Below are 56614 nucleotides of genomic sequence, written 5' to 3'. Positions count from 1 at the left end.
TACCTGGCGCAGATCCAGAACTACAACGCCCTGCAAATCGGCGAAGTGATCATGTGGATGGGCGTGCCGCAGCTGTTTCTGATCCCGCTGGTGCCCAAGCTGATGAAATACATCTCGCCGAAATGGCTGTGCACGCTGGGCTTCGGCCTGTTCGGGCTGGCGAGTTTTTCATCGGGGGTGTTGAACCCGGATTTCGCCGGGCCGCAGTTCAACCAGATCCAGATCATCCGCGCACTGGGCCAGCCCTTGATCATGGTGACCATCTCGCTGATCGCCACCGCGTACATCCTGCCGCAGGATGCGGGTTCGGCATCGAGCCTGTTCAACATCCTGCGCAACCTCGGCGGTGCCATCGGCATCGCCCTGCTCGCCACGCTGCTGGATGCGCGGACCAAGACTTACTTTGATTATTTGCGCGAATCCATTGTGCCGAGCAATCCGCAGGTGGCCGAGCGCATTGCTTCGTTGACCGATCGGCTGGGCAGTGAAACGGCAGCGCTGGGCAAACTCAGTGAGATCGCCCATCAACAGGCGTCGATCATGGCCTACAACGATGCGTTTCATTTTGTCGGGATTGCGCTGGGGATCAGCATGCTGGCGGTGTTGTTGACCAGAAAGTTGCCTGAGGGGCTCAAGGCTGGTGAAGCCCACTGATCTCACGCAAACCATGTAGGGGCTGCCGAAGGCTGCGATCTTTTGACGTTGATTCTTAAAAAGCAAAATCAAAAGATCGCAGCCTTCGGCAGCTCCTACAGTGTCTGCATTAAACCGTGATCAGCCGCTCGCGCAACTTTGTTATCTCATCACGCATCTGCGCCGCTGCTTCAAACTCCAGATCGCGAGCGAGCTGGTACATCTTCTCTTCCAGCGCCTTGATCCGTTTGGCGACTTCGCCCGGTGAGCGCAATTCGGCTTCGTACTTGGCGTTTTCCTCGGCGGCCTTGGCCATGCCCTTGCGCTTTTTGCTGCGCGAACCCGGCACGGTGGCGCCTTCCATGATGTCGGCGACGTCCTTGAACACGCCTTTAGGCGTGATGCCATTGGCCAGGTTGAAGGCGATCTGTTTGTCGCGTCGCCGCTCGGTTTCGCCGATCGCCCGCTCCATGGAACCGGTGATGCGATCAGCGTAAAGGATCGCCCGACCATTGAGGTTACGCGCGGCGCGACCGATGGTCTGGATCAGCGAGCGCTCGGAACGAAGGAAGCCCTCCTTGTCGGCATCGAGGATCGCCACCAGCGACACCTCGGGCATGTCCAGACCTTCACGCAGCAGGTTGATCCCCACCAGCACATCGAAAGTGCCCAGGCGCAAATCACGAATGATCTCGACCCGCTCCACGGTGTCGATGTCCGAGTGCAGATAGCGTACGCGCACGCCGTGGTCGGCCAGATAGTCGGTCAAGTCTTCTGCCATGCGCTTGGTCAATGTGGTAACCAGCACCCGCTCTTCCAATGCCACACGCTTGCCGATTTCTGACAGCAAGTCGTCGACCTGGGTCAGCGCCGGGCGGATCTCGATTTGCGGGTCCACCAGCCCGGTCGGACGCACCACCATGTCAATGACGCGCCCAGCGTGCTCGGCTTCATAGTTACCCGGCGTCGCCGAGACGAAAATCGTTTGCGGGCTGATGCTTTCCCATTCATCGAAACGCATCGGCCGATTATCCAGCGCCGATGGCAAACGGAAGCCGTATTCGACCAGCGTCTCCTTACGCGAGCGGTCACCTTTGTACATGGCGCCGACTTGCGGCACGCTGACGTGGGATTCGTCGATCACCAGCAAGGCGTCGGCTGGCAAGTAGTCATAAAGCGTCGGCGGCGGCGCGCCAGCTTCCCGGCCGGACAGATAGCGCGAGTAGTTTTCGATGCCGTTGCAGTAACCCAGTTCGAGAATCATCTCCAGATCGAAACGGGTGCGCTGCTCCAGGCGCTGAGCTTCCACCAATTTGTTGTTGGAGCGCAGGTATTCCAGGCGCTCCTTCAATTCGACCTTGATCCCTTCCACTGCACCCATCAGGGTTTCCCGGGGCGTCACGTAGTGACTTTTCGGGTAGAAGGTAAAGCGCGGCAGTTTGCGGATGACTTCGCCGGTCAGCGGATCGAACGCCGACAGGCTTTCCACTTCATCGTCGAAGAGTTCGATGCGGATCGCTTCAAAATCGGATTCCGCCGGATGGATATCGATCACGTCGCCACGCACGCGAAAGGTCGCACGAGCAAAATCCATGTCGTTGCGGGTGTATTGCAGGTCAGCCAGGCGCCGCAGCAGCTCACGCTGATCGAGCCGATCGCCGCGATCCACGTGCAGGACCATCTTCAAATAGGTTTCCGGGCTGCCCAGACCGTAAATGCACGACACCGTGGTGACGATGATTGCGTCCTTGCGTTCCAGCAACGCCTTGGTCGCGGACAAACGCATCTGTTCGATGTGGTCGTTGATCGAGGCGTCTTTCTCGATAAAGGTGTCTGAGGACGGCACATAGGCTTCGGGCTGGTAGTAGTCGTAATAGGAAACGAAATACTCCACGGCGTTGTTTGGAAAGAACGCCTTGAATTCGCCATACAACTGCGCGGCCAGCGTCTTGTTCGGTGCCAGCACCAGGGTTGGGCGCTGCACCTGCGCGATCACATTGGCGATACTGAAGGTCTTGCCCGAGCCGGTCACACCGAGCAACGTCTGGTGCGCCAGCCCTGCCTCGATACCCTCGACCATCAGGCGGATGGCTTCCGGCTGATCGCCGGCGGGTTCGAAGCGGGTGACTAGCTGGAATTCAGACATGTATACCTCTCGGTTCTCGGAGCAGGGAATCGCGCCAGCCCGGTCAAATCGGCAGGAACGAGATAGACCGCAAACGACACACGTCGCCCGAGGGAAAAAACTGGATTGTGCTCAATGTGGAGCCGATTGCCCTCGCTTTCAAGGCAAACGTCCTACATCCCATGAAGTCTTTGATGCAGACAATCGACTAACGGTCGAAAAATAATCGGAAAAACTTACCGTAAAAGCCGAATCGTCTGTCGCCATCAATCGCAGATGGCCTCTATACTAGCTCCCCGTTTGTGCACCGCTCTAGTGCATTCGGCTGGAGCGCGACACGTCCCTCCACTCTCCATTCAGAGCCGCCGCAAAAATGAGCCTGTTCTCCGCTGTCGAAATGGCACCACGCGATCCAATCCTGGGCCTCAACGAAGCATTCAACGCCGATACCCGTACCGACAAGGTCAACCTGGGAGTCGGTGTTTACTGCAACGAGGAGGGGCGAATTCCACTCCTGCGCGCCGTTGTCGAAGCCGAAACGATTCGCGTCGCTCAACACGCTTCCCGGGGCTACTTGCCAATCGACGGCATCGCTGCCTACGACCAGGCCGTGCAAAAGCTGCTGTTCGGCAATGATTCGCCATTGATCGCCGCTGGCCGGGTCATCACCACCCAGGCTGTCGGTGGTACGGGCGCACTGAAAATCGGTGCCGATTTCCTCAAGCAACTGCTGCCGAACGCCGTTGTGGCGATCAGCGACCCGAGCTGGGAAAACCACCGTGCGCTGTTCGAAACCGCTGGTTTCCCGGTGCAGAACTACCGCTACTACGACGCCGCGACCCATGACGTAAACCGCGCTGGCTTGCTGGAAGACCTGAACGCCCTGCCGTCCGGCTCGATCATTGTGTTGCACGCTTGCTGCCACAACCCGACCGGCGTGGACCTGAGCCCGGCGGACTGGAATAACGTTCTGGAAGTAGTGAAAGCCAAAGGTCACGTGCCATTCCTCGACATGGCTTACCAGGGCTTCGGCGATGGCATTCATGAAGACGCCGCTGCCGTGCGCCTGTTCGCCGAATCGGGCCTGACCTTCTTCGTTTCCAGCTCGTTCTCCAAATCCTTCTCGCTGTACGGCGAACGCGTTGGTGCCCTGTCGATCGTCAGCGAATCGAAAGAAGAAAGCGCGCGCGTCCTGTCGCAAGTCAAACGCGTGATCCGCACCAACTACTCCAACCCGCCGACTCACGGTGCCACCATCGTTGCCGCCGTGCTGAACAGCCCGGAACTGCGCGCCCAATGGGAAGCGGAACTGGCGGAAATGCGCCTGCGCATTCGCGGCATGCGTACCCAGATGGTCGACCTGCTGGCACAAAAAGCGCCTCAGCGCGATTTCAGCTTCGTCGGACGTCAGCGCGGCATGTTCTCGTACTCGGGCCTGACGGTTGAGCAAGTGACCCGTCTGCGCAACGAGTTCGGCATCTACGCTCTGGATACCGGCCGCATCTGCGTGGCGGCGTTGAACCAGAGCAACATCAAGGTTGTGACGGACGCCATTGTTCAGGTGATCTGAGTCTCGCTGCGATACGAAAAACGGGAAGCCTTTGGGGCTTCCCGTTTTTTATTTGTCGCAGATATCTCTCAACTCGACGGCCAAGCCCCCTAGACTGCACACATCTATTCCTTGTAGGAGCCAGCTTGCTGGCGATAGGCGTTAACGATGACGGTACTTTCTGGACGTACGTGTCGCCTTCAGGTTTTTCGCGAGCAATCGAGCGTCGACCGGCTGCTCCTACAGGTTTTGTGTATATCCGAGAATTTTTTTGAGAACCCACATGAAAAACGATGACCTACGCGCCGACCGCGATGACCGCGACGACCTGGATGATTTCATCCCCCGCACCTCGGCCAAACGCAGCAACAACCTGGTGATGCAAGTGGCCGCCGGCGTATTTCTCGGCGGCCTGGCCTTATGGCTGGTGCAATTGGGCGCCACGGCGCTCTACGCCAAACTGATGCTCGGCACCTTTACCTTCGGCGGCTAGGCCAGTTCGGTCGCGCGCTGACTGGCGGCGTCGTCATAGGCGACATACAGCGACTCAGCGACCTGACTCTTGATCGCCTTGGTGCTTTCCAGGCCCAGGACAAAACCTTCGGCCTTGCCGCCCGCGCGATTCAATTCGTCCGCCGTACTGGCTTGAGTGATTGCATCGAACAGTTTTTCGGCGTGCGGGCCGACGCCTTTGGGCAGGCTGATTTGAGCGATGCTCATGCGAGCACCCCGCAGTTGCGAAGCGTAATGGTTGGGTGAGTCATGGCGCGTACCTTTTCGGCGAATGGCCGGCAGCGCGTGTAACCACTTCCGGGCGGCCATGGTAGACCCCTGACGGGATTCTGGTAACCGCCAATCGCCGATAAACCACCGTCCGTCCCCATGAATCCATCAACTTACTATCCGATGCTTGACTTCTCTTTTTGAATCAGTAACATAGGCGCCATTCCGCGATAGCTCAGTTGGTAGAGCAAGTGACTGTTAATCACTGGGTCCCTGGTTCGAGTCCAGGTCGTGGAGCCAGACAGCAATACCGAAAAGCCCCTGAATCGAAAGATTCAGGGGCTTTTTTGTGGCGGCCATAAAAGCAAAAGATCGCAGCCTTCGGCAGCTCCTGCATGTGATCTGTGTAGGAGCTGCCGCAGGCTGCGATCGTTTTGATCTACAAAAAAAAGCCGACCTGTCTATTCAACAGATCGGCCCTTTTTTAATCGCGGTGCAGGTCAGACATGCTCACTGCTTTTGGCCGCCACCGGATGCGGGTCAACCACACCATGCGCCGGCTCCGCCACCGGAATCTCCTTGCCATCGCAGTCATGCAGCTTGCCGTCGCTGAAGTAATCCCCTTCGCGCAACGCTGCCAGATCCTGATAACGCAGAACCCGCTCTGTCCCGGCCGCAAACACCGACTGCTGGTCGGAGTTGCCGGCCGTGAGGTGATTGAAGGTCAGGTTCAGCACAATGGCCATGATTGCCGAAGAGCTGATGCCAGAGTGGAAAATCGTGGCGAACCAGCTTGGGAAATGATCGTAGAAGTTCGGTGCAGCAATCGGGATCATGCCGAAGCCAATGGAGGTCGCGACGATGATCAGGTTGACGTTGTTGCGGTAGTCGACCTTGGACAGCGTACGAATGCCGCTGGCCGCCACGGTGCCGAACAGTACGATACCGGCACCACCGAGCACGGAAGTTGGCACCGCCGCGATGACCCGCCCCATGAATGGCAGCAGACCGAGAATCACCAGAAACAGACCACCCGTGGCCACCACGAAGCGGCTCTTGATTCCGGTCACCGCCACCAGGCCGACGTTCTGGGCGAAGGCGCTTTGGGTGAAGGAGCCGAAGATTGGCGCAATCATACTCGACAGCATGTCGGCACGCAGGCCGTTGCCCAGGCGCTTGGAGTCCACCTTGGTGCCGATAATTTCACCGACCGCCAGAATGTCCGCCGAAGTTTCCACCAGGGTCACCATGACCACGATGCACATCGACAGGATCGCGGCGAAGTGGAAGGTCGGCATGCCGAAGTGGAAAGGCGCCGGGAAGCCGAACATCGGGCCTTGAGTCACGGACGAGAAGTCGGCCATGCCGAGGAACACCGCGATGATGGTGCCGATGACCATGGCCAGCAGGATCGACAATCGCGAGATGGTCGCACTGCCGATTTTGCTCAGCAACAGCACCAGCACCAGCGTCACTGCCGCCAGGCCGATGTTGGCCATGCTGCCGAATTCCGGCGAATGGCTGTTGCCACCCATGGCCCAGCGCGCGGCCACCGGCATCAGCGTCAGGCCGATGGTGGTGATCACGATGCCCGTGACCAACGGCGGGAAAAACTTGGTGATACGAGAGAACACCGGGGTGATCAGCAGGCCTATCAGGGACGCGGCAATCACCGCCCCCAGAATCGACTGAAACCCACCCTCGCCGCCACTGCTGACAATCGCCACCATGGTCGCGACACCAGAGAACGACACGCCCTGCACCAGCGGCAACTGACAACCAAAAAACGGTAGACCGAGGGTTTGCAGCAACGTGGCCAGCCCCCCCGCAAACAATGAAGCAGCAATCAACAAACCAATGTCCGCCGGCGAAAGCCCGGCGGCCTGACCAATGATCAAAGGCACGGCGACGATGCCACCGTACATGGTCAGAACATGTTGCAGGCCGTAAGCCATATTCGCGCCGATCCCTAGATTTTCGTCTTCGGGCCGTTGGTGTGAAACATGGGGCGTTTTCATGTTAGGGGGTTCCCTGGTTTTTGTTATGCGCACACTGTATGCAAGACTCAGGACAAATGTCTATAGAGTTGTATACAACTCGGCAGTCAGATTATGAACGGTTGTTCATGCAAGCCGCCTGCCATCGTGTACACCGTCGCCTAAAACCTTGAAATACATCCTTGCGTCCCATTCTCCTGCGCCCACTAGTCTTTTGTGCTCCTGGCGACCATCGGTCATCGTCGGCCCCGTTTTAATACATATAAAGTATGCATAACTAAGCCATTCGAAATTCAGTATCAACAAGGCAAAGAACGTAGCCAATGGCAAAGGTCGCTTGCTGGTCGTTGCGCACACCTACCGTGACCCGAATTTCGTTCGAATTATTTCAGCGCGCCTCGCCAGCAAAAACGAGCGGCGCCAGTATCTGGAGGGTTGAACCATGGAAGATGAATACGATTTCAGTAATGCCAGGCGCGGGGCGGTCGCCTCCAGCAAAGGCAAAGTCCGGATTACCATCATGCTCGATGAGGTTGTCATCGAGGCCGCGCGCGCCTTGGCGGAAAGTGAGGGGTATGGTTACCAGACCGCGATCAACAACACCTTGCGCCGGGTATTGTTGACCGATCCAGACAAGGCTTCTGAGCCAGGCAGGGCAAATCACTTGAAAAAAGGTATCAGCGCTTCCGAGCTGAAAAGTCTTGAGAAAAAATTATCGGATGCCCTCAGTGAAATTCGCCGCGTGATGGAGCCTGACGTTCGGCCGTAGATCACGCGCAAAAAAGGGGCAGATTGCGTCAATTTGCCCCTTTTTTGTGTGCACGATCAAGCGCCTATTGCGGCTGGATCAAGCGCTCAAGTGTCTGGATCAATGTCTCATTGGTTGGCACCCGAATCCCGAATTCGCTCTCCAGGACATTGATCAGCTCCTGCACATCGGCGACCTGCCGACGCTCGCTTTCGGTACCGATCCGATGAATCGCAAAACTGCCGTTGTTGAGGGTGCGGCGCCAGCCCTCCCCCGTTCGCGCCACCATCAGCTGCCTGGCGAAGGATGATTCGGGATGAGTCGAGACGTACCAGTTGCCGACGGTGTAATCGATGTCCTCCTGGCGTTGCAGATCGAAGATGTACATCGCTCGCCATTCGTCCGCGACCTTGGCGCGCAGCGTATAGCCGTCGACGTGCTGCTCGATGCGATAAGGCTCATGAGGGGTGAATTGTTCGGCCGGGCTATCGAGCAACAGCGGTGCGGTGGGCACCATGCCGCCGAAGCCGACATCGCTGATATAGCGAATGCCATCCAGCGTCACCAGGCTCAAGCGGTGCGTGCGAGCCGTCCAGGCGCCTTCGGGCTGGCCCATGACCACGCGGCCACTGATACCGCGAGCGTCGAATCCCAATGCCTGGAGCAACGCCAGGTAAAGATTGTTGAGTTCGTAGCAGTAACCGCCGCGCCCTTCGTGCAGCACTTTGCGCTCGACTGAGGGCAAGTCGATCAGCACCGGTTCACCCGACAATGTGGTGAGGTTTTCAAACGGGAAAGCGCCGGTGTGACGCAGTTGAAGTTGGCGTAGTGTTTCCAGGGTCGGTGCCGGAGGCGTATCGAAGCCCAGGCGTTGCAGGTACAACGTGGGGTTCGTCAGGCGTGGCTCGCTCATCGTTCAGTCCTTATGCACGGAGGCTGCGGATCGCTCCGCCGATGGGCGCTATGTATACGGGACGATCGGGTACTGCCGACAATTGATTTAGCCAATCGCCCTGCACAAAAAAATCAACGGCGCTTGCGCGAGTCCAGTTGAATCCACGTCGGCGCATGGTCGCTGGCATGCGGTTCGTTACGCACCCAGGCATCGACGCCCGCCTGTTGCAGATAGGGACTCAGGGCCGGGTTGAGCAGCAGATGATCGATGCGTAACCCGGAATTTTTCTGCCAATGCTGGCGAAAGTAATCCCAGAACGTATAGAGCCGATCCTCGGGATACAGATGTCGTAACGAGTCCGTCCAGCCTTGATCCAGAAGGCGCTGGTAACACGCGCGGCTCTCGGGTTGCAGCAAGGCGTCCTTGAGCCAGGACCGCGGGTTGTAGATGTCCAGGTCAGTGGGAACGACGTTGTAGTCACCGGCCAGCACCACCGGATGCTCGCTGCCCTGAAGATTTTCTGCATAGGCGATCAACCGCTCGAACCACGCCAGTTTGTAATCGAACTTCGGCCCCGGCTGCGGATTGCCATTGGGCAAGTACAGGCATCCCACCAGCACCCCGTGCACGGCGGCTTCCAGATATCGACTGTGACTATCGGTGTCGTCTCCCGGCAAACCCCGCCGACTTTCCAGCGGCTGCGCATCCCGCGCCAGAATCGCCACCCCGTTCCACGATGCCTGCCCCTGCCAGATCGCGCCGTAGCCAATAGCCTCAAGCTGCGCGGCGGGAAATGCACTGTCCACCGACTTGAGCTCCTGCAAGCAGGCGATGTCCGGTTTCTCGCGCTCAAGCCAGGCCAGCAGGTTCGGCAGTCGGGCGCGCATGCCATTGATATTGAACGTCGCGATTCGCAATTTTTTCATGGTCGCCGTTCCTTTTGACCGGGTGGTTAGGGTGTGACCTCGATGCCTGTCGGTGGTTGCGTCGGCAGGTGTATGTGCAGCGTAATAGACGCCCCACGCCTGCCCTGCCGAGAAGACTCAACATCATGGACACCCCGCTGCACGGTAGCCGAATCAGCCTGCGCCCGCTGCAATACACCGATGCCGACGCCCTGGTACACGCCGCCGCCGATGGCGAGTTGTGGAACCTCACCGTCACCGTCGTGCCCTCTGAAACCACGGTCGATGCCTACCTCAAAAAAGCCCTTGATGGCCGTGATGCCGGCACGGTGCTGCCCTTTGTCATCGTGCTCAAGGAGTCCGGCGAGGTCATCGGATCGACCCGTTTGTGGAAGATCGACCGGCTCAACCGCAAACTGGAAATCGGCAGCAGCTGGATCTCGGCCCGCTGGCAAAAAACCTTCGTCAACACCGAAGCCAAGTACCTGTTATTGCGATATGCCTTCGAAGCGCTGGAGTGCGTACGCGTGCAATTCACCACCGACGAAAACAACCAGGCTTCACGCAAGGCGATCCTGCGGCTGGGCGCGCAACAGGAAGGCATCGTGCGCCACGAACGGATCATGCCCGACGGACGCAAGCGCAACTCGGTGCGGTTCAGCATCATTGACGAGGAATGGCCGCGAGTGCGGCGGAGTCTGGAAGACAAGCTGGCTGAATACGCTCCTGACTGACACACCCGCTAAAGTGGGAGCGAGCCTGCTCGCGATGGCGTCAGGCCTGGTAAATCAATGGCGGCTGACTCTCCGCCCTCGCCAGCAAGCTCGCTCCCACAGGCTCTTCGCAGCGTTGAATGGATGACAGTAACCGCTCGTCATCCAACCGGCACCAATCGCTCCTCCCTTCACACCAACATCAGGGAACGACTCATTTTGGGAGAAGCACCATGATGAACTTCAAATTCACTTCGCTTTTATTGGCCGGACTGCTGTCCGCCACATCCCTGGCCACCTACGCCGCATCCGGCGATGGTGCCGATGCAACCGGCACTAAATCCGGTGCCACCGGTGGTCCGGTGATGCCGCCCGACAACACCCCTGCTGCCCCATCCGGTGGTAACGCCGGCGATGGCGGCGCCACCGGTTCATCGAGCGGCAATGCCAGTGGTGCAGGCGGCAATGCCGGTAACAGTGGTTCCGGCGCAGGGGGCGGCACTGGCGCTGCGGGCGGTGGCTCCGGCGGTGCTGGCGGGGGAACAGGCAGCTGAACGCGAAAAGGCAGCCGATGACAGAACGCCGTCGGCTGCTGATGGTACCTACCTGACACTTACTTCTGCGTGACTGCTGGCGGATTCCACTTGCCATTCAACGCTTCGGCCTTCGGCCCGTACAACCGCATGGTCAGGTTGAACGGGCCTTTGGGCGCTGGCAGCCAATTGGCTTCAAGATCCTTACCGGGGCTTTCGTTCTGGAAGTAAATGTCCAGCGAACCGTCGGCGTTATTCTTGAACGGCATCCAGCTGCTGACAGCAAATCGGTTGAGGCCATTGCCGACCTGGAAGCCCTCAGGATCGTACAGCGTGATCGACCAGAACGCGTTCACGGGAGGCGCCTCACCCTTGGCGAAATGCAGCACGTACCTGTTCGCGCCATCGAGCGCCTTGCCGTTGGCGTCGCCGATGTTCAACGGGTAAATCGCGTCCTCGGGCAAATTGGCGCCGAGCCCCACCTGAGACACGATCGCGCGCTTGAGATAGTAGTTGCCATAGACGCCCATGGTGTCAGTGTTCATCGACCAGCCGTTGACCACTCGCGCCAGCGTTTCCACTTTCCATTTCATCAGCGCCTGGGCTTCTTCAGGCACGCTCTGCAGCGCGGCTTTGATATCCGGCTCAAGTGCATCCATGTTGAACGGCTTGCCGGGCTCGATGCCGATACGTTTCATCTGCGCCACCATCGGCTGATCGGTGCTGTGCGCCGGATGCATTTTCAGCAGTTCAGCAGCGTAGGCGAAGTAGTTGGCTGCCGACATCGAGTCGACCTGAATTTTCGGTGGGGTCTTCATGTCCACGGCGGGGTCGATCTTGATGCTGACTGGTTCAGCACCTTTGCCCAACCGCGATAACGGCGTCACGGTATAACCGGCCTGAATCTTGTGCACGACCGTGTAGTCCGCCGCACCGTCGGTTTTGGTGCGGCCAATGACCCAGACAAAAGGCGTGGGCGCCGGCAGGTGACTCAGCCCTGCGGGCACCGTGCCGGTCCAGCCCGGTGCCGTGACCAGAAACTGCGCCGCCTCGGTCCCTGTGGTGCGCCAGCCCGGCGAAGCGAATACATCGGTCCACATGTCGAGCATCGGCAATAAATAAAAACGCCCGGCGGTGTCCGGCGCGGCGATGACCAACGGTTCTTTGGTCAAGTCGAGCCAGGCGATGGAATACAACGTGTCGAAATTCGAACGCACCACCCCTTTGAAATTTGCCGGTGGATACTCCGGCACGTTCACAAACATGTTCATCGGCCCTTTACCGAATTCCTTGCCCGGCTCGATATTGGTGAATTGCTTGCGGGTGATATCCATGCTCAACAACGGATAAAAATAAATGTAAGCATCAACGCCAATCGCGTGAGCTTCTTCAGATGTGATTTTCGCTTGCGCTTGACTGACCAGCGGAAACATAGCGTAGGCTGCAACGGTCAGAGCAACGGCTGTCAATGCTTGAGTTATCAACATGTTGGCGATCGTCCGTGCGATAGGGAGATCTGCCGGACTCGGCAGATCTAACGGAACTCTAGACGATCAAATGAACAAGATTTGACAGGCGGACAGTCGGTTGAACGAAGTGTTGCGCGGGTGAAACAGCGGCTTAGGAATGCTTCAGCGATCCGAGCGCATCAACGCTTCGACGCCACCTTCCATTGACAATACGGCCGAGCGATTGCGCCCCGAATGCTTGGCCTGATATAGCGCCGCATCCGCGCGCTGGATGAACACTTCCATGCTGTCGCGCCCCGTCGGCACAAACGAGTAGCAACCGAGGCTGACCGTCACGTAACCGGTGGGCGATCCTTTATGACTCATGTTTTTGTCCATGACACTGCGGCGGATTTGTTCGGCGATGGTCATGGCACCGTGGATGTCAGTGTCGGGCAGCAACACCGCAAATTCTTCACCGCCGTAACGCACAGCCAAATCGGCCTTGCGATGGCAGCAACCTTTCACCGCTCGCGCCACTTGGGCCAGGCAGTGATCGCCCACCACATGGCCATACGTGTCGTTGTAGCACTTGAAAAAATCGATATCGAGCATGACCAGGCTCAGCGAACTGTGCTGCCGGGCGCCGCGCCCGAATTCGATATCCAGCGCTCGCTCGAACAGTCGACGATTGGCCAGGCCGGTCAGACTGTCATGGGTGGCGATCAACTCCAGCGCTTCCTGGGCCTTGCGCAAATCCGCCTCGACCTGCTCACCGACGCGCACCTGACGAATGAACACCCAACCGAACAGCCCCACGCCCAACATGACCAGCGCAACGATAAGGCTTGAGCGAAACGCCGTGGCATACCAACCTGCGAGAATCGAATCCCTGGACGAGGCCGCCGAAACCACCAGCGGATACGCTTCCAGCTGACGATAGCCATAGAGCCGCACGATGCCATCTACCACCGAGGTGAACATCGCATTCCCGGAAGGCGCCTTGGGCAGGAGGTTCTGAAAAATTTCACCCTGGGCCAATGAAGTGCCGATTTGCGCCTCTACAAAAGGCCGACGCGCCAGCAGGGTTCCATCGGTCAAACCGAGGAACATCGAGCCGTTGTCGTCGATGCTGAAGCTTTTGAAGAACTGGTCGAAGTACGACATCTTGATCCCGGCCAGCAACACACCCTGGAACTGACCGTTCTTGTCATTGATCCGTTTGGAAATCGGGATGATCCACTCGCCATTTTCCCGGCTGCGAATCGCCGGCCCGATGTGCGCCACGGACGACACGTTCTGTTGGTGAAACTTGAAGTACTCGCGATCCGCCACACCCGGCCCGCGAGGTAGATTTTCAAACGAGGTAACGACCCACTGGCCTTTTTGGTCGAACAGAAAAATGCCGTGCAATTGATCCAGCGTCTGCACCCGGCGGGCGAAGGTTTTCTGCAATCGCGGCCTCAAGGGCGGGCCGAAACCGTCGACCTGAATCCAGTCCACCAGACTGCTTAGCACCAGATCGGCCTTCATGAACGTGTCTTCGGCTTGCTGCGCCATGGCCCGCGTCAGGTTCGATGACGCGATCTGGGCCTGGCTCAGATCCTGGCGCCGGGACTGTTCCAGTTGCAGATAAAGCAAACCACACAGGCACAGGCACACCGTGACAATGAACAGCACCGCGGCTTTGCGCAGCGGGATGCGTTTCAATGCGACGTTGGGGGTGTGATGAGGGTCGTGCGCGCGTGTGGGCAAAAAAATCGTCCTTTAAGGGCAATGCATGGGCAGCGGCCCAAAAGCCCTTAATTTTTGTGCGCGTAGTCTACGGGGTTATCCGCCAGAACGCTGCAACCGCCGCATCGCACTGTGCAAATGCGCCCGCGCACTTTCGGCATCCCCCAGACGCATCTGTTCATAGGCCCGCTGGGCGATGTCATGGGCCACCGGTTTGAGCTCGCGCCGGGTTGCCATTGCCATTAATTGCACTTGGGCGGCACGTTCCAGGTAATACAGATCGTCCCAGGCTTGCGCGATGGTCGGCCCCGCGACAATCACCCCGTGGTTTTTCAAAAACAGGATGTCAGCGTTGCCCATGACACGGGCAATACGATCGCCCTCGGACTCATCGAGGGCCAGGCCGTTGTAGTCCTCATCCACGGCGGTGCGACCGTAGAATTTCAGCGCCGTTTGCCCCAGCCACAACAATGGCGGGCCTTGCAGCAAGCACAGCGCCGTGGCGTGCGGCATGTGCGTGTGGAACGCCACCTTCACCCGCGGCAACTGTTTATGCAGGCGCGCATGAATATAAAACGCCGTCGCCTCCGGTTGGCCTTCGCCATCCACCACGCTGCCGTGAAAATCGCAGACCAGCAGATTTTCAGCCGTGACCTCTTCGAATGCATAGCCGTAGGGGTTCACAAAAAACAGATCGTCGCGCCCCGGCACCATGGCCGAAAAGTGATTGCAGATCCCTTCTTCAAGACCATGGCGCGCCGCCAATTGAAAGCACGCCGCCAGCTCCGTGCGAGCGGTGATGGCAGCCTCGGAATCCAGATTGAGACCTGTGTAAATCACGGGACGGGAACTGCCTGCGAGTGTGTGCGCCATGACGATGACTCCGTATTACCAGCCAAGGGATGTAAACAAGGGCACCACCTGATCGAGCGTGTTCAATATCGCATCAGGTCGATAGTCCGGCAGTAATTGCCGACCGGTGCCTCGGTCGATCCACACGCAACGAAAATGCATGTCGCGGGCGGCGGTGTGATCCAGGGTGGGGCTCGCGCAAATGTGCACCACTTGCCCGCGAGTAACACCGAGTTGCTGGTGCGCGTAGTCAAACAAGCGCGGATTCGGCTTGTAGGCACCGGCCTGCTGCGCGGTGATGACCCGGTCGATATACCCGCCGAGTTGCGCGACGTTGCCGGCAATGATGTCGTCGTCCGTGTTGGAGACGATGCACAGCTTGAAACCCATGTCCTTGAGTTGCGCCAGCGTCGCGATCACTTCGGGAAACGGCGGCATCCGCGGAATCGCTGCGGCCAGGCGCGGGCTGTCTTCGGGGGCGCTCGGTAAATCCAGCTCTTCCAGGGCCAGTTGCAAACCGAGCGTACTCAATTGGCGGAACGAGCGATGCGGCGGGATTTGTTCCAGGCGATGTTCGTGGCGGTCATAGACTTCAATCAGTCGCTCGACATCGACGGTGTGTTCGCCCTTATCGCGCAAAATCTCGGCCACCACCGCTTTCAAGCCTTCATCCCATTGAATCAGCGTGCCATAGCAATCGAAGGTCAGCCATTCCGGGCGGGGGGTGTTTTGGAGTGACATGGGAGCATCCTCTGAAGTGTGACCTTCAGATTACGAGCGCCTGGTGATAGTGTGAAATTAAATAATTAGCCAGCTGTAAGTCATAAAACAAATATCAAGTGAGGCCGCTGTGCTCGATCTCGAACTATTGAAAACCTTCGTTTGTGTGGTCGACGAAGGCAGCTTCACCCGCGCCGCCGAGCGCGTGCACCGGACTCAATCGACTGTAAGTCAACAGCTGCGAAAGCTCGAAGAGCTGGTCGGGCATTCGCTGCTGCTGCGCGACCGCACCGGGCAGAACATCAGCGTCACCGAGCACGGCGAAATGCTGATTCACTATGCGCGGCGCTTGCTCGCGCTGTCCTCTGAGGCAGTGGAGGCCCTGGCCTGCGACGTCGATCTGGAAATCCTGCGCATTGGCGTGCCGGAAGATTTCGACGCCCGGCGCATGGCACTGATCCTTGCCGGGTTCAACCGCGAACAACCCCGGGCGCGCCTGGAAACGGTCAGCGGCATGAGCACCGATCTCAAACAGAAACTCGCCAGCGGTGACCTCGACATTGCACTGATCAAGCGCGAGCCGGACAGCGGTCCATGTTTGGCGGCGTGGCCAGAGCCGTTGGTGTGGGTCAAAGGTGCGGACGCAGACTCTGCCAACGGTGTGTTGCCGCTGGCGCTGTTCCCCCAAGGATGCATTTATCGGCAACGGGCCATCCGCCTGCTGGACGTGGCGCAGCGGCCGTGGCGGATTGCGTTCGGCAGTCACAGCCTGACGGGCATTCAGGCCGCGGTCGCTTGCGGGCTGGGCATTTCGGTGCTGCCCGTTTCGGCGGTGCTGCCCGAGCACCGCCTCTGCACCGATCTGCCGCCCCTTCCTCCGACAGAGTTAGCGTTGATCAGCCGCGAGGGCGTGCTGAGCGGATTGCAACGATCGCTGGTGGAGTTTCTACGGATGGAATTGGCACCCAAGCAAAGCTGAAGCGCCGCCAGGAAATGATTTGTCACCCTTGTGTCGCAGACATGACGCAGCGCAAAAGCTGTATTCCCTCGGACGAGCTAGGATTAGTTTTACATCCACACAGGGAATCGAAATGACCAAGGCAGACGAACTCGCCGCAAGACTGAAACAAACCCGGCATACCGGCGCGGATCAGGCGATCGACAGCTGGCCGGGTCAAGTCTATGAACTGTTTCACCGCATTGAAGGCTGGTTGAAGCCCTTGACGGAGGTGGGCCTGGACCTGCGGCGCAATTCAACTCACGTGCATGAGAGCAACTCGCAGGGTGAGACATTCGACTACGCCATCGACCAGTTACTGATCGAAGGCAATGGCCACAGCGTGACCTTCGACCCCGTTGCGCGCTTTACCGAGGATGGCGAGGGGCGAGTCGAAATCCACTGCAATAGCAACGAACTTGCGCTATTGCGCACCGTGGATGAACACGGTGAAACCCATTGGTGGCTACAAGGCGTTGAACATGCCGCGCAGCAAGGTGGCGCGGTGGCGCTGACCGAAAATTGCCTGCTTTCAGTGGTTCAACAAGGATTGGAATTGTAGGAGCCAGGCTTGCCGGCGAAGAGGCCGGCACATTCAACAGCACTGTCGCCAGACACGCCGCCTTCGCGGGCAAGCCTCGCTCCTACCGGGAATTGAGGCTACTGTTTGCTTTGCTCAGTCGCCACCAGGGCGGTTTCCGCGCGAGGCAAGTCGAGAATGGGCAACTTCGAAGGCAGGTTCAATTCTCGCAGCACCGGGGAGTCATAGCCGTAAACGTCGGGTTTAAACGTCACCCGGCCATCATTGCTCAGGTCAACCGTCCAGTAGGCCAGAAGCACTGGCACTTTGACCGGGAGCCTGATGTTTTCGGTTCTGCCATTGGCCAGTTGTTTTTGGATGCCTTCGCTGTTCCAGCGTACCGGATCGTTGAACAACAGCTCGACCAATTGCAGCGGGTTCTCCACGCGGATGCAGCCGGAGCTGGTGGCGCGCACCGACTTGGCGAACAGTTCGCGATGCGGCGTGTCGTGCAGATAGATCGCATAGTCGTTGGGGAATCGGATCACCACCTGCCCCAACGAGTTTTCCGGGCCGGCATCCTGGCGCAACGTGAGCCCCCGCGCGTTGTACCAGTCGACGGTGGACGGATCGAGCACGTTGCCTTGGCGATCAAGGACGCGGATTCGGTTCGCCGCCAGGTAGCCCGGATTCTGCTGAATCTTCGGCAGCATGTCCTTGACCAGAATCGTCGGCGGCACGGTCCACGTAGGGTTGAACGTGACGTAAGTGATTTCAGATTGAAACACCGGCGTGCTGCGAATCGGCTTGCCGACCTGGACCCGGGCACGCCAGACCGGCTGACCGTCGCGATACAACGCGACCTTGAACCCGGCGATGTCCACGACGACGAAAGTGCCCTGCAGTTTATAGAGCAACCAACGCGCACGCTCCATGTTCACCCGCACCTGATCGATCCTTGCATCAACCGGCACGTTCAACGCCGCGAGGGTCGTAGTCCCCGCCACTCCATCCGCGCCCAGGTATTGGTCGGCTTGATACTTTTTCACCGCAGCGATGACGCTGGCGTCGTAATCGGTCTTTTTGGTTTTGTGCGGTTCCAGATAACCACCGGCCACCAATCGCGCACGCAATTGGGCAACCGCCGCACCCTCCATCCCCGGTTTCAGTGATTGCCCTTCAGCAATCTTCGGCCAACCACCCGCATCCCGCACCTTGCGCAGTTGTGCCAACCCCTCACGCATGTTGCGATAAACCGCTTCTTGTGGCGGCGCTTGAGCAAATCCACTGGCAACGTCGTGAGCATCGAGGGCGGCGAAAAAGTTATTCACATCCTCACGAGGATCAACGCCGACAGGGTCGAAGTTCCAATGAAAATCCAGCCGCGAAGGATCGACTTTACCGCGCCGCAACTGCAGCAACGCAGTGATGTAGGTTCGGGTCGCCGCGAGATCAAAAGCGGCCGATTGCGCAGGCGTCGGCGCGGCTGCTTGCAACGCCAGTTGCGCCTGGGCCAGTTCAGCAATCCGGAAATCGTCGGGGATAAGGCCGTCCATTTGCGTGTCATTGAGGCTTTTCAGCAATTGGCTGACATCGCGCCCATCTTTCCAGGCCGCGCGGTAGTTGCGGTGGGAATAGAAATCCAGGACCACACGATTGATATCGATCCGCTGATGTTTGCGCGACGTGAGCAACGGCGGGAACGATGATTGCAAAGGTTCCAGCACCGACTGAATCGCTTGACCCACCACATCATCGGGCGCAGCGCTCACCACACTCACTGGCGGAGATACCGCCACGATCGGCGAAGTTTCACCCAATGCAGTGCCACTGATCAGAAAGACCATAATAAAGACGCGGCTTATGACGAATAACCTTGTTAATTGCCCCATAGATAATCCTTAATCTCCCGCAAATCAAAAGGCTAGCGTTCCATTCGCTGCTAGACTCGAATTATTCCTGATGAGACACATTTATGGCGCTACACCGCTTTGGCTTTCTGTTCACAGCACTGCTGTTGACGTCGGCGTTCCTACCGCCAGCCTACGCCGATTCGCTTGAAATCGCTCTGGCCAAAGCCGCGCCTAATGCAAATGCCAAGGTTATCGCCCTGGCAGTCCGCGCCACCCAATGTACCCGCGCCCAAGGCGCAGCTCCGGCACAGAGACTAGCAGTGATCGATTACTCGCTACCCTCGACCGAGCAACGCCTGTGGGTATTCGATCTGAAAAAACGCAAGTTGCTCTTCCACGAACTCGTCGCCCATGGCCGTAACAGCGGTGAAAACATGGCGACCCAGTTCTCAAACCAGAACGAAAGCTACGCCACCAGCCTCGGACTGTTCCGCACGCAGGAAAGCTATCGCGGCCAGAACGGCTATTCATTGCGCATGGAAGGCCTGGAGCCGGGCTTCAACGATAACGCTTTTGACCGGGCAATCGTCATTCATGGCGCACCGTACGTCAGTCCCGTCCTGGCACGCGCCAATGGCCGGATCGGCAGAAGCCTGGGTTGCCCGGCCGTTCGCCCGGCCATTGCGCATCGACTGATCGATTCGATGAAAGATGGGCAGTTGTTGTTCTCCTACTATCCGGATCAGCGCTGGCTGAAGTCTTCTTCCTACATCAATTGCGGTAGCGGCACCGTGGCGTCGTCAGAAAAGATCACCAAACGCCAGTAACGATCTGTCGTTCCATGTTGAGGCTGTATTTGGATGAAGTGTTGGACTCAAGCCCAGAACTTGTTTCACTACACTCACCGATCAAACCCACTAAAAGCCCAACAACAATGAAAACCATACACAGCATAATGATGCTCTGTGGTCTGCTCGCTCTATGTTCTGGCATTCAGGCACAGGAAGACCCTTCGCACCTCGATAGCGTCATTCAACAAGGCCAATTGCGCGTCTGCACCACCGGCGACTACAAGCCCTATACCTCCAAAGCCGGGGACGGCGAATACTCCGGCATCGACATCGCCATGGCCCGCGCGCTGGCCGATAGCCTCGGCATCAAGGTCGAGTGGGTAGCCACCACTTGGAAAACCCTGATGCCCGACATGCTTGCCGGCAAGTGCGACATCGCCATGGGCGGTATCTCGGTCACCCTGGAGCGGCAGAAAAAAGCCTTTTTCAGCACCACCTTGGACGTCGACGGCAAAATTCCGCTGGTGCGCTGTGAAGATCAGGAGCTGTACCAGACCGTCTACCAGATCAATCAGTCCTCAGTGCGCGTGGTCGAACCGGCCGGCGGCACCAACGAAGCCTTTGTTCATGCCTTCCTGCCCAAGGCGCAATTAAGCCTGCACGACAACCTCAGCATTTTTCAGGAGCTGCTGGATAACAAAGCTGACGTGATGATCACCGACGCCTCCGAAGTGCTCTACCAGCAGAAACTCAAACCGGGACTATGCGCGGTCAACCCGACGCAGTACATGCAATACGGCGAAAAAGCCTACCTGCTGCCGCGCGATGACATCAGCTGGAAGTTGTACATCGATCAGTGGCTGCACCTGGCCAAGGTGACGGGTAATTATCAAAAAATCCTGCGGCTGTGGTTGGCGGTGCCTGAAGTTCAGTAATCCGTCATTTTGCGAACAGCAAAAAGGGCGCTTCTTTGCAGGAGCGCCCTTTTTCGCTTGAGAATCAGTCGTCGTGTAGCAAATCAGAACCGTACTCACCGTAACTGCTACCCAGCGCACTCCCGTGGAAATTCATCTTGTTGGGGTTGCCATTGGTGGGCCCTGGGCCGAATCCAGACGGCACGGTGTTATCCGAATAACGGTGCTCGGTGCTCACACCCGAACAGGCACTCAACAACAAAGCACCGGCGATCAGTGAGACTTTGACGAGGTTTGCGATCATTTTTGTAGGTCCTGTGGGGAGGGAGCGCGCTGGCTTGGTCTTATGTGTTCATCCTAGGCTGCTGGATGGCTGGGGATTATGAAACTTTGCGGGGGGACAGCGTTGGTTCAGGTTTGGTGGTTTTGAAGAATCAGGAAATGGTTTAAAGAGCCGCGCCCCACACGAGATTCGGAATTGTCCGTACACCCAAACATTGCAGCGCTTTTGTCGCGACGCCTATAGGCCGAAGCACACCCACATGGTGTGCCGGGTTTGTCGACTCGTTGCAATAGGAGTTATAGATCCCCCTTGAATTAATGGAGCTTCACTTATGAATGAATATATGGCTTTAATCAGCAACGCACAGTGGGCCGCCCTTAACGGTCGCCTCTTTGGGCTGCCTCACTGTGAGCATGAAAAAAGAATGATTTACTTCGAGACACACGTCGCGTCGACCAGCTAATTCAGGCTGACGTTTGTCGGTGTAAGATGCTCCAACAAACAACCACGATTGAGGCCACCATGACCGGTATATCTCTGAACCTGCCGGAAGACCTGTCAAATTCTCTCGCCGATCTGGCCAAGACAAACGGACAAACTGCGAGCTATCTGGCGATGGACGTTCTTCGCGACTACATCGAACACGAGAAGTCTCTGACTTTACAGATCGAATTGGCGGTAAAGGAGGCTGACCAAGGCAAATTCGCAACGGAACAACAGGTCGCCGCGATGCGTGCCCGGCGCTGGAGCCGGAATGCGGATTGAGTGGCTGGGAAAGGCCCTCAAGAACCTGGAAGAAGAAGGTAATTACATTGCCCTCGAAAATCCCAAAGCCGCCGACGACTTCTCCGATGCGATTTTCGCCAGCGTAGACAAACTGGCTCAATTTCCCGCTATGGGACGCGAAGGCAGGGTCAAAAATACGCGCGAATGGGCGGTGCCCAACTGGTCCTATCTGATCCCCTATCGTGTACGTGGTGATCGTCTTCAGGTCCTGGGCGTATTTCACACACGACAACGCCCTCGTTCGAAGTGGTGAGTTAGCGGAAAAGAATGCCGCGTCCGCTCCAAACCAGAACGACGCACCTCTCCCTACACCAGCGCCGCATCCCTGATAAACTGCAATCCTACGCCTCTGTGATTTTGATTCCCCGATGCCACTACCAACTGCTTCGCTCTCCCGCCGCTTTTCCGTCGCACCCATGATGGATTGGACTGACCGCCACTGCCGGTTTTTCCTACGCCTACTATCAAAAAACGCCCTCCTCTACACCGAAATGGTCACCACCGGCGCTCTGCTCAACGGCGACCACGAGCGTTTCCTGCGCCACAATGAAGCCGAGCACCCACTTGCCTTGCAGCTCGGTGGCAGCGTCCCGCTGGACCTGGCCGCCTGCGCACGCATGGCCCAGGAGCACGGTTACGACGAGGTGAATCTGAATGTCGGCTGCCCGAGCGATCGGGTGCAGAACAATATGATCGGCGCGTGCCTGATGGGGCATCCTCAGTTGGTGGCCGATTGTGTGAAGGCGATGCGTGATGCGGTGTCGATTCCAGTGACGGTGAAACACCGCATCGGCATCAATGGGCGTGACAGTTACGAAGAGTTGTGTGATTTCGTCGGCACGGTTCGCGACGCTGGGTGCACCAGCTTTACCGTGCATGCGCGGATCGCGATTCTTGAGGGGTTGTCGCCGAAGGAGAACCGCGACATTCCGCCCCTGCGCTATGACGTGGCGGCACGGTTGAAGGCGGATTTTCCTGAGCTGGAGATCATTCTTAACGGCGGGATCAAGACGCTGGAAGCCTGCCACGAGCATTTGCAGACGTTCGACGGTGTGATGCTGGGTCGTGAGGCGTATCACAATCCTTATGTGATAGCCGAGGTGGATAAGCAGCTGTTCGGCAGTACGGTGCCGGTGATCACGCGCGCCGAGGCGCTGGCGCAACTGCGGCCTTATATCGCGGCGCACATCGATGCCGGCGGTTCGATGCACCACATCACCCGCCATGTGCTGGGGCTTGGCACCGGGTTTCCGGGGGCGCGCAAGTTTCGGCAGCTGTTGTCGGTGGATATCCACAAGGCTAAAGAGCCATTGGCGTTGCTGGATCAAGCGGCGGAGTTGCTTGAGGGGCGCTGACGATTGGATTCACTGAACTGAAAAAATCGGAGATAGACCTAATTCTCTTCTAAGAAGCCCCAGGGTTATCTCCCCAAATTTAGTGCCTCGTCGATTTACCCCGCCCGACTTTATTCGTTCAGCATCCAACTCTCGGTGCCATGCCCAGACAAAAAAACGGAGTGCCATAACGCTGGGCTTCGTCGCAAATACTTTTTGCCGTCTATCACCCAACTCCCTTTATCGTTGATCCGAGGATCTCCTTACCATAATGTAAGGAATACAGATTTAACGGAGATTTCATCATGGCAACTGCTACATTGACTTCGAAAGGACAAATCACCATTCCTGCACAGGTTCGGGCTTCGCTTGGTCTCGACACAGGAGATCGCATCGAATTTGTCGCTATAGGCGATGGAAAATTCGCGATCATGGCTGCTACGCATTCCGCTCGGGATCTTAAAGGACTCATTCGCAAACCCGCCAAAGACGTAAGCATTGAAGACATGAACCAGGCCATCGAAGCTCAAGGGGCTAAAGCCATATGATAGGACTGGATACCAATGTATTAGTCAGGTATGTCGCTCAAGATGATCCCAAACAGTCGGCCCAAGCCTCCGAATTGATTGAGTCCCTGACGATAACCTCTCCTGGCTTTGTCACGACTGTTTCAATAGTCGAGTTGGTATGGGTCCTGCAATTCTGCTACGAGAGCGCGAAAAGCGAAATCATCACAGTGCTGGAAACACTATTACGGACTCGCGAATTAACCGTAGAAAACCCTGAAATTATTTGGCAGGCGCTGCGTAGTTACTCCCAGGCTAATGCTGACTTCGCGGATTGCCTGATCGAACGTAGCGCTAACGCGGCAGGCTGCGATTACGTCCTCACCTTTGACAGCAATGCTGCCAAGACAGCAGGCATGCGACGACTGACCTGAGTTGATGACTTCCATCCAGTCTCAATGCAGAGCCATTGACTGCGCTAACTGTCAGACCGGTTGAACCTGCTGCCCATTTCGGCATCGTATTTACCGATACCGAGCCCCGCCTTTCAAACAGCCGTTTTCAGGTTGTTGCCGCTGGGGCCGTCGATACACGTACGCGCCCTTGAGTGGCTGTCAGCGCTCGGGTAATGTCATCAGACCCACAGGACAGAGCACGCCCATGACTTCCAAGCTGGAACAACTCAAACAAATGACCACCGTGGTTGCCGACACCGGCGACTTCGAAGCGATCGCTCGCGTTAAACCGGTGGACGCTACCACCAACCCTTCCCTGCTGCTCAAAGCTGCAGCCATTCCCGCTTACGCCGAGTTGCTGAACGCTTGCGTCAGCGACTGCAAGGGCGATGTGGGCCTGGCCAGCGACCGTTTTGGCGTCGCAGTCGGGCAAGAAATTCTGAAAGTGATCCCAGGCCGTATTTCCACCGAAGTGGATGCACGCCTGTCGTTCGACACTGACGCCGTGTTGAAGCGTGCGCACCGTCTGATCGAGCTGTATGAAAAAGCCGGCATCGGCCGCGACCGTGTGCTGATCAAGATCGCTTCGACCTGGGAAGGTATCCGCGCTGCCGAGATTCTGGAAAAAGAAGGCATCCAGACCAACCTGACCTTGCTGTTCTCCTTCGCTCAGGCTGCCGCTTGTGCTGATGCTGGCGTGTTCCTGATTTCGCCGTTCGTGGGCCGTATTTACGACTGGTACAAGAAAGCCAACGGTAACGACTACACCGGCGCGGATGATCCGGGCGTGCAGTCGGTGACGCGCATCTACAACTACTACAAGGCCAATGACTACAAAACCGTAGTGATGGGCGCGAGTTTCCGCAACCTAGGCCAGATCGAGCAATTGGCCGGTTGCGACCGTCTGACCATCAGCCCGGACTTGATCGACAAGTTGGCGGCAGATACCGGCAAGCTGGAACGCAAACTGGCACCGGGTCATGCCGGTGAAGCGCGGTTGAACCTGAATGAGGCGCAGTTCCGTTGGTTGTCCAACGAGGACGCCATGGCGACTGAGAAACTGGCTGAGGGGATTCGCCAGTTTGCTCGGGATCAGGAAAAACTCGAAGCTTTGCTGCAAGCCAAGCTGTGATCTGATTCGCCGAAATGCAAAAAGGGCGAACCTGGCGGGTTCGCCCTTTTTTGTGGCTGCTAGACATCTATGGTGTTCTTGCGGACGCTATCGCTAGCAGCTAGCGATGGGGCCGATCCCACATCACTTCAGCCGATCAATGCCGCTCCAGCGCATTTACCAGATCATGAAATGCTTCACGATTGGAGTCGTTCAAACCCATGAGGATCTTGTGCGCTTCAAGCACTTTGATCCGCACGACTTCTTCCGACTGATCCTGATCCGGCAAGTCGTCCAGGCACTCCGGGCATGCCACGGGCTGGTCAACAATGTTGAACACTTGCTCGAAGCCCATGGACTGCAGAAGACGGGTGATGTCTTCGTGGGTGGTGACGACGGTCGGCAGCAGGCCGACCTTTTGCCGCGACAGGATCGACAATTTGGCCAGCAGGCCAAGGGTGGTGCTGTCGATGCTGCGGGTTTCGGTCAGGTCGATCACGATCGTGTTGAAATTCAACGCCGTGAAGATCCGATCAATAGTCGCATCCAACGCCGAACACAGGGTCAGGCGAACTTCACCGACGAACTTAAGGACGAAGGTGCCGTCCTGCTCGGCGAACTGGATTCTACCGGTACTCATTAAAGATTCCTGCTCAACACCAACAGGGCGATATCATCCGGCATCTCCCCTAGCGTGGCCAATCCAAAAACCTGCCGCAGACCATCCAGGCTGCCGCCCGCTACCTTGACCCGCTGGGGCAATGCAGCTTCTTTTTCTTTAAGTGTAGGCTCTGGCAAAAGGTCCAGAATGCCGTCAGACATCAGCGTCAGGCTGAACGTCGGTGGCAACTCCAGAACGTGGTCTTCGTAGGTGGCTTCGTTGAAGAGGCCCACTGGCAAACCACGCCCTTCCAGATAACGAACACTGTCGGGTGTGTACAACACTGGCAAAGGCAAATGACCGCCGATGCTATAGGTCAACAAACCTGTCTCCTCGTCGATGACTCCACCGACCATTGTGACGTGTTTACCCAGCTTACAACTGATCAGGCCCCGGTTGATATGACCAAGAACCTCTGAAGGCTTGAATTCCGGCAATGTGCCGCTGCGCTTGGATTCAAACAGCAAGCGCGTGGTCATGAACTTCAACAGCACGGTAACGAAGGCTGAAGAGGCGCCATGCCCGGAAACGTCCGCCAGGTAGAACGCAACCCGACGCTCGTCGACCCGGAAATAGTCAACGAAATCACCCGACAGGTACAGCGACGGAATGATCTGGTGGGCAAACTTGAACTCGTCGATGGTCCACGGGCTGACCGGCAGCATGTTCATCTGCACCTGGCGACCGGCGTTCTGGTCCTCCTGGAGCAGGTTCAGGCTGGCAGCGAGCTCGCGATTGGCCTTTTCCAGCTTCTCGCGGTAGCGCTGGTTTTCCAGCAGCAGGCGCGCGCGATCCAGGGCCCGACGCACAGAGTGCTCGAGCACCGCCAGATCTTCGAGAGGCTTGATCAGGTAGTCCGCCGCACCCAGGCGCAACGCCTCGACGGCGTCATTCATCACGCCGGCACCCGACACCACGATAACAGGCGTCTGCGGCGACCGTTCGGTGACCTGGCGGATGAGTTCGAGCCCGCCCATCTGCGGCATGCGCAGATCGCAGATGACCAAGTCGGGCTTGTCTTGCTCGAATACCTGAAGACCCTGCTGGCCATTGCTGGCCTGCAAGACGCTGAAACCACTGTCTTCCAAATAGGCGGCGAGGCTCGCGCGCACTACTTCGTCATCATCGATTATCAGCAGCGTGGCACTGGTTTTTGGCATGTGGGCAAACGGCGCCAGAATTAGGTTGGCGTAGCGGCTCGGATTTTGGCCCGGCTCACACTACTGGATTCGCTTTCTAGCCTCTCTGTCGCACCGCTTTCGAGCATTTGCCCTACACGCATGTACACCAGAGGTGCCCTTCTAAGGCGCAGACGGTACTCCCATCCGCGAGGCGTTTCAAGCTCACGCCGATGGTCGCTTGACGTCTACACTTGTCAAAGCACCGGGAGTTATAAGAACAATCAAAACCGTAACCCAATGGAAGGATCAAGCCCATGAGTCAAACCAGTCGGGACTACAGCGAAAAGCGCGATTTCATCCGCATGCGGGTCGATGCCGATGTGTCGCTGATTCACGAAGGAGATGAGGTGCCAGCCGTCTGTATCGACCTTTCCAGCAGTGGCATGCAACTGCAGGCACCCCATTTGTTCAAGGTCGGCGACCGGCTCTACGTACGGATTGATTCCGAACATGCGGCACTGAAAGGACTCGAAGCCGACACCGAAGTGGTTTGGGTGAAAGAACAAGACGGTGGAAGTCAGAAACTCGGCCTTACAATCTTGAAGATGAAATAACCCTGCCCCAGACGAAAAAAAGCGGCTCGATAGCCGCTTTTTTGTTTTATCGGTCAGGATTTAAAAATCGTCTTCGACCTGGCCGTCTTTAACTTTGAATTCGCGGTTCTGCAGGTAGGCATTACGAATGAAGGTGTACTTGTCGCCGCTGATCAACTTCTCGGAGGACAACAGGTTCGCCCGGGTATCGACAATGTTCAGACCGAAAATCGAATTGCGCACTGGCACGTCGTTGATATACGGATACGGACCGGTGTAGCCGTCGACCACCTTCGACGGGGCGTCACGCAGCGTGCTTGGACCGAGTAGCGGCAGCATCACGTACGGACCGCTGCCTACACCCCAATAACCGAGGGTCTGGCCGAAGTCTTCGTCGTTGCGCTGCAGGCCCATCTTGGTGCCGACGTCGAAGAAGCCCAGCAGGCCGAACGTGGTGTTGAAAATAATGCGAGCGGTGTCGACACCGGCCGCCGCAGGTTTGGCCTGCAATATATCGTTAGCAAGGTTGGTCACATCGCCAACGTTGCGAAACATATTGTGGATGCCGTCTTCAAGAAACTGCGGCGTCACGAACTGGTAGCCCTGAGCCAAAGGCTTCAGCGCATAGGTGTCGAGCACATCATTGAACTTGTAGATCGGACGGTTGATGCTTTCCCAAGGGTCATCTTCCGAGGCTGCCTGGGCAACGAACGGAACCAGCAACACGCTGGCGCACACACAAAGCTGAGCTAGATGATTGCTCCAGCGCATAGAAAAACTCCTTGGCTTGTACTGTCGCGGGGCACTTGGCCCGGCATAAAGACCGCTAGTATAAGACGGAATAGCCGTTTTAGGCAGCGTCGCGCCTGTACGCCCATAGTTGATTCGTATCGATTGTGAGTGATTCACATCTGTGTCACTCAACTGTCACCGGCAATCTCTAGGCTCAGGTTATTTCAGGGACGTTGCCATGCCACTTGCCGAAACCTTGCCTCAACCCGCGCCAAGCCTGACTGCCGTGCTGTTCGGCCTGAGTGGTTGCCTGGTGGATTTCGGTGCCCGCACGCGCCTGCAAGGCGATCACTGTACCGAGCATGCCGAAGCCACACCCGGCGCCCTGGACAGCCTGCACAGTTTGCAACGCCAGCAAATCCCCTGCGCCTGGCTCGATGAACTGTCCCCTGCCCTCAGCCATCCCTTGGCCGCCGCCCTGCCGGAATGGATCAAACCTTCGCAACACTCTGCAACAATCAATCCTTGGCCGGCCCCGAATGCGTGCTGGCATGCGTTGATGGCGTTGAACGTCGAAAAACTCGATGGCTGCGTACTGGTCAGCGGCGAACCGCGCTTGCTGCAAGCCGGGCTCAACGCTGGCCTGTGGACCATCGGTTTGGCGTCCTGCGGCTCACTGTGCGGGCTGTCGCCCATCGAGTGGCAGGCAATGACTCAGCAAGAACGCGACATCAAACGCGGCAAGGCAACGGTGCAACTGTTCGGCCTCGGTGTGCATTCGGTGATCGATCACCTGGGTGAACTCGACACCTGCCTGGCCGACATCAGTCTGCGCCGGCTCAAAGGCGAAAAGCCCTGATCGAGATCATGCAGGTTACGCGCGAGTGGATTAATCTTAAGGTCAGCCATAGATCTTTGGCGCGCCGCCGCGGTCTATGCCAGTGCCTATCGATAAAAGGAAGAACGCCATGCCTGCCCGCGAACTGCAAGAACAGCTCAATGCCCTGCGCGAGCAATTGGAACAGAATCCTCCGCTGTCTGAAGAAGAACGCGCCAATCTGCACGAACTGATGCAACAGATCGAACTGAAGCTTGAGCTCGAATCCAAAACCCAGGACGCCAGCCTCGCCGATGGCGTAAACCTGGCCGTCGAACGCTTCGAAGTCGAACACCCCGCCATTGCCGGCACCCTGCGCAACATCGTTCAGGCCCTGGGCAACATGGGAATCTGAAGCCACCGGATACAAAAAAGCCCTGCTATCTCTAGCAGGGCTTTTTCATTTAGATCAAAAGATCGCAGCCTGCGGCAGCTCCTACAGAGTTCTCATGTAGGAGCTGCCGCAGGCTGCGATCTTTTGGCTTTGATCTTACTGCCGGACCAGACGATGGTTCGGCAGCTGTACGCTTTCGGTACTGCGATACGGATTGATATCCAGACCGCCCCGCCGCACATACCGCGCGTAAACGGTCAGCTTCTGCGGTTTCAGCAAGCGCTGCAGATCGAGGAAGATCCGCTCCACACACTGCTCATGGAAGTCCGAGTGCTGGCGGAAACTGACGATGTACTCCAACAGACTCGCGTGATCCAGCGCCGCGCCACGGTACTCCACCGCCACGCTTCCCCAGTCCGGTTGACTGGTGACCGGGCAGTTGGATTTGAGTAAATGGCTATGCACGCTCTCCTCGACAATGCGTGAGTCATCGCATCGCAGCAATTCCGGGCGCGGGTGCTCGTAGTTGCTGACACTGATATCCAACTCATCGATACACACACCCGGCAACGCCACGACGCCTTCGGCTTCAACATCTTTCAGGCTGCGAATGCGCACGCCGACCGGTTTGCCGGCAGCGGCGGACAGGTCTTTGACCAGCGTCGCTTCGAGGCTCGCGGTGTCGGCAAACGGTGTCTGGTTCAGGGAGTTGAGGTACAGCTTGAACGACTTCGATTCGATGATGTTCGGCGAATCCGCCGGGATACTGAATTCGCCAATCGCTACCACGGGCTTACCCGACGGCAACAGCCACGACAACTCAAAGCAGTTCCAGAAATCCACGCCCTTGTAAGGCAGGGTTTCAGCCGTCAGGCCCAGCTCCGCCCACTTTGCGGTACGCGGGATCGGGAACAGCAAGGACGGCGTGTAGGTGGCGATGTATTCGCTGGATTTGCCCAGCGGCGAATGTTCGGCTGCGGGATGCATGGCGGAAACCTGACTGAAGAATCAGCGGATTCTATCAGCCTTTGCTCCCGCCTTTGAGTGCTTACTGACTGACAGTCAACTTGCCGACCATGCCGGCCTGATAATGACCGGGGATGTTGCAGGCAAATTCGATGTTGGTGGCCTTGCTGAACGTCCAGGTCAGCTCGGCGGTTTTGCCCGGCTCCACCAGCACGCTGTTAGGGTCGTCGTGCTTCATGCCTTGCCCCATCGCACCGTGATCCATGCCGGCCATGGCGCCGTGGTCCATTTCCTTCACCGCTGTAGGCGTCAGCATGCCGCTTTGCTGCATCTGCAACATTTCCTGCTGGTGCCTGGCATGCATCGCCGCGTCACCGAGATTGAATTCGTGCAGCAACTGGCCTTTATTCACCAGCACAAAGCGTATGGTCTCACCGGCCTTGATATCAATGGCCTTGGGGGTGAACGACATGTCACCCATCACCACCTCGACACTGCGTGTTGCCTTGGCCGCCGGTGCCGGCTGACCAAAGTCATAGGTAGGCGCCGGCGATGCCCAAACCGGTGAGCTAAGTGCCAATACACACGCGGCCAATGCCACAGATTTGCGGAAAAACATCGTCGTACTCCAACAAGATAAGGTTCAGCCTGTGGAAAACTCTAAACTGCCACCGCTGCCCGCAACCTGACAGCCAGATTACAACTTTGTCAGGTTGGCCTGTAGCGTTGCCGTCCACGGTATAAAGCTGTCGATCCATTTAACCCGAGTCGTCCATGAAACTGCTGATCGTCGAAGACCAACCGAAAACCGGCCACTACTTGCGTCAAGGCCTGAGCGAGGCCGGGTTCAACACCGAGTTAGTGGCCGATGGCAGCACCGGCCAGCAATTGGCGTTGAGCGGCGATTACGCGCTCCTGATTCTCGATGTGATGCTGCCCGGTCGCGATGGCTGGCAGATTCTGCAAGCAGTGCGCGGTGCTGGCCTGGACACGCCGGTACTGTTTCTGACCGCACGGGATGCCGTGGAAGACCGGGTTCACGGCCTCGAACTCGGTGCTGACGATTACCTGGTCAAGCCGTTTGCCTTCTCTGAGTTGCTAGCCCGGGTTCGCAGCCTGTTACGCCGTGGCAGCGCCGCGCCCCAGGAAACCAGCCTCCAATTAGCCGACCTGCGCCTGGACCTGATCCGCCGCCGAGTCGAACGCAGCGGCCAGCGCATCGACCTCACCGCCAAGGAATTCGCCTTGCTGGAAATGCTCCTGCGCCGTCAGGGCGAAGTGCTGCCCAAATCGCTGATCGCTTCCCAAGTCTGGGATATGAATTTCGACAGTGACACCAATGTCATCGAAGTGGCGATCCGCCGGCTGCGCCTGAAGATCGATGATGAGTTCCCCAACAAACTGATCCACACCGTGCGCGGCATGGGTTACGTACTTGAAGAGCGCCCCGCCTGATGTGCCGACTCTCATTAAGCAGCCGCTTGGCCTTGCTGTTTGCAGCGTGCACTGCGGTCGTGTCGTTGTTCGCCGGGGTGCTGTTCAGCCACGCCAGCGAGGCGCACTTCGTCGAGCTTGATCAGCAATTGCTCGACGGCAAGCTTGTCGGGTTGCGGCGGGCGCTACAAGACATACAGTCGAGCGAAAGCCAAGCCAAACTGGCCGATGAATTGAGCCGGCAAGCGGATCTTTCACTGCGGGTTATCGGCAGCAATGGCCAGCGTTGGTATGACAGCTCGGCGAAACTGCCCGACAAGCTGCCACAGAAACCGGGCCTGTCGACCATCAACGATGACGGCACCGATTACCGCGTGTTGAATGCACCATTATTTGTCGACAAACCGGACTCACCGCAATTGACCCTGCTGCTGGACATCACCCATCACCAGCATTTTCTGCAACGCATGCAGCACCTGATCTGGCTGACAATGGGCCTGTCGGCCCTGGCCACTGCCTTGCTCGGTGCGTGGGCGGCGCGAAGTGGGTTGCTGCCATTGCGGCGCATGAGTGCGATCGCCAGCGGGGTTTCCGCGCAATCGCTCAATGCACGCCTGCCGGAGGAGAACATGCCGCCAGAACTGGCGGAAATGGCCCACAACTTCAATGCCATGCTCGGACGTCTCGACGACTCCTTTCAGCGGTTGTCGGCGTTCTCTTCTGACATTGCCCATGAACTGCGCACGCCACTGTCGAATCTGCTGACCCACACCCAAGTCACCCTCACCCGACCGCGCCCCATCGAGGATTACCGCGAAGCACTGCACAGCAACCTCGAAGAACTGCAATGGATGGCTCAACTGGTCAATGACATGTTGTATCTGGCCAAGGCTGACCATGGCTTGTTAATGCCCAAACGCGAACCGCTGGAGTTGGCGCACGAAGCGGATGTGTTGCTGGAGTTTTTTGCGCCGCTGGCGGAAGACGCTCAGGTGACGTTGAGCCGCGAGGGTAACGCGCACATCGAGGGCGACCGCACCATGTTGCGGCGAGCGCTATCCAACTTGCTGGACAATGCGCTGCGCTTTACGCCGGCGGCCGGGGTGGTTCGGGTGCGGATCGTCGATCAACCCAAAGGCTTGAGCCTGACCGTTGAGAACAGTGGAAAAGCAATTGACGGGGTGTTGCTGCCGCGTTTGTTTGATCGATTCTACCGGGCTGATCCGGCGCGGCAGGAAGGCAGCAGTGAACATGCGGGGTTGGGATTGGCGATCACTCAGTCAATCATCCGCGCCCATGGTGGGCAGATTCGTTGCGAATCGGCTGATGGGTGGACCAGGTTTGTGATCGAGTTGCCAAGGGAAAATTGAGGCCCGCTCCCTGTAGGAGCAGCCGAAGGCTGCGATCTTTTGATCTTGCCCTAAAAAGATCAAAAGATCGCAGCCTGCGGCAGCTCCTACCTGGGAGCGGTGTCGCTCCTTACGAATACCGCAACGCGTGCGCCGGCTCGATCTTCGCCGCCCGCCACGCTGGGTAAACCGTGGCCAGGAAGCTCAAGACAAAGCCCGCCGTGCAGATCAACGCCACATCCCCGCCTTGCAGCTCGGACGGCAGGTTGCTGACGAAATACACGTCGGAACTGAAGATGTGTTGCCCACTGACCCGTTCGATCCAGCCCACCATTTCACTGACGTTCAGCGCCGCGATCACCCCGAGCACGCCACCGATCAAGGTGCCGACAATGCCGATCACCGTGCCCTGCACCATGAAGATCGCCATGATCTGCCGTGGCGTGGCGCCGATGGTGCGCAGGATCGCGATGTCCGCGCCCTTGTCGTTCACCACCATGATCAGGGTCGCGATGATGTTGAACGCCGCCACCGCGACGATCATCAACAACAGCAGGCCGATCATGGTTTTTTCCATTTTCATTGCACTGAACAGGCTGCCCTGGGTGTGGGTCCAGTCGTCAGCCTTATAGGCCGTGCCAAGACCATTGGCGATGTCGCTCGACACTTGTGGCGCAGCGTACAAATCCTTCACCGCCAGGCGCACGCTTTGCACCTGGTTGGGCTCCCAGTGCTGCATCTGTGCGGCATCGGCCATGTGGATCAGCGCCATCGTGCCGTCCAGTTCAGCACCAACCTTGAACACACCTACCACGTTCAAACGCTGCATGCGCGGGGTAATACCACCCGGCGCGTTGCTGACTTCCGGGACGATCAAGGTGATCTTGTCGCCAACATTCAAGCGAAAACGTCGCGCGGTGATCTCGCCGATCACTACGCCGAACTCACCCGGCTTCAAGGCTTCGAGGCTGCCCTGGACGATGTGCTTGGCCACAATCGACACCTGACCTTCCAGTGCCGGATCGACGCCACTGACCTGGATTGGCTGCATCGAGCCCTTGTAGGACAGCATGCCTTCCATCTCGGTGAACGGAACGGCGGCGGTGACTTCGGGGTTTTTCATCGCGGCGGCGGCCACCGGCTGCCAATCGTCAATCGGGTTGACGCCGACGATGGTCGCATGAGGGACCATGCCGAGGATGCGCGAGCTCATTTCGCGCTGGAAGCCATTCATCACCGACAGCACCACGATCATCGCCAGCACGCCCAGGGCGAGGCCGATCATCGACGTCATCGAGATGAAGGAAACAAAGCGATTGCGGCGCTTGGCGCGGGTATAGCGCGTGCCGATAAAGATCGATAACGGTCTGAACATTCGCTGGGGCACCGTATAAAAATAAAAGACCCGACGCACTTTTCAGTTCCGTCGGGTTTCAGCCAATCAGATGGGCGTCAGGCAACCTTCCTGCAAATGCAGGACGCGATCCATCTGGCGGGCCAGGTTCATGTCGTGAGTCACCACCAGGAACGCCGTGCGCATCGAGGTGCTGAGTTCCAGCATCAAGTCCTGAATGCCTTGGGCGGTGTGAGAGTCGAGGTTGCCGGTGGGCTCGTCGAGCATCACCAGCCCCGGGTTGTTCACCAGGGCGCGGGCGATGGCCACGCGCTGGCGTTCGCCACCAGACAGTTCCGCTGGCTTGTGCTCCAGGCGATGGCCCAACCCTACCCGTGTCAGCAACGCGGTGGCACGCTGACGTGCTTCCGGGATCGCGGTCTTGCCGATCAGCAGCGGCATGCAGACGTTTTCCAGCGCAGTGAATTCCGGCAGCAAGTGATGGAACTGGTACACGAAACCGAGTGCACGGTTACGCAGCAGACCGCGTTTTTTCTCGCTCAGCGCCGAGAGTTCTTCGCCATCGAGCCAGACGCTGCCCTTGGTCGGCGTATCGAGACCGCCCAGCAGATTGAGCAAAGTGCTCTTGCCCGAGCCCGACTTGCCGACAATCGCCACACGCTCACCCGGATGCAGTTCCAGCTGCAAACCGGCCAGCACCTCTACCGATTCAGGGCCTTCCTCGTAGGATTTGCCCAGGCTGCGGCAGCTCAAGATTGCTTTATCAGTCATAGCCGACTCACTCATAACGTAGCGCCTCCGCAGGCTGGGTGCGCGCGGCACGCCAGGCTGGATACAGGGTGGCGAGGAAACTCAGGACCAACGCGGCGGCGCAGACCATTACCACATCCTGGCTCTGCACCTGCGACGGCAGGTAATCGATGAAGTACACGTCGGCGTTGAGGAATTTGTGTCCGATCAAACCTTCCAGCGCCGAAATCGCCGCGCTGACGTTCAGCGCGGCAAAGATCCCGAGCACGGCGCCGATTGCCGTACCGACCACACCAATCACCGTGCCCTGCACCATGAATGTGCGCATGATCGTGCCCGGCGTGGCCCCGAGGGTACGCAAGATCGCGATGTCGCCCTTCTTGTCGTTCACCACCATCACCAGCGTGGAAATGATATTGAACGCGGCGACGGCGACGATCAGCAGCAACAGCAGGCCGATCATGGCTTTCTCCATGCGGATCGCTTGATACAGGTTGCCGTGGGTGCGGGTCCAGTCGCGAGCATAGAAATGATCTTCACCCAGTTCCCGAGCGATGCTCCACGCCGTGCGCGGTGCCTGGAACAGGTCATCGAATTTCAGACGCAAGCCCTGGACCTGATCCGGTTTCCAGCGATGCAGCCGGGCCAGGTCCTGAAGATTGGTGACACCCAGGTAACCGTCGAGCTCGCCGGCGCCAACATGGAAGATGCCGACCACAGTGAAGCGCTTCATGCGCGGGAACATCCCGGCCGGGGTCACAGTGACTTCCGGTGCCACGAAGGTCAGTTTGTCGCCGATCGCCGCGCCGAGCTTGGCCGCCGCCTTGTCGCCAATGACGATGCCGAACTCGCCCGGCACCAGGTCGTCGAGTTTGCCCTGCTGCATGAAGTTATCAATGATCGATACGTGGCGTTCTTGTGCCGGGTCGATGGCGTTGAGCAGGACTTTCGAGACTTTGCCGTTGTTGGTCAGCAAACCCTGCATCTGGGTGAACGGCGCAACGGCTGTCACCTGCGGGTTCTGCTTAACCTTCGCAGCGAGGCTTTGCCAATCGCTGATCGGCTCGCCGGACTCGATGGTCGCGTGGGGCACCATGCCCAGCACGCGGGTGCGCATCTCATGATCGAAGCCGTTCATGACCGACAGCACCACGATCATCACGACCACGCCAAGGGCGAGCCCGATCATCGAAGTCAGGGAAATGAATGACACAAAATGATTGCGACGCTTTGCACGGGTATAACGCGTGCCGATAAATACGAAGAGAGGTCTGAACATGTCGGGGCTTGTTCGGAGGGAAAAGGAACGTCCTTGTGGCGAGGGTCGATAACCAGCTTTACACTCAGACCATCGCCGCTACCATGGGTTCGCCATGTCGACATTAGATGAAGAAGATCGCCGCGAATACTACCGTATCGAGGACACGATCGCACTGGAAATTAGGCCCCTGTCCGCTCCCGAAGCCGCAGGCCAGGAAGTGTTGCAGGATGCTTCCCCACTGTTCAACCTGCTCAGCGAATTGCACCTGAGCGAATTCGAGTCGCAGCACCTGTTGCGCCAGATCAGCGAACGCGACCGAAACCTGGCGGCGTTCCTGAAATCCCAGAACAAACGCATCGACTTGCTGAGCCAGGTGATCGCCATCACCGTGCTCGGGCAGATCGGCGAACCACAACCTGTGATCATCTCCGAGGGCGGCATCGACTTTCAGCACCCATCGCCCATTGCCGCAGGCTCACGCCTGTCGGTCAAACTGGTGTTGATGCCGCAAGCCCTGGGCCTGTTACTGCGCGCTCGCGTAACTCATTGCGACCGCAAGGGTGACGGTTATGACGTCGGCACCGAGTTCGAACACCCGACCGACGCCCAGCGCCAACTGCTGGCCCGCTATATCTTGCAGAAGCAGGCCCAGGAACGACGTCTGGCCCGCGAACTCGAATCAGGCAATTAATTTAAGGAAGAACCGTGACCCTCATCTACGGCCATCGCGGCGCCAAGGGCGAAGCACCGGAAAACACCCTGACCAGCTTTCAGGAATGTCTCAAGCACGGCGTCCGCCGTTGCGAACTGGACCTGCACCTGTCCATGGATGGCGAGCTGATGGTCATCCACGACCCGACGCTCAAACGCACCACCGACCGGCGCGGCAAGGTCGTCGAGCACACGGCGGCGGAATTGGTAACTTACGATGCGCGCAAGGGCGGCCCGGGCTGGATCAAGCCGTGCCCGATTCCAACGCTGGAATCGCTGTTCGAACAATGCGACTTCGATCACTGGCAACTGGAAGTCAAAAGCGCTTCACGCACTCGCGCAGCAACCACCGTACTGGCAATCCGTGAAATGGCGCAACGTCATGGTTTGCTGGACAAGGTGACGATCACCTCGAGTTCGCGGGAAGTGCTGAAAGCCGCGCTGGACCTGGTGCCGGACGTATCCCGTGGACTGGTAGCCGAGTACGCGTGGCTCGACCCACTGAAGGTCGCGGCAAGTTATGGCTGTGAGATTCTGGCGCTGAACTGGACCCTGTGTACGCCGGAACGCCTGCAGAAGGCGCAGCGTCAGGGGCTGCATGTGTCGGTGTGGACAGTCAACGAGCCTGCGCTAATGCGCAGACTCGCCGACTTCGGCGTTGACAGCCTGATTACAGACTTTCCCGGTTTGGCCACTGCCACGCTCGAGAATTGCTGAAATCGGTCTCCCCGGCCGGCTCAGGCCACCGGCCGGAGCCGCTCAAAAAAGCCGGTTGAGGCCATCGTACGCCGCTACCCGGTAGGCTTCGGCCATGGTCGGGTAGTTGAACGTGGTATTGACGAAGTATTTCAGCGTATTCAATTCGCCCGGCTGGTTCATGATCGCCTGACCGATGTGCACGATCTCCGACGCCTGATAACCGAAGCAGTGAACACCCAGCACTTCCAGGGTTTCACGGTGGAACAAAATCTTCAGCATGCCTTGCGGCTCACCGGCGATCTGCGCGCGCGCCATGCTCTTGAAGAACGCCTTGCCCACTTCGTACGGCACTTTGGCCTGGGTCAGTTCCTGCTCGTTCTTGCCGATCGAGCTGATCTCCGGAATGGTGTAGATGCCGGTCGGCACGTCATTCACAAAGCGCCAGCTGCCGTTATCGACAATGCTGCCAGCGGCCGAACGGCCCTGGTCGTGAGCGGCACTGGCCAGGCTCGGCCAGCCGATCACGTCACCGGCACCGTAGATGTTCGGCACGCAGGTGCGATAAGCCTCGTCGACTTCGATCTGACCACGGCTGTTGACCTTCACGCCGATGTTTTCCAGACCCAGCTGATCGGTGTTACCGGTCCGGCCGTTGCACCAGAGCAAGGCGTCGGCCTTGATCTTCTTGCCGGACTTGAGGTGCAGGATCACGCCGTTGTCCACGCCTTCGACGCGGTCGTAGTCTTCGTTGTGGCGCACCGTGATGTTGTTGTTGCTGAAGTGGTAGCTCAACGCCTGGGAAATTTCCGAATCGAGGAAGCTCAGCAACTGACCACGGTTGTCCACCAGCTCAACCAGAACACCCAGACCACTGAAGATCGAGGCGTATTCGCAGCCGATCACGCCAGCGCCGTAAACGATGAGTTTGCGCGGGGTGTGGCCGAGGCTGAGGATGGTGTCGCTATCGTAGATACGCGGATGGTGAAAATCGATGTCGGCTGGGCGATACGGGCGCGAACCGGTAGCGATGATGATGTGCTTGGCAACAAGCTTTTCGACTACGCCGTTGGCGCAGACCACTTCGATGGTTTGCTCGTCGGCGAAACTGCCGGTGCCAAAGAACACGTCGACGCGGTTACGGGCATAGTAGCCGGTGCGCGAGGCGACTTGTTTGGAGATGACTTTTTCAGCGCTTTTCAGCACGTCCGGGAACGAGAACCAGCGCGGCTCACCAATGGCCCGGAACATCGGGTTGGTGTTGAACTGCATGATCTGCCGGACCGAGTGACGCAGTGCCTTGGACGGGATGGTGCCCAAGTGAGTACAGTTGCCGCCGACCTGGCGACGGCTATCGACCATCGCCACCTTGCGCCCTGCCTTGGCGGCGTTCATTGCCGCGCCTTCTCCCGCCGGGCCGGAACCCAACACCACCACGTCGTAGTTGTAGACAGCCATGCGTACTCCTCAGAACAGGCCGCGGCGCCCTCGGCACCTGCGGCTAAATCACGCCGATCTGCGGCGTGAAGGAACAATTTGGGGCCAGTGCAGAACCCGGACACAGTCTATAGAAGCGTCAACGCCGCGCACATTAACCCTTGGTCGCGTCGTAGGCTAGTTTTGCCTGCACTACAACGCCAGCTTTCAACGCTTGAATCGCCGCAATCATTCGGTTTTTCCAGCGCTGAGGCGTTCAAAAGCGTGACTGCTGCGTGTGACGAAACCTGTATCGGCACGAATCACAAAAAATGCGCCGATGTCGTGTCTTTCTGCGTAGTCCCAACCGCGCTCCGGGCCGAGAATCAGCAACATCGTTGATAAGCCATCGGCCATTAAGGCGGAAGAATGAATCACCGTGACGGACGCCAGGGTGTGTGAAACCGGCTTACCGGTGCGAGCATCGAAGGTGTGGGAGTAACGCTGCCCGCCCTGCTCAAAATAATTTCGGTAGTCGCCGGACGTTGAAAGGCCATAACCGTCGATGGCAACGATACGCTCGGCCACTTGTTGATCGTCGCGAGGTTCCTCCAGGGCAATGCGCCAGGAAGAACCGTCGGCTTTCTTGCCAGCCGCCTTGAGTTCACCGGTGGCTTCGGCGAGATAGTTGTGGATGCCCAGCGCCTCCAGTCGTGCAGCAATCGTATCCACCGCATAACCGGCGGCGATGCTGTTGAAGTCGACTTCGACGGCAGCGTCCTTGCACAGCTTATTGCCGTCGATATGCAGATGAGCATGGCCAACGCGTTGCTTCACCTCGGCGAGCGCTTCGGTGGTTGGAATTTTTTCTTCACGACCCTGAGGGCCAAACCCCCAGAGATTAAGCAGCGGCTCGACCGTCAAATCGTAAGACCCTTCGCTTTGCTCTGACAGCTGCTCGCCGACGCGGACCAACTCGAGGATCGGCGCGGGCATTGTCTGACAGCTATTGGCGGGTAAAGCATTGAAGCGTTCGATATCCGAATCGCTGCGGTAGGTCGACATTTGCCGGTCGACGTCAGCGAGGATTTTTTCGACCTCGACGCGTACGTCTTCCGGGGCGGGAAGACCGGCGTGGCGCACGTACTTGATCGAATACGTGCTACCCATTGTCGGGCCGCCGAAGCTTTCCATGGAGTCGCCGTTGCCGCAGGCGGAGAGGATGCCAATCAGCATCACGAAAACGACCAGCCGCCTGATAAGCAATTCCTGCCTCCACTGAAGAACTCCCTGACACGAAGCCAAGAGCCGCCATTATGCATTACCCCCTGTAGGAGCTGCCGAAGGCTGCGATCTTTTGATCTTGCTTTTAAAAACAGAATCAAAAGATCGCAGCCTTCGGCAGCTCCTACGGGGGTTAATTCGCTCCAGTACGCAATCCATGCCGCGTAATGGCTATATCGTTTAAGCAGCAACCTAACTAATTGTTGCCTATCCATCACTCCACACATATTGTTACAAAACGCTCGCCGAGGGAGCCTGTCCTCATCAGCGGCAGCGATGGACGCGTCTAAACCAAGGATTTCCAACAAGACAGCCAAAAGCGAGTACGTCCAAATGTCCTCTAATACGGGCAAAGGCAAAGCGATTTTTCGCGTTGTCAGCGGCAACTTCCTCGAAATGTTCGACTTTATGGTCTACGGCTTTTACGCCACGGCCATCGCCAAGACCTTCTTCCCTGCCGACAGCGCTTTCGCTTCCCTGATGCTCTCACTGGCCACTTTCGGTGCCGGTTTCCTGATGCGTCCGTTAGGGGCGATTTTTCTAGGCGCCTACATTGACCGCCATGGCCGTCGCAAAGGGTTGATCATCACCCTGGCCTTGATGGCCGCCGGTACGGTGTTGATCGCCTGTGTGCCGGGTTACGCCACCCTCGGCGTTGCCGCGCCGCTGATCGTGTTGTTCGGTCGACTGCTGCAAGGTTTCTCGGCCGGGGTGGAACTCGGTGGGGTGTCGGTGTACCTGGCCGAAATTTCCACGCCGGGCCGCAAAGGCTTCTTTGTCAGTTGGCAATCCGCCAGTCAGCAAGCCGCTGTGGTATTCGCCGGTCTGCTGGGCGTTGGTTTGAACCACTGGCTCAGCCCTGAGCAAATGGGTGATTGGGGCTGGCGCGTGCCGTTCCTGATCGGCTGCATGATCGTTCCGGTGATCTTCGTGATTCGTCGTTCACTGGAAGAAACCCCGGAATTCCAGGCGCGCAAATATCGCCCGACCCTGCGGGATATTGTCCGTTCGATCAGTCAGAATTTTGGCATTGTTATCGCCGGCATGGCGCTGGTGGTGATGACCACGGTGTCGTTCTATTTGATCACCGCCTACACCCCGACCTTCGGAAAAGCCGAATTGCACCTGTCGGACATGGATGCCTTGCTGGTAACCGTGTGCATCGGTCTGTCGAACTTCTTCTGGTTGCCGGTCATGGGCTCGGTGTCGGACAAGATCGGGCGCAAACCCCTGCTGCTGGCGGCGACAATTCTGGCAATCCTCACCGCTTATCCAGCGTTGTCATGGTTGGTGGCAAACCCGAGTTTCAGCCATCTGCTGATCGTCGAACTGTGGCTGTCGTTCCTCTACGGTTCGTACAATGGTGCCATGGTGGTGGCCCTGACCGAGATCATGCCGGTAGAAGTTCGTACAACCGGTTTCTCCCTGGCCTACAGCCTGGCGACGGCAACCTTTGGCGGTTTCACACCGGCAGCGTGTACTTATCTGATTCACGTGCTGGATAACAAAGCGGCACCGGGGATCTGGCTCAGTGCCGCGGCGTTGATGGGGCTGATTGCGACGCTGGTGCTGTTCCGTGGCAACAAGCATGAGTTGCGGACGGCGGAGGCTGCGATAGTGCGCGGTGCCTGATAAATCACCTTCGTCGAAACGCCGCCCGGAGCAAGCTCGCTCCTACAGGTCATGCGCCAGTGTTGAAATCGCGCACGACTTGTAGGAGCGAGGCTTGCCCGCGAAGAGGCCCTCAAAATCACCACACTTCGCCACACCTCACCGATCCGCCATCTTCAACGACTGACTCCACCCTCCTCCCAGCGCCTTGTACAACGTCACCTGATTAATCTCCCGCGCCAGTTCCAGCTGCGCCCATTTCTGCTGCGCATCAAACAGCGAGCGCTGTGCATCCATGGTGGAAAAATAGCTGTCCAGCCCCGCTTCGAACCTTAGGCGTGACTGCCGATACGCCTCTTGATAATCCCCCACCAGTTTTTTCTGGAACTCGACTTGGGTCAGCATTTCCTGCCGCGCATTCAAGGCATCGGCGGCTTCACGAAAGGCATTCTGTACCGTGGCCTCATAAGCCGCAGCCTGACCGTTGAACCGGGCATGACTGGCGTCCACCTGCGCCCGCCGCGCACCACCGTCGATCAATGGCATCGAACCTGCCAGCGCCACCGCCCAGAATTCGGCCGGACCACTGAGCAGCCGGGAGAAATCACCGGTCAGGCTGCCCAGTGCCGAGGTCAGTGAAAAGGTCGGGAAATAGGCCGTTCGCGCCGCGCCTATATCGGCGTTGGCGGCACGCAATTGCGCCTCGGCAGACATGATGTCTGGCCGACGCTCGACCAGCGCCGAGGGTAATCCCGCCGGGACGTCCAGGGTCGCCAATTGCTCACCCAACGCCCCGGTTGGCAGCAACCCTACCGGCACCGGTTGCCCCACCAGCACCTGCAGCGCATTCATGTTCTGCGCCACTTGCATGCGATAGGTATTGACCTGCACCGCGGCGGTGTTGGTTTGCGCATCGGCCTGATGCACATCGATCCGCGCGCTGGAACCAAGGTTGTAACTCTTGCGCAGCAACTGCCCGTAGCGGTCCTGGGATTGGTAGGTGTTCTGCGCGAGGTCGAGTAAATGCTGATTGGCCTTGAGGCTCAACCACGTGCTGGCCACTTCGCCGATCAGCGCCAGCCGCGCCGTTTGATAGTCGGCTTCGGACGCTTCGAAACGCGCCCCTGCGGCATTGCGCTGGCTGCGAATACGCCCGAAAAAGTCCAGCTCGTAGGACGTGAACCCGCCCGTGGCCTGAAACGTATTGGCGATGCTGCCTGCGGTGGCGCCACCGCCCGGCGTGCGCACCAACGGCGGCAACTTGCTGCGCCCGGCGTAGGTGTCGATGCCGATCGTAGGAAAAAGCCCCGACTCTGCGCTGTCATAACCGGCTCGCGCCTCATCAACACTGGCCGCGAATTGACGCAGGCTGCGATTGTTGGCCAGGGCCATCTCGATCAGTTGGCGCAGGCGGTCATCGACCACAAAACCGCGCCAGTCCTTATCGAACGCTTGCTTGCCGCTGCAACACTCACCCACCGTATTCGCCGGCCATTGCTGGTCAATTGGTGCCTCGGGCTTCTCGTAGGTCGGCTCCAGCGAGCAACCACCGAGCAACAGCAAAGACATGAAACATGACGTGGATAAGCAACTGTTCATGGCGCGCACCTACAAGCGTTGGCCGAGCAAAGCTCGCAAGGGAGAAAGCAGCAGAGTCCACAGACCTGAACGACTGACACTGAGAGGTGGCAACGTTTGTTTGCGCGAACGCACCATCACCGGCCGCCAGCGTGGTGGCGAGACGTAGGATGGCCGCTTGATCGGCTTGGCCGCACGCGGTGCCAAGCGCTTTTCGCCTAACAAGGAGCGCTGCAACAAGGTGCCAAAAGCCTGCGCCGGTTCGGCCTTACTGACGACGTTAATGCTCGCGTCACTGAATAGCCGGGCGATCAATTGCCGCCGCCGTTCTTCATCAAGCTCGACAAACCGTAGGCCCAATCGGTCATCGCCGTGATTGCGCATGACTTCCACGTCCAGCCAACCGAGTTTGTCGACCCACACCTGACCGCACAGCCCCGGTTTGATCGAAGAGGCAAACGCACAGGTCAAGGACGTGCCGCTGAGGGAAATATCCACCAGGCGACCGGGCAGGACTTTGCCGCCGAAGCGAAACCCGCTGGCTTTGTCGAACGGAAAACGTTCTTCGCCGTGTAAGCGTGGCCGGTCGACGCAGGCCACCAGCGTTGCGAGGTTGTAGACCAGCGCGACCACGGTCCAGCACAAGTTGAACAGCATGTTGCCGTCGAACGCGGCGGCAGTGCTGATGGCGATGTAGGCACCGATCTGCGAAAACAACGTCAGCGAAAAAAAGAACCCGAACAGTTTCCAGTGCACCATCGTGCGTGAGCGATCAAGGCCCTTGGCGGTGACTTTGAATGGCCGCCCAAACGGCCGGATCATGGCGCTGGCAATGGTCGCCGTGACGGCCAACGAGGCAACGATCTGCGTGACCTCGGTGAAAATCGGCAGCGTGCGCCGGTCTGTGACCCAGGTTCCGTACCCCCAGAATGAAATCAACGCCGGCATGCCGAAGGCGAGAAAGTCCACCGGATTGGCGTAGAACCCGGCAATGCCGAAGTACCAGTACAACACCGGCGAGACCAGCATCATCAGAATGAACGGCTTGGAAAACCAGTGCATCAGGCCATGGAGGTAGTGCAAACGATCGTTGAGCGTGTAACCACTGCCGCGCAATGGCCCGTCCTTGAGCAACGCCACCTGGATCGTGCCCAGGCACCAGCGTCCACGCTGGTTGATGTACTCGGTCAGGCCTTCGGCGGACAAACCGATCGACAGACGCTCATTCAGCCAACGGGTGACGTAGCCTTTTTGCAGCAACCGATAGGTCGTGTAGATGTCTTCGCAGACCGAACCTGTAGGAAAACCGCCGACTTCGGTGATCAAATCGCGCCGCACCACGAAGGACGTGCCGACGCAGAACGCCGCATCCCAACCATCCTTGGCTGGCTGGAACACATCGAAGAACACCCGTTGCTCATCCACCCAGCAAGCGGACGTGCCGAGGTTGTGTTGAATCGGATCGGGGTTGTAGTAAAACTGCGGCGTTTGCACCAGGCCCACTTTGGGGTCGTCAAACAGTCCCAGGGTGCGCAGGAGGATCGCCTGCTGCGGCGCGAAGTCGGCGTCGAGCACCAGGATATACGGCGCATTACTGCCGGCCGCCGACTGGCGCAAACCGTTGTTCAGGTTACCGGCCTTGGCGTGGGAATTGTCCGGACGCCGCGCATATTGCACGCCCACTTCGGCGCAGTAGTCGCGCAACCAGTCGCGCCGGGTGTCGTCGAGCACCCATATGGTGAAGTTCGGATAGTCGATTGCCTGGGCGGCAATGATGGTTTTTTCGAGAATTTCGAGGCCTTCGTTGTAGGTGGCGATGAAGATGTCTACCGCTGGCACCGCGCTGCCTTGTTCCCGCAGCCGTCGTTCGCCGGCATCCGCCTCCTTTCGGTGGTCGGTGCGACAGAGCATCACAATGATGGAAAACAGCGTGTAACCAATCGCCAACATCTCGAAAAACAAAAAGGTGTAAGCCCAGACCGTGGCAAATCCGGAATGGCCGTCGGGCAACGTGTCGCGAATTCGCCAGGCCGCGTAATTGATCAACAACAACCCGGTGACGGCGCCGAAACCGGCCCGAGCAGCCCATTGATCGCGGTGGGTCAGGCAGGTGAACAGCACCACCGCCGCCAGCGTCCAGAAATTGATTTGCAGCAGTTGCAGCGAGTCCAGTGCCTGCATGTCAGTCAGCCTCCTGAGAGCCGGTAAAAGGATTGACGCCAGTGGCCGCAATCGCCGCCCACGCTGTGGCGCCCAAGTGAGGCAGGTGGTAATAGAAGAAATCATTGGTGACCGAGTCCGGGCCTATCGCCAGCCCGGTACTGATGCGCGATGCCGGTGTTGCAAACAGCCAACCGTTGCCGGCCTGCTGGGCCAGCAACACGCTCCACAGCGGCTGTGCCTTGTCGCTGAGTCCAGTCAATCGCGCCACGGCAGCGGCCTGCGCGGTGCCTTCGGTCCACAAGCCATCGGGGTCGCGGTTGAAGCCGTAACCTTCGCCGGCACGGTGGGCGTGATCGATGAACGCGAAGACTCGCCGCCAGTCCTTGGGTGGATCATGCAGGGCGATCAAGGGCCAAATTTGCGCGTCGAGTCCTGACCGCACGCGATCCGATGTCTGGCCATCCGCACCGGTACCGATCAGGAAACGTCCTTCTCCTGCGTCCCACTGACTCGACACAAACTGTCGGGCAATCTGCGCCTGCTTTGCCGAATCGAGATCCGGCGCCACCGCATCGAGCGCCGACCACGCAGCGGCCAGGTCGACGTTGTGCTCGGTGGATTTCCAGCGCTGCTGAATCTGTTTGGAAAAGTACCCGTAATAGCCCCCGCCGAAACCGGCCGGCGCTTGCCCGTCGTAGGTGCTTTGCTGCGACCAGTGCAGGACTTTTCGCGCGGCCTCAAGGTAAGCCGCCTCGCCGCTTTGTCGAAACGCTTCCAGCAACGCCAATGCGGCCCAGGCCTGATTGCCAGTGGCACTGCTGACTTGATAGGCGTCCTGATTCCAGGCGTTGCGCTCGGTGCTCCAATACCCTGGCAGCTTCATCGACGGCGCACCCACGGGGCCGGCAGCATAAGCATTGCGCAAACGCCCGTCCTGATATTCCGGGTCATGCAACGTGGCGAACGCCAATGCGTCGGCGATCCTGCGCGCCGACTCGGGCTTGCCACAGGCAAACAAGGCAATGCTGGCCAGCGCGTTGTCATACGTGAAGGCGACACCGCGCAGCGCCAGGATCGGTGCAGGATGATCATCCAGCGGCGGGTAACTGGCCACCAGCACCGGACCTGCCGGCAGCGACGTGACGGCCTGATCCAGCGCCGCACAGGTCATCGCTGCCAGTTGTGGTCTCGCTTGTGCTGCCATGGCGGATACCCCATTGGCGATCAGCACCACGCCCAACACCCCGCGCAGAAGCCTGTTCATGGTCGCGACACCTCGGCACTGGCCCACAACCCCGGATTGCAAGTCATGGCCCGCTGGCTGTCCGTGAGGTCCGCAGCAAACGTTCCGACCACGTACACCGAGTTCTGCTCGGCATACGGGAACGGCACGCTGTAGGTGTTGGCGCGAATGTCTGAAGCGCTGGACAGCAACTGCACCACACTGGCCTTGAGCGGTTGATCCAGGCCACGAATTTTCACCGTCAACACGCTGTCACGGTCGATCTTGCTGGCCATGCGTTCGGGGAACACCGCAATCACATAGCTTTGCGCGCAATCGGTCGCGCGCAGCAAGGTCGACCCTGCTTGCACCAGCGTGCCCTGAGGCGCCAGCAACTCCTGAACGGTACCGGGCGAATAGGCCACAACGTCGTAGCCGGCCATCAACTTGACCCGGTTCTGCTCGGTTTCGATCAGTTGGTTGAGGTTGTCGAGCTCCTGTTGATACGTCGCCCGGTTGCGCGCCTGGTTCTCCAGGCTGAGTTTGAGCGTGGTCATCTGCGCGCTGAGATCGAACATGCGCAGTTGATCGGGATCGAGGTAAACCTGTTTGTTCGCAGCACTAACGTCGCCATCAGTGATCCGCAACTGCGAACGCACCGACTCTGCCGCACCTTGCAACGACGCCAACTGGGCTTTCGACGAAGCGACGACCGCACCACTGACGGCCCCTTGGACGAACAATTCGAGATTGCGCTCGACGGTTTCCTGCGCATCCATCAACCGCGCGCTGGCGGCACTGTTCTCGGCTTTCAGGGCTTTCTGGGTGAAGAGTTGGCGGGTATGAAACGCGGCCTGGTATTGATCGCTGGTTTTCTCCAGTTCCTCGTAATACCGCAGATCGTGTTCGGCCTGGCTGGCCGACGAGGACAACTGTTGCTCCAGGGTCAGACGCCGGGTTTGCAGGGTCAGCAAGGTTTCCTGGTTCGCTCGCGGATTTTCCACCACGGCGATTTTCTGGCCCTGACTGAAAGTCGCGCCGGGTTTGACTTCCAAAGAACTCACCACACCATCAATCGGTGTAGTCAGCAGAATCACCGGCGCATTCAAAATCGCCCGGGTCGCGGAGGCTGATACCAGTGGCATCAACAACGTCGACAAGAGCAACCAGACAATAAACCCTAGGACACCCAAACCCACCAGGCGTGGCAACAGTGACAATAGCTTCGAGCGTTCTTCTGCCATGTTTGACTCTCCCGATAGACCAACCGCATAACAGTCCGGCAATAGCAGGCCGTGACCGCGAGATACTTTGGCAGGGTGAGCAAACAATATTTATTCCGTGCACGACAACTAAGTCGACGCAGTTTTACTGGATTTTATAGTGATGTGAGCAGGAATGAGATTCCTGTCTTTTTGGAGAGTTTCTGTAAAGCGCAGTAGTAGCAGGACTAACGAAGCCCGTGGCAGAGCGGGCGTCGTCATTGGCGACACTAGTTTCAGTGCGTTGAGGTGTCAAGCGTTGCGGCTGTACAATTAAATGACGTCAAATATGTACCACCCTCCATATTGGATCCACTCAAACCTTCCACATTGAAATCGTCGACAAACGCCTATTTTTATTGGGAGTTTTTATTTTTAATAATTAAATGAACTTTGTATCGAGTTTTAGATAATTATTAATTTTTAGTTATACATACTAAAAAGATATAAGTAATTGAAGTTGTTCATTGCCTGAAAGAATGCCTTTGCGGGCAAGCCTCGCGCCTGCGGAAGGCGCATGTTCCGACAACACCCCTAAGCCCGACAAAGCGCACAAACAAAAACGCCCCGACCAAAGTCGGGGCGTTTTCATTTACCGCTAATGCTTAGCGCGGGAATGCTGGCGGGTTTACACCGGCCATGTCTTCCATCACGCGAACCACCTGGCAGCTGTAACCGAACTCGTTGTCGTACCAAACGTACAGAACAACGCGGTTGTCTTGGGTGATGGTCGCTTCAGCGTCCACAACGCCTGCGTGGCGCGAGCCCACGAAGTCGGTGGAAACCACTTCCTGCGAATTGACGTAGTCGATTTGCTTGTGCAGATCGGAGTGCAGCGCCATGTAGCGCAGGTACTCGTTCATCTCTTCACGGGTAGCGGCTTTCTCAAGGTTCAGGTTGAGAATGGCCATCGACACGTTTGGCGTCGGAACGCGGATCGCGTTACCGGTCAGCTTGCCAGCCAGCTCAGGCAGCGCCTTGGCAGCAGCTGTGGCAGCACCTGTCTCGGTGATAACCATGTTCAGCGCGGCGCTACGACCACGGCGATCGCCTTTGTGGAAGTTGTCGATCAGGTTCTGGTCGTTGGTGTACGAGTGAACCGTTTCAACGTGACCGTTGATGATGCCGAACTTGTCATTCACCGCTTTGAGCACCGGCACGATGGCGTTGGTGGTGCAGGAAGCGGCGGAAATGATCTTGTCGTCAGCGGTAATTTCAGCGTGGTTGATACCGTGAACGATGTTCTTCAGCTTGCCTTTGCCAGGCGCGGTCAGAACAACGCGGTCGATACCCGGGCAGGCCAGGTGCTGGCCCAGGCCGTCGGCGTCACGCCAAACACCGGTGTTGTCCACCAGCAGCGCGTCTTTGATGCCGTACTGGGTGTAGTCAACTTCGGTCGGGTTTTTCGCGTAGATAACCTGGATCAGGTTGCCGTTGGCGGTGATGGTGTTGTTTTCTTCGTCGATGGTGATAGTGCCGTTGAACGAACCATGTACCGAGTCGCGGCGCAGCAGGCTGGCACGCTTGGTCAGGTCGTTTTCGGCACCCTTGCGGACGACGATGGCGCGCAGACGCAGGCCGTCGCCACCACCGGTTTTTTCGATCAGGATGCGCGCCAGCAGACGGCCGATACGACCGAAGCCGTACAGGACAACGTCGGTGCCTTTGCGGGCGGAAGCGTTTTGCTGGCCAACCACGTCAGCCATTTCTTCACGGACGAACTGCTCAGCAGTGCGGCCATTGCCTTCGACGCGGAATTTGTACGCCAACTTGCCCAAGTCGACCGAAGCCGCGCCGAGCTTGAGCTCGCTCATGGCTTTCAGCAGAGGGAATGTTTCGTGGACGGAGAGTTCGCTATCGTCGGAAGAGCGATGGCGAGCAAAGCGGTGAGCTTTGAGAATCGCGATGACAGACTGGTTGATCAGGCTGCGGCCATAGATCGAGCTCACCACGTTGTTATTGCGGTAGAGCTGACCGATAAGCGGAATCATCGCTTCTGCGAGTGCTTCACGGTCGATCCATTCACCAAGACACTGGTCGGGCTTCTGAGTCACGGGAACCTTCCACATGTAGGGGCAGAAAAAAGGGGCTACATTATGCCGCCGAGTGAGTCGCGTAGCAATGCGCGCTTGTCGTGCAATCGGTAACAAATTCCCGTTCAAAAAAATTACGCCCTGCCCAAGCCCAATAAAACCGGGGCTTTCAGCGCAGTCAATTTTTTGGAGGTAACGCTACCTTGTCCGTAACCCTCCGTAACACCCGTTCGTTTTACCACTACATATTCGGTAATTTTCAGTAAAAAACAGGCGTTTTTTGTCTTTACCACTACATTTCGCCAAACCTGCGTAATAGACACAGTCTGCAACTGACAGGCGGCACCCGAGGCCGCTACAATTACCGACTTTGTCGCAACGCTTGGAGCTCAACCTTCCGTGCCCGTTCTGCGTCTACCGATTCTCCCTGCCGCGGCAGGTAAACAGCATTGGGGCAATCTGCCCGGTGCCGCCCTGAGCCTGGCCATCGCCGAGGCTGCCAGCGCTGCCAAGCGCTTTACCCTGCTGCTGACCGCCGACAGCCAAAGCGCCGAACGGCTGGAACAGGAGCTGAGTTTCTTCGCCCCGGATTTGCCTGTACTGCATTTCCCCGACTGGGAAACCCTGCCCTACGACCTGTTCTCACCGCACCAGGACATCATTTCCCAGCGTATCGCCAGCCTGTATCGGCTGCCGGAACTGGTGCACGGCGTGCTGGTGGTGCCGATCACCACGGCCCTGCACCGTTTGGCACCGACCAAGTTTTTGCTCGGCAGCAGCCTGGTGCTGGATGTCGGCCAGAAGCTTGACGTCGAACAAATGCGTAGCCGGCTCGAAGCCACCGGTTATCGCTACGTCGATACCGTGTACGAGCATGGCGAATTCACGGTACGCGGTTCGCTGATCGACCTGTTCCCGATGGGCAGCAAGCTGCCGTATCGCATCGACCTGTTCGACGACGAAATCGAAACCCTGCGCACCTTCGACCCGGAGAACCAGCGCTCCATCGACAAGGTCGACTCGGTCAAGCTGCTGCCGGCCAAGGAGTTCCCGCTACAGAAAGAAGCCGTGACTCGGTTCAAGGCCCGCTTTCGCGAACGTTTCGACGTGGACTTCCGTCGCTGCCCGATCTTTCAGGACTTGAGCAGCGGGATCACGCCAGCCGGTATCGAGTATTACCTGCCGCTGTTCTTCGAAGAAACCTCGACACTGTTCGATTACTTGCCCCAGGACACCCAAGTGTTTTCCCTGCCGGGCATCGAACAGGCTGCGGAAAATTTCTGGAACGACGTGCGCAATCGCTACGAAGAACGCCGCGTCGATCCATCCCGTCCCCTATTACCACCCGCCGAATTGTTCCTGCCGGTGGAAGATTGCTTCGCACGCCTGAAGAACTGGCCGCGCGTCGTTGCCAGCCAACAGGACATGGAAACCGGCAGTGGTCGCGAACGCTTCCCTGCGCGCGAACTTCCTAACCTGGCCATCGAAGCCAAGGCCACCCAGCCACTGTCCGCGCTGGCGGCTTTCCTCGACGAGTTCCCCGGTCGCGTGCTGTTTACCGCCGAGTCCGCAGGCCGTCGGGAAGTGCTGCTGGAACTGCTTGAACGCTTGAAGCTGCGACCAAAAACTGTCGACAGCTGGCCGGACTTTGTCAGCGGCAAAGATCGCTTGGCGATCACCATCGCGCCGCTGGACGAAGGTTTGCTGCTGGACGATCCAGCCTTGGCGTTGGTTGCCGAGAGCCCGCTGTTCGGTCAGCGCGTGATGCAGCGCCGTCGCCGTGAAAAACGCGCCGACGCCAACAACGATGCCGTGATCAAGAACCTCACCGAGCTGCGCGAAGGCGCGCCGGTGGTGCACATTGACCACGGCGTCGGCCGTTATCTCGGCCTGACAATCCTGGAAATCGACAACCAGGCCGCTGAATTCCTGACCCTCGAATACGCTGAAAACGCCAAACTCTACGTGCCGGTGGCCAACCTGCATCTGATCGCCCGCTACACCGGCAGCGATGATGCCTTGGCCCCGCTGCATCGCCTCGGCTCCGAGACCTGGCAGAAAGCCAAACGCAAAGCGGCCGAGCAGGTGCGCGACGTCGCCGCCGAATTGCTCGACATCTACGCCCGCCGCGCCGCCCGCGAAGGCTATGCCTTCGCCGACCCGAAAGCCGATTACGCGACCTTCAGCGCGGGTTTCCCGTTCGAAGAAACACCCGACCAGCAAACCACCATCGAAGCCGTGCGCGAAGACATGCTCGCACCCAAGCCGATGGATCGCCTGGTGTGCGGCGACGTTGGTTTCGGTAAGACCGAAGTGGCGATGCGCGCCGCCTTCATCGCGGTACACGGCGGTCGTCAGGTCGCGATTCTGGTGCCGACCACTCTGCTCGCCCAGCAGCACTACAACAGCTTCCGCGACCGTTTCGCCGATTGGCCAGTGACCGTAGAAGTGATGAGCCGTTTCAAATCGGCCAAGGAAGTGAACGCAGCGGTTGCGGATCTGGCGGAAGGCAAGATCGACATCGTCATCGGCACCCACAAACTGCTGTCCGACGATGTAAAAATCAAAAACCTAGGGCTGGTGATCATCGACGAAGAACACCGTTTCGGTGTCCGCCAGAAAGAACAGCTCAAGGCCCTGCGCAGTGAAGTCGACATCCTGACCCTGACCGCCACGCCGATTCCGCGCACGCTGAACATGGCGGTGTCGGGCATGCGCGACTTGTCGATCATCGCCACGCCACCGGCCCGTCGCCTGTCGGTTCGGACCTTCGTCATGGAGCAGAACAAGAGCACGGTCAAAGAAGCCCTGCTCCGCGAGCTGCTGCGCGGCGGCCAGGTTTACTACCTGCATAACGACGTGAAGACCATCGAGAAATGCGCCGCCGACCTCGCCGAACTGGTGCCAGAGGCACGAATCGGCATTGGCCATGGGCAGATGCGCGAACGTGATCTCGAACAGGTAATGAGCGATTTCTACCACAAGCGCTTCAACGTGCTGATCGCCTCGACCATCATCGAGACCGGCATCGACGTGCCGAGCGCCAACACCATCATCATCGAGCGCGCCGACAAGTTCGGCCTGGCGCAGTTGCACCAGTTGCGCGGTCGCGTCGGGCGCAGTCACCACCAGGCCTACGCCTACCTGCTGACACCGCCGCGCCAGCAAATCACGGCAGATGCGGAAAAGCGTCTGGAAGCGATCGCCAACACCCAGGACCTCGGCGCGGGCTTCGTGCTTGCCACCAACGACCTGGAAATCCGTGGCGCCGGCGAGCTGCTCGGCGACGGTCAAAGCGGGCAGATCCAGGCCGTCGGTTTTACGCTGTACATGGAAATGCTCGAACGCGCGGTGAAGTCGATCCGCAAGGGCGAACAGCCGAACCTCGATCAACCGTTGGGCGGTGGTCCGGAAGTCAACTTGCGAGTCCCTGCGTTGATTCCCGAGGACTATCTGCCAGATGTACACGCCCGCTTGATTCTCTACAAACGCATCGCCTCGGCCACCGATGAGGAAGGCTTGAAGGATTTGCAGGTGGAGATGATCGACCGTTTCGGCCTGTTGCCGGAACCGACCAAGAACCTGATGCGCATCACCGCCCTGAAATTGCAGGCCGAATTGCTGGGCATCAAGAAAGTCGACGGCGGTCCGCAAGGTGGTCGAATTGAGTTCGCGGCGCAGACACCGGTCGACCCGCTGACCCTGATCAAACTGATCCAGAGCCAGCCCAAACGCTACAAATTCGAAGGCGCGACGATGTTTAAATTCCAGGTACCGATGGAACGCCCGGAAGAGCGCTTTAATACTGTAGAGGCGCTGTTCGAGCGCCTCATCCCGAAAACTGCTTGAAGGACGCCGCATGCGCCTGTTTCGCTCACTGACCTTGCTGTTAACTCTGGTCGCACCGACGGCGTTTGCCGATGACCTGTATCAGGTCGAAATGATTTTGGTCCGGCAAAATGCCGTTCCCGCAATTGTCAGCCGCGCGGCTCCGGAAGACTGGGCTGCCGGTGCTCAGCGCCTCAATCCCGACAGCCTGCGTACGCCAAGCCTCAATGGCGAAGTGGAAAAACTTACCGCCAGCAACGACTACACAGTGCTGCTGCACAAGGCCTGGCAACAAAACCTCAGCGAGGAAGCCACCAAAGTCGCCATCAGCGAGGGCAAGGAACAATTCGGTCAATTCCCGATCGAGGGCACGCTGAACCTGAAATTGGGTCGTTTCACCGACGTCGATGCGGACTTCTGGGTCAACCAGATCAACTCCGATGGCCTGGTCACGGCCAGTGAACGCTTGAAAACAGACAGCCACACCAAAAACGGACAGCTGAACTTCCTCGACGCCGGCCACCTCGGCATGCTGATCAAGATCACCTCGCTGACCGCCCCTGCGCCTCGGCCAGTCCCCGATGAAATTCCGGACTGATTGACGTCCTTATGTCCGCGACCCTGAGCAAACCCCTGGCACCTTCCTGGGTCAGCCGATTCAAGGAACAGAGTCTGGAGCGTGGCCGCCGCTACGCGCTGGAGAACCGCGTCAGGATTGTCGAGGCCGGGGACGCTACGATCGTTGCTGCCTGCGAAGGCTCTGGCGGTAACGTTTACCGTCAGACCATTCGCCTGCGCGAGTCAGCCAAAGGCACCTTGCTGATGGTCGACGCCACGTGCTCGTGCCCCGTCCACAGCAACTGCAAACATTGCGCAGCCGTTTTGCTGCAGGTGCAGGAAACTCTCGACTATCCTGCAGCGGCCAAAGATGCCGAACTCCTGGAAAAACTCCAGGCCGTACTGGAAAACCGCAACCCGAAAGCACTGCCGCAAGTACTGGTGGATAACGTGCAACCGGTGCCGCGCCTGTGGCTGGCGAGTATCGAATTCAGCGCGTTCGAACCGCGAAACGGGCGGATGCAACGCTACATACAGCATCGTGCGGCGCTGTCTTTCAGCTACCTGGATGAGTACGTTTCCGGGCAGAAAAATTCCGACATCCTGATTCGCCAGGAAACTCAGACGTTACGGATAAAACGCCATCCCGATGTGGAACAATCCTACCGGGAACAGTTGCGAATCCTCGGTTTCAAAGTCGCCACCCGGCAAAGCAAGGCCCTGCCGGAAAGCGCTGGCGAACTGTTCGAGATGATCAATGACAGCGCCTGGCTGACGTTCACCCTCAATGAACTGCCGAAGCTGCGCACCCAAGGCTGGGAGTTGCAGATCAACGAAGACTTCGGCTTCGACCTGACCGCCGTGGACGATTGGTACGCCACAGTGGAGCAGGCACCCGAGCGCGACTGGTTTGACCTGGAACTGGGGATCATCGTCAACGGCGAGCGGCTGAGCCTGCTGCCGATCCTGTTGAACCTGATGCGCTCCCACACCGAAATCCTCAACCCGGAACGCCTCGCCCGACGCCGCGACGACGAGTTGATCCTGGTCAACATCCCCAATCGACCGAACTCCGAATATGGCCCCCTGCAAGTCGCCCTGCCCTTCGGCCGCTTGAAACCGGTACTGGCAACGCTCGGTGAGTTTTACCTGCAAGAGCCTGGCGAAACCACCTTACGCCTGAGCAAGGCGGATGCCACGCGCCTGAATCCGCTGGAAGACCTGCCACTGCTGTGGGAAGGCGGCGAGCAAATCCGCACCTTTGCCCAACGACTGCGGGACATCAAGGACTACACGGCCACCGCGCCAGAAGGCTTGAACGCAACACTGCGACCGTATCAGCTGGAGGGCCTGAGCTGGATGCAGTCACTGCGGCAACTGGAAGTCGGAGGAATCCTCGCGGACGACATGGGCCTGGGTAAAACCCTACAAACCCTGGCGCACGTTCTTACCGAAAAAAACGCCGGACGCCTCGACCGACCGTGCATGGTGGTCATGCCCACGAGCCTCATTCCGAACTGGCTCGACGAAGCGGCGCACTTTACGCCCCAACTCAAAGTGCTGGCACTGTACGGCGCCAGTCGCAAAAAACATTTCGAGAACCTGGCCGATTACGACCTGATCCTGACCACCTACGCGTTGCTGCCTAAAGATGTCGAACGCCTGGCTGCACAACCGTTGCACATACTGGTGCTG

At 58.3% G+C, this 56614-nt stretch carries 53 protein-coding genes, 1 tRNA gene and 1 pseudogene (2 of these 55 cut by a window edge); 29 read left to right on the top strand and 26 right to left on the bottom strand.

The window, feature by feature from the left end; all coding sequences use genetic code 11:
- Positions 1–654, top strand: the 3' portion of a protein-coding gene (locus KUF73_RS01280) for an MDR family MFS transporter (RefSeq protein WP_218436235.1). It extends 897 nt beyond the left edge of the window; 654 of the gene's 1551 nt are visible here — the last part of the coding sequence; the start codon falls outside the window, past its left edge; it ends in the stop codon at positions 652–654.
- Positions 655–763: 109 nt separating this feature from the next.
- Here KUF73_RS01280 and uvrB read toward each other — a convergent pair whose 3' ends face one another.
- Positions 764–2779: an excinuclease ABC subunit UvrB gene (uvrB, locus tag KUF73_RS01275; protein WP_218436234.1), complete on the bottom strand. Its 2016-nt coding sequence runs from the start codon at positions 2777–2779 to the stop codon at positions 764–766.
- A 352-nt stretch (positions 2780–3131) separates the two neighbouring features.
- On the opposite strand from uvrB, the gene KUF73_RS01270 reads away from it, so the two are divergent.
- Together KUF73_RS01270 and KUF73_RS01265 are read left to right on the top strand one after the other, a co-directional pair.
- On the top strand, positions 3132–4328 hold the full coding sequence (locus tag KUF73_RS01270) for an amino acid aminotransferase (protein WP_218436233.1): 1197 nt from the start codon (positions 3132–3134) through the stop codon (positions 4326–4328).
- Positions 4329–4590: 262 nt separating this feature from the next.
- Positions 4591–4800, top strand: coding sequence for a hypothetical protein (locus KUF73_RS01265; RefSeq protein ID WP_218436232.1), 210 nt, complete (start codon positions 4591–4593; stop codon positions 4798–4800).
- Here KUF73_RS01265 and KUF73_RS01260 read toward each other — a convergent pair.
- Positions 4797–5027, bottom strand: a complete 231-nt coding sequence (locus KUF73_RS01260; RefSeq protein ID WP_008007186.1) for a hypothetical protein — start codon at positions 5025–5027, stop codon at positions 4797–4799. The genes KUF73_RS01265 and KUF73_RS01260 overlap by 4 nt on opposite strands.
- Positions 5028–5254: 227 nt before the next feature.
- Between KUF73_RS01260 and KUF73_RS01255 the strand changes: the two genes are divergently transcribed.
- Positions 5255–5330 (top strand) — tRNA-Asn (locus tag KUF73_RS01255).
- 200 nt (positions 5331–5530) lie between these two features.
- On the opposite strand, the gene KUF73_RS01250 is transcribed toward KUF73_RS01255, so the two are convergent.
- Positions 5531–7048, bottom strand: a complete 1518-nt coding sequence (locus KUF73_RS01250; RefSeq protein WP_218436231.1) for a nucleobase:cation symporter-2 family protein — start codon at positions 7046–7048, stop codon at positions 5531–5533.
- 301 nt (positions 7049–7349) lie between these two features.
- Here KUF73_RS01250 and KUF73_RS31575 point away from each other — a divergent pair.
- Both KUF73_RS31575 and KUF73_RS01240 read left to right on the top strand, forming a co-directional pair.
- A pseudogene (locus KUF73_RS31575) lies at positions 7350–7466 on the top strand (BrnT family toxin); the annotation flags it as partial.
- A gap of 3 nt (positions 7467–7469) precedes the next feature.
- Positions 7470–7796 carry a BrnA antitoxin family protein gene (locus tag KUF73_RS01240; RefSeq protein ID WP_218436230.1) on the top strand — a complete coding sequence of 109 codons (327 nt, stop codon included), beginning with the start codon at positions 7470–7472 and terminating at the stop codon, positions 7794–7796.
- A gap of 64 nt (positions 7797–7860) precedes the next feature.
- Here the strand turns inward: KUF73_RS01240 and KUF73_RS01235 are convergent, their stop codons facing one another.
- Positions 7861–8688 carry an arylamine N-acetyltransferase gene (locus KUF73_RS01235; protein ID WP_218436229.1) on the bottom strand — a complete coding sequence of 276 codons (828 nt, stop codon included), beginning with the start codon at positions 8686–8688 and terminating at the stop codon, positions 7861–7863.
- A gap of 113 nt (positions 8689–8801) precedes the next feature.
- Entirely contained in the window at positions 8802–9596 is a 795-nt protein-coding gene (locus KUF73_RS01230; protein ID WP_218436228.1) for an exodeoxyribonuclease III, read from the bottom strand.
- A gap of 125 nt (positions 9597–9721) precedes the next feature.
- Here KUF73_RS01230 and KUF73_RS01225 point away from each other — a divergent pair, with 125 nt between their 5' ends.
- The gene (locus KUF73_RS01225; RefSeq protein WP_218436227.1) at positions 9722–10309 is read left to right on the top strand and encodes a GNAT family N-acetyltransferase; all 588 of its coding nucleotides are present in this window, start codon (positions 9722–9724) and stop codon (positions 10307–10309) included.
- Positions 10310–10521: 212 nt separating this feature from the next.
- Positions 10522–10842, top strand: a complete 321-nt coding sequence (locus KUF73_RS01220) for a hypothetical protein (RefSeq protein ID WP_218436226.1) — start codon at positions 10522–10524, stop codon at positions 10840–10842.
- Positions 10843–10901: 59 nt separating this feature from the next.
- Here KUF73_RS01220 and KUF73_RS01215 read toward each other — a convergent pair whose 3' ends face one another.
- The 4 genes from KUF73_RS01215 to KUF73_RS01200 all read right to left on the bottom strand — a co-directional run bounded on the left by KUF73_RS01215 (position 10902) and on the right by KUF73_RS01200 (position 15596).
- Positions 10902–12308: a DUF1254 domain-containing protein gene (locus KUF73_RS01215; RefSeq protein ID WP_218436225.1), complete on the bottom strand. Its 1407-nt coding sequence runs from the start codon at positions 12306–12308 to the stop codon at positions 10902–10904.
- A gap of 144 nt (positions 12309–12452) precedes the next feature.
- Entirely contained in the window at positions 12453–14024 is a 1572-nt protein-coding gene (locus KUF73_RS01210; RefSeq protein ID WP_218436224.1) for a GGDEF domain-containing protein, read from the bottom strand.
- Positions 14025–14099: 75 nt separating this feature from the next.
- Positions 14100–14876 (bottom strand): aldolase, encoded by a 777-nt coding sequence (locus KUF73_RS01205; protein ID WP_218436223.1) that lies wholly within the window; start codon positions 14874–14876, stop codon positions 14100–14102.
- 15 nt (positions 14877–14891) lie between these two features.
- Entirely contained in the window at positions 14892–15596 is a 705-nt protein-coding gene (locus KUF73_RS01200; protein ID WP_218436222.1) for a haloacid dehalogenase type II, read from the bottom strand.
- Between the two features lie 109 nt (positions 15597–15705).
- Between KUF73_RS01200 and KUF73_RS01195 the strand changes: the two genes are divergently transcribed.
- Both KUF73_RS01195 and KUF73_RS01190 read left to right on the top strand, forming a co-directional pair.
- Positions 15706–16554 carry a LysR substrate-binding domain-containing protein gene (locus KUF73_RS01195; RefSeq protein WP_218436221.1) on the top strand — a complete coding sequence of 283 codons (849 nt, stop codon included), beginning with the start codon at positions 15706–15708 and terminating at the stop codon, positions 16552–16554.
- Positions 16555–16666: 112 nt separating this feature from the next.
- A complete protein-coding gene (locus KUF73_RS01190) occupies positions 16667–17134 on the top strand; it encodes a hypothetical protein (protein WP_218436220.1) in 468 nt (155 codons plus the stop codon).
- A gap of 98 nt (positions 17135–17232) precedes the next feature.
- Here KUF73_RS01190 and KUF73_RS01185 read toward each other — a convergent pair whose 3' ends face one another.
- Entirely contained in the window at positions 17233–18984 is a 1752-nt protein-coding gene (locus KUF73_RS01185; protein WP_218436219.1) for a murein L,D-transpeptidase, read from the bottom strand.
- A gap of 83 nt (positions 18985–19067) precedes the next feature.
- On the opposite strand from KUF73_RS01185, the gene KUF73_RS01180 reads away from it, so the two are divergent.
- Together KUF73_RS01180 and KUF73_RS01175 are read left to right on the top strand one after the other, a co-directional pair.
- The gene (locus KUF73_RS01180; protein ID WP_218436218.1) at positions 19068–19772 is read left to right on the top strand and encodes a murein L,D-transpeptidase catalytic domain family protein; all 705 of its coding nucleotides are present in this window, start codon (positions 19068–19070) and stop codon (positions 19770–19772) included.
- A gap of 107 nt (positions 19773–19879) precedes the next feature.
- The gene (locus KUF73_RS01175; RefSeq protein WP_218436217.1) at positions 19880–20671 is read left to right on the top strand and encodes a transporter substrate-binding domain-containing protein; all 792 of its coding nucleotides are present in this window, start codon (positions 19880–19882) and stop codon (positions 20669–20671) included.
- Between the two features lie 64 nt (positions 20672–20735).
- On the opposite strand, the gene KUF73_RS01170 is transcribed toward KUF73_RS01175, so the two are convergent.
- A complete protein-coding gene (locus KUF73_RS01170) occupies positions 20736–20954 on the bottom strand; it encodes a hypothetical protein (protein WP_218436216.1) in 219 nt (72 codons plus the stop codon).
- 501 nt (positions 20955–21455) lie between these two features.
- On the opposite strand from KUF73_RS01170, the gene KUF73_RS01165 reads away from it, so the two are divergent.
- The 6 genes from KUF73_RS01165 to tal all read left to right on the top strand — a co-directional run bounded on the left by KUF73_RS01165 (position 21456) and on the right by tal (position 25146).
- Positions 21456–21698, top strand: a complete 243-nt coding sequence (locus KUF73_RS01165; protein ID WP_218436828.1) for a CopG family ribbon-helix-helix protein — start codon at positions 21456–21458, stop codon at positions 21696–21698.
- Positions 21688–21972, top strand: a complete 285-nt coding sequence (locus tag KUF73_RS01160) for a type II toxin-antitoxin system RelE/ParE family toxin (RefSeq protein WP_218436215.1) — start codon at positions 21688–21690, stop codon at positions 21970–21972. The genes KUF73_RS01165 and KUF73_RS01160 overlap by 11 nt, the downstream gene beginning before the upstream one ends.
- Before the next feature lie 115 nt (positions 21973–22087).
- The gene (gene dusA / locus KUF73_RS01155; RefSeq protein WP_218436214.1) at positions 22088–23074 is read left to right on the top strand and encodes a tRNA dihydrouridine(20/20a) synthase DusA; all 987 of its coding nucleotides are present in this window, start codon (positions 22088–22090) and stop codon (positions 23072–23074) included.
- A gap of 284 nt (positions 23075–23358) precedes the next feature.
- Positions 23359–23601, top strand: coding sequence for an AbrB/MazE/SpoVT family DNA-binding domain-containing protein (locus KUF73_RS01150; RefSeq protein WP_218436213.1), 243 nt, complete (start codon positions 23359–23361; stop codon positions 23599–23601).
- The gene (locus KUF73_RS01145) at positions 23598–23993 is read left to right on the top strand and encodes a PIN domain-containing protein (RefSeq protein WP_218436212.1); all 396 of its coding nucleotides are present in this window, start codon (positions 23598–23600) and stop codon (positions 23991–23993) included. Before KUF73_RS01150 ends, KUF73_RS01145 begins: the two co-directional genes overlap by 4 nt.
- Positions 23994–24219: 226 nt before the next feature.
- Entirely contained in the window at positions 24220–25146 is a 927-nt protein-coding gene (gene tal / locus KUF73_RS01140) for a transaldolase (protein ID WP_218436211.1), read from the top strand.
- Between the two features lie 136 nt (positions 25147–25282).
- Here tal and rssC read toward each other — a convergent pair whose 3' ends face one another.
- On the bottom strand, positions 25283–25765 hold the full coding sequence (rssC, locus tag KUF73_RS01135; RefSeq protein WP_218436210.1) for an anti-sigma factor antagonist RssC: 483 nt from the start codon (positions 25763–25765) through the stop codon (positions 25283–25285).
- The gene (gene rssB / locus KUF73_RS01130; RefSeq protein ID WP_218436209.1) at positions 25765–26946 is read right to left on the bottom strand and encodes a two-component system response regulator RssB; all 1182 of its coding nucleotides are present in this window, start codon (positions 26944–26946) and stop codon (positions 25765–25767) included. Before rssB ends, rssC begins: the two co-directional genes overlap by 1 nt.
- A 275-nt stretch (positions 26947–27221) precedes the next feature.
- On the opposite strand from rssB, the gene KUF73_RS01125 reads away from it, so the two are divergent.
- Positions 27222–27521: a PilZ domain-containing protein gene (locus KUF73_RS01125; RefSeq protein WP_218436208.1), complete on the top strand. Its 300-nt coding sequence runs from the start codon at positions 27222–27224 to the stop codon at positions 27519–27521.
- A gap of 60 nt (positions 27522–27581) precedes the next feature.
- Here KUF73_RS01125 and KUF73_RS01120 read toward each other — a convergent pair whose 3' ends face one another.
- Positions 27582–28271, bottom strand: coding sequence for a VacJ family lipoprotein (locus tag KUF73_RS01120; protein ID WP_218436207.1), 690 nt, complete (start codon positions 28269–28271; stop codon positions 27582–27584).
- Between the two features lie 199 nt (positions 28272–28470).
- On the opposite strand from KUF73_RS01120, the gene KUF73_RS01115 reads away from it, so the two are divergent.
- Together KUF73_RS01115 and KUF73_RS01110 are read left to right on the top strand one after the other, a co-directional pair.
- Positions 28471–29091 (top strand): HAD family phosphatase, encoded by a 621-nt coding sequence (locus KUF73_RS01115; RefSeq protein ID WP_218436206.1) that lies wholly within the window; start codon positions 28471–28473, stop codon positions 29089–29091.
- A gap of 109 nt (positions 29092–29200) precedes the next feature.
- Entirely contained in the window at positions 29201–29464 is a 264-nt protein-coding gene (locus KUF73_RS01110) for a DUF4404 family protein (protein ID WP_218436205.1), read from the top strand.
- A 135-nt stretch (positions 29465–29599) separates the two neighbouring features.
- Here the strand turns inward: KUF73_RS01110 and queF are convergent, their stop codons facing one another.
- Both queF and KUF73_RS01100 read right to left on the bottom strand, forming a co-directional pair.
- The gene (queF, locus tag KUF73_RS01105) at positions 29600–30430 is read right to left on the bottom strand and encodes an NADPH-dependent 7-cyano-7-deazaguanine reductase QueF (RefSeq protein ID WP_218436204.1); all 831 of its coding nucleotides are present in this window, start codon (positions 30428–30430) and stop codon (positions 29600–29602) included.
- 61 nt (positions 30431–30491) lie between these two features.
- Positions 30492–31028: a plastocyanin/azurin family copper-binding protein gene (locus KUF73_RS01100; RefSeq protein ID WP_218436203.1), complete on the bottom strand. Its 537-nt coding sequence runs from the start codon at positions 31026–31028 to the stop codon at positions 30492–30494.
- A gap of 155 nt (positions 31029–31183) precedes the next feature.
- On the opposite strand from KUF73_RS01100, the gene KUF73_RS01095 reads away from it, so the two are divergent.
- A complete protein-coding gene (locus tag KUF73_RS01095; protein ID WP_218436202.1) occupies positions 31184–31864 on the top strand; it encodes a heavy metal response regulator transcription factor in 681 nt (226 codons plus the stop codon).
- A complete protein-coding gene (locus KUF73_RS01090) occupies positions 31864–33213 on the top strand; it encodes a heavy metal sensor histidine kinase (protein WP_218436201.1) in 1350 nt (449 codons plus the stop codon). The genes KUF73_RS01095 and KUF73_RS01090 overlap by 1 nt, the downstream gene beginning before the upstream one ends.
- 109 nt (positions 33214–33322) lie before the next feature.
- Here KUF73_RS01090 and KUF73_RS01085 read toward each other — a convergent pair whose 3' ends face one another.
- From KUF73_RS01085 to KUF73_RS01075, 3 genes are all read right to left on the bottom strand, one after another.
- Positions 33323–34567: a lipoprotein-releasing ABC transporter permease subunit gene (locus KUF73_RS01085; protein WP_218436200.1), complete on the bottom strand. Its 1245-nt coding sequence runs from the start codon at positions 34565–34567 to the stop codon at positions 33323–33325.
- A 66-nt stretch (positions 34568–34633) separates the two neighbouring features.
- Positions 34634–35317: a lipoprotein-releasing ABC transporter ATP-binding protein LolD gene (gene lolD, locus KUF73_RS01080; protein WP_218436199.1), complete on the bottom strand. Its 684-nt coding sequence runs from the start codon at positions 35315–35317 to the stop codon at positions 34634–34636.
- Between the two features lie 7 nt (positions 35318–35324).
- Complete coding sequence (locus KUF73_RS01075) at positions 35325–36575, bottom strand: lipoprotein-releasing ABC transporter permease subunit (RefSeq protein ID WP_218436198.1); 1251 nt, start codon at positions 36573–36575, stop codon at positions 35325–35327.
- A 94-nt stretch (positions 36576–36669) separates the two neighbouring features.
- On the opposite strand from KUF73_RS01075, the gene KUF73_RS01070 reads away from it, so the two are divergent.
- Positions 36670–37248, top strand: a complete 579-nt coding sequence (locus tag KUF73_RS01070; RefSeq protein WP_218436197.1) for a PilZ domain-containing protein — start codon at positions 36670–36672, stop codon at positions 37246–37248.
- Positions 37249–37262: 14 nt separating this feature from the next.
- Complete coding sequence (locus KUF73_RS01065) at positions 37263–37985, top strand: glycerophosphodiester phosphodiesterase family protein (RefSeq protein ID WP_218436196.1); 723 nt, start codon at positions 37263–37265, stop codon at positions 37983–37985.
- A gap of 42 nt (positions 37986–38027) precedes the next feature.
- Here KUF73_RS01065 and sthA read toward each other — a convergent pair whose 3' ends face one another.
- Entirely contained in the window at positions 38028–39422 is a 1395-nt protein-coding gene (gene sthA / locus KUF73_RS01060; RefSeq protein ID WP_007984277.1) for a Si-specific NAD(P)(+) transhydrogenase, read from the bottom strand.
- A 207-nt stretch (positions 39423–39629) separates the two neighbouring features.
- The gene (locus tag KUF73_RS01055) at positions 39630–40616 is read right to left on the bottom strand and encodes an FAD:protein FMN transferase (RefSeq protein ID WP_218436827.1); all 987 of its coding nucleotides are present in this window, start codon (positions 40614–40616) and stop codon (positions 39630–39632) included.
- Positions 40617–40997: 381 nt separating this feature from the next.
- On the opposite strand from KUF73_RS01055, the gene KUF73_RS01050 reads away from it, so the two are divergent.
- Positions 40998–42296, top strand: coding sequence for an MFS transporter (locus KUF73_RS01050; protein WP_218436195.1), 1299 nt, complete (start codon positions 40998–41000; stop codon positions 42294–42296).
- Between the two features lie 138 nt (positions 42297–42434).
- On the opposite strand, the gene KUF73_RS01045 is transcribed toward KUF73_RS01050, so the two are convergent.
- From KUF73_RS01045 to KUF73_RS01025, 5 genes are all read right to left on the bottom strand, one after another.
- Positions 42435–43874 (bottom strand): efflux transporter outer membrane subunit, encoded by a 1440-nt coding sequence (locus KUF73_RS01045; RefSeq protein ID WP_218436194.1) that lies wholly within the window; start codon positions 43872–43874, stop codon positions 42435–42437.
- Between the two features lie 9 nt (positions 43875–43883).
- Positions 43884–46034 carry a glycosyltransferase family 2 protein gene (locus KUF73_RS01040; protein WP_218436193.1) on the bottom strand — a complete coding sequence of 717 codons (2151 nt, stop codon included), beginning with the start codon at positions 46032–46034 and terminating at the stop codon, positions 43884–43886.
- Position 46035: 1 nt separating this feature from the next.
- Positions 46036–47280: a hypothetical protein gene (locus tag KUF73_RS01035; protein ID WP_218436192.1), complete on the bottom strand. Its 1245-nt coding sequence runs from the start codon at positions 47278–47280 to the stop codon at positions 46036–46038.
- Positions 47277–48482 (bottom strand): HlyD family secretion protein, encoded by a 1206-nt coding sequence (locus KUF73_RS01030; protein WP_218436191.1) that lies wholly within the window; start codon positions 48480–48482, stop codon positions 47277–47279. The genes KUF73_RS01035 and KUF73_RS01030 overlap by 4 nt, the downstream gene beginning before the upstream one ends.
- Before the next feature lie 623 nt (positions 48483–49105).
- A complete protein-coding gene (locus KUF73_RS01025) occupies positions 49106–50569 on the bottom strand; it encodes a glyceraldehyde-3-phosphate dehydrogenase (RefSeq protein WP_218436190.1) in 1464 nt (487 codons plus the stop codon).
- A gap of 363 nt (positions 50570–50932) precedes the next feature.
- Between KUF73_RS01025 and mfd the strand changes: the two genes are divergently transcribed.
- The 3 genes in view from mfd to KUF73_RS01010 are tightly spaced (at most 11 nt apart) and all read left to right on the top strand, a layout consistent with a single transcriptional unit that may run on beyond the window.
- Complete coding sequence (mfd, locus tag KUF73_RS01020; protein WP_218436189.1) at positions 50933–54382, top strand: transcription-repair coupling factor; 3450 nt, start codon at positions 50933–50935, stop codon at positions 54380–54382.
- Between the two features lie 10 nt (positions 54383–54392).
- Entirely contained in the window at positions 54393–54959 is a 567-nt protein-coding gene (locus KUF73_RS01015; protein ID WP_218436188.1) for a CsiV family protein, read from the top strand.
- Positions 54960–54970: 11 nt separating this feature from the next.
- Positions 54971–56614: the 5' portion of a DEAD/DEAH box helicase gene (locus KUF73_RS01010; RefSeq protein WP_218436187.1), read on the top strand. 1050 nt of this gene lie beyond the right edge of the window; only the first 1644 of its 2694 coding nucleotides appear in the window; it begins with the start codon at positions 54971–54973; the stop codon falls past the right edge of the window.

Origin of the sequence: Pseudomonas sp. PD9R (assembly GCF_019200975.1) — a bacterium.
Lineage (GTDB): Bacteria > Pseudomonadota > Gammaproteobacteria > Pseudomonadales > Pseudomonadaceae > Aquipseudomonas.
Note: the sequence above shows the minus strand (reverse complement) of the source record. Positions and strands in the feature narration are given on the sequence as shown.

Excerpts from the sequence above, each read along its gene's own strand:
- uvrB (WP_218436234.1), bottom strand. The coding sequence starts at position 2,779 with ATGTCTGAATTCCAGCTAGTCACCCGCTTCGAACCCGCCGGCGATCAG.
- KUF73_RS01270 (WP_218436233.1), top strand. The coding sequence starts at position 3,132 with ATGAGCCTGTTCTCCGCTGTCGAAATGGCACCACGCGATCCAATCCTG.
- KUF73_RS01265 (WP_218436232.1), top strand. The coding sequence starts at position 4,591 with ATGAAAAACGATGACCTACGCGCCGACCGCGATGACCGCGACGACCTG.
- KUF73_RS01260 (WP_008007186.1), bottom strand. The coding sequence starts at position 5,027 with ATGAGCATCGCTCAAATCAGCCTGCCCAAAGGCGTCGGCCCGCACGCC.
- KUF73_RS01250 (WP_218436231.1), bottom strand. The coding sequence starts at position 7,048 with ATGAAAACGCCCCATGTTTCACACCAACGGCCCGAAGACGAAAATCTA.
- KUF73_RS01240 (WP_218436230.1), top strand. The coding sequence starts at position 7,470 with ATGGAAGATGAATACGATTTCAGTAATGCCAGGCGCGGGGCGGTCGCC.
- KUF73_RS01235 (WP_218436229.1), bottom strand. The coding sequence starts at position 8,688 with ATGAGCGAGCCACGCCTGACGAACCCCACGTTGTACCTGCAACGCCTG.
- KUF73_RS01230 (WP_218436228.1), bottom strand. The coding sequence starts at position 9,596 with ATGAAAAAATTGCGAATCGCGACGTTCAATATCAATGGCATGCGCGCC.
- KUF73_RS01225 (WP_218436227.1), top strand. The coding sequence starts at position 9,722 with ATGGACACCCCGCTGCACGGTAGCCGAATCAGCCTGCGCCCGCTGCAA.
- KUF73_RS01220 (WP_218436226.1), top strand. The coding sequence starts at position 10,522 with ATGATGAACTTCAAATTCACTTCGCTTTTATTGGCCGGACTGCTGTCC.
- KUF73_RS01215 (WP_218436225.1), bottom strand. The coding sequence starts at position 12,308 with ATGTTGATAACTCAAGCATTGACAGCCGTTGCTCTGACCGTTGCAGCC.
- KUF73_RS01205 (WP_218436223.1), bottom strand. The coding sequence starts at position 14,876 with ATGGCGCACACACTCGCAGGCAGTTCCCGTCCCGTGATTTACACAGGT.
- KUF73_RS01200 (WP_218436222.1), bottom strand. The coding sequence starts at position 15,596 with ATGTCACTCCAAAACACCCCCCGCCCGGAATGGCTGACCTTCGATTGC.
- KUF73_RS01190 (WP_218436220.1), top strand. The coding sequence starts at position 16,667 with ATGACCAAGGCAGACGAACTCGCCGCAAGACTGAAACAAACCCGGCAT.
- KUF73_RS01185 (WP_218436219.1), bottom strand. The coding sequence starts at position 18,984 with ATGGGGCAATTAACAAGGTTATTCGTCATAAGCCGCGTCTTTATTATG.
- KUF73_RS01180 (WP_218436218.1), top strand. The coding sequence starts at position 19,068 with ATGGCGCTACACCGCTTTGGCTTTCTGTTCACAGCACTGCTGTTGACG.
- KUF73_RS01175 (WP_218436217.1), top strand. The coding sequence starts at position 19,880 with ATGAAAACCATACACAGCATAATGATGCTCTGTGGTCTGCTCGCTCTA.
- KUF73_RS01170 (WP_218436216.1), bottom strand. The coding sequence starts at position 20,954 with ATGATCGCAAACCTCGTCAAAGTCTCACTGATCGCCGGTGCTTTGTTG.
- KUF73_RS01165 (WP_218436828.1), top strand. The coding sequence starts at position 21,456 with ATGACCGGTATATCTCTGAACCTGCCGGAAGACCTGTCAAATTCTCTC.
- KUF73_RS01160 (WP_218436215.1), top strand. The coding sequence starts at position 21,688 with ATGCGGATTGAGTGGCTGGGAAAGGCCCTCAAGAACCTGGAAGAAGAA.
- dusA (WP_218436214.1), top strand. The coding sequence starts at position 22,088 with ATGCCACTACCAACTGCTTCGCTCTCCCGCCGCTTTTCCGTCGCACCC.
- KUF73_RS01150 (WP_218436213.1), top strand. The coding sequence starts at position 23,359 with ATGGCAACTGCTACATTGACTTCGAAAGGACAAATCACCATTCCTGCA.
- KUF73_RS01145 (WP_218436212.1), top strand. The coding sequence starts at position 23,598 with ATGATAGGACTGGATACCAATGTATTAGTCAGGTATGTCGCTCAAGAT.
- tal (WP_218436211.1), top strand. The coding sequence starts at position 24,220 with ATGACTTCCAAGCTGGAACAACTCAAACAAATGACCACCGTGGTTGCC.
- rssC (WP_218436210.1), bottom strand. The coding sequence starts at position 25,765 with ATGAGTACCGGTAGAATCCAGTTCGCCGAGCAGGACGGCACCTTCGTC.
- rssB (WP_218436209.1), bottom strand. The coding sequence starts at position 26,946 with ATGCCAAAAACCAGTGCCACGCTGCTGATAATCGATGATGACGAAGTA.
- KUF73_RS01125 (WP_218436208.1), top strand. The coding sequence starts at position 27,222 with ATGAGTCAAACCAGTCGGGACTACAGCGAAAAGCGCGATTTCATCCGC.
- KUF73_RS01120 (WP_218436207.1), bottom strand. The coding sequence starts at position 28,271 with ATGCGCTGGAGCAATCATCTAGCTCAGCTTTGTGTGTGCGCCAGCGTG.
- KUF73_RS01115 (WP_218436206.1), top strand. The coding sequence starts at position 28,471 with ATGCCACTTGCCGAAACCTTGCCTCAACCCGCGCCAAGCCTGACTGCC.
- KUF73_RS01110 (WP_218436205.1), top strand. The coding sequence starts at position 29,201 with ATGCCTGCCCGCGAACTGCAAGAACAGCTCAATGCCCTGCGCGAGCAA.
- queF (WP_218436204.1), bottom strand. The coding sequence starts at position 30,430 with ATGCATCCCGCAGCCGAACATTCGCCGCTGGGCAAATCCAGCGAATAC.
- KUF73_RS01100 (WP_218436203.1), bottom strand. The coding sequence starts at position 31,028 with ATGTTTTTCCGCAAATCTGTGGCATTGGCCGCGTGTGTATTGGCACTT.
- KUF73_RS01095 (WP_218436202.1), top strand. The coding sequence starts at position 31,184 with ATGAAACTGCTGATCGTCGAAGACCAACCGAAAACCGGCCACTACTTG.
- KUF73_RS01090 (WP_218436201.1), top strand. The coding sequence starts at position 31,864 with ATGTGCCGACTCTCATTAAGCAGCCGCTTGGCCTTGCTGTTTGCAGCG.
- KUF73_RS01085 (WP_218436200.1), bottom strand. The coding sequence starts at position 34,567 with ATGTTCAGACCGTTATCGATCTTTATCGGCACGCGCTATACCCGCGCC.
- lolD (WP_218436199.1), bottom strand. The coding sequence starts at position 35,317 with ATGACTGATAAAGCAATCTTGAGCTGCCGCAGCCTGGGCAAATCCTAC.
- KUF73_RS01075 (WP_218436198.1), bottom strand. The coding sequence starts at position 36,575 with ATGTTCAGACCTCTCTTCGTATTTATCGGCACGCGTTATACCCGTGCA.
- KUF73_RS01070 (WP_218436197.1), top strand. The coding sequence starts at position 36,670 with ATGTCGACATTAGATGAAGAAGATCGCCGCGAATACTACCGTATCGAG.
- sthA (WP_007984277.1), bottom strand. The coding sequence starts at position 39,422 with ATGGCTGTCTACAACTACGACGTGGTGGTGTTGGGTTCCGGCCCGGCG.
- KUF73_RS01055 (WP_218436827.1), bottom strand. The coding sequence starts at position 40,616 with ATGCTGATTGGCATCCTCTCCGCCTGCGGCAACGGCGACTCCATGGAA.
- KUF73_RS01050 (WP_218436195.1), top strand. The coding sequence starts at position 40,998 with ATGTCCTCTAATACGGGCAAAGGCAAAGCGATTTTTCGCGTTGTCAGC.
- KUF73_RS01045 (WP_218436194.1), bottom strand. The coding sequence starts at position 43,874 with ATGAACAGTTGCTTATCCACGTCATGTTTCATGTCTTTGCTGTTGCTC.
- KUF73_RS01040 (WP_218436193.1), bottom strand. The coding sequence starts at position 46,034 with ATGCAGGCACTGGACTCGCTGCAACTGCTGCAAATCAATTTCTGGACG.
- KUF73_RS01035 (WP_218436192.1), bottom strand. The coding sequence starts at position 47,280 with ATGAACAGGCTTCTGCGCGGGGTGTTGGGCGTGGTGCTGATCGCCAAT.
- KUF73_RS01030 (WP_218436191.1), bottom strand. The coding sequence starts at position 48,482 with ATGGCAGAAGAACGCTCGAAGCTATTGTCACTGTTGCCACGCCTGGTG.
- KUF73_RS01025 (WP_218436190.1), bottom strand. The coding sequence starts at position 50,569 with ATGTGGAAGGTTCCCGTGACTCAGAAGCCCGACCAGTGTCTTGGTGAA.
- KUF73_RS01015 (WP_218436188.1), top strand. The coding sequence starts at position 54,393 with ATGCGCCTGTTTCGCTCACTGACCTTGCTGTTAACTCTGGTCGCACCG.